The following is a 45,826-nucleotide window of genomic DNA, read 5'->3' on the forward strand; positions in this document are numbered from 1 at the left end:
GATGCGCTCGAGCGGACGGATCGGCGTCAGGTACTCCTCGGCGAAGACGTCCCACATCTCCTTGGGCGAGACCTCGCCGCCCTCACCGTCGGTGATGCGCTGGACGGCCTGGGAGAACTCGATCTGCAGTCGACGCGGCAGGTTCAGTCCGTGATCGGACTTCATGATGTACGCGACGCCGCCCTTGCCGGACTGCGAATTGACACGGATGACGGCCTCGTAGGTGCGACCGACGTCCTTCGGGTCGACGGGCAGGTACGGAACCTGCCAGGTGACGTCACCGATGTCCGAACCCAGTTCGTCCGCAGTGACCTTCATCGCGTCCAGGCCCTTGTTGATGGCGTCCTGGTGGCTGCCGGAGAACGCGGTGTAGACCAGGTCGCCGCCGTAGGGGTGGCGCTCGGCGACGGGAAGTTGGTTGCAGTACTCCACCGTTCGACGGACCTCGTCGATGTTGGAGAAGTCGATCTGCGGATCGACACCGCGGGTGAACAGGTTCAACCCGAGCGTGACCAGGCATACGTTGCCGGTGCGCTCACCGTTGCCGAACAGGCAACCCTCGATGCGATCAGCACCGGCCTGGTAGCCGAGTTCGGCTGCGGCAACACCGGTTCCGCGGTCGTTGTGCGGGTGCAGCGACAGCACGATGCTGTCGCGACGGTCGAGGTTGCGGCTCATCCACTCGATCGAGTCGGCGTAGACATTGGGTGTCGCCATCTCGACGGTGGCAGGCAGATTCAGGATCAGCGGCTTGTCGGGGGTGGGATCGATGATCGCGGTGACCGCGTCGCACACCTCTTTGGCGTAGGCGAGTTCGGTGCCGGTGTAGGACTCGGGGGAGTACTCGTAGCGCCAGTCGGTATCGGGGAACTTGGCTGCTTCTTCGAGCACCTTGCGGGCACCGTCGGTGGCGATCTTCTTGATGACGTCACGCTCGGCACGGAACACCACGCGGCGCTGCAGGATCGACGTCGAATTGTAGAAGTGAACGATGACGCTGCGAGCGCCCTCGCATGCGACGAACGTGCGCTCGATCAGCTCGGGACGGCACTGCGTGAGTACCTGGATGGTGACGTCGTCGGGGATCGCGCCGTCCTCGATGATCTCGCGGACGAAATCGAAGTCGGTCTGACTGGCAGACGGGAAGCCGACCTCGATCTGCTTGTAGCCCATGCGCACCAGCAGGTCGAACATGCGGCGCTTGCGGGCCGGGCTCATCGGATCGATCAGCGCCTGGTTGCCGTCGCGCAGATCGACTGCGCACCACTGCGGCGTCCGGTCGATGATCTTGTCCGGCCACGTGCGGTCGGGGAGGGTGATGGGCTCCACTTCCTCGGCGAACGGCCGATAACGGAAGGTGGGCATCGAGGAGTTCTTCTGGGTGTTCCAGGCGGGCTGGTCGCTGGGAGCGGGCCGCGAGGGCGGGGTGATGGTGCGAGATCCCGAGGTGAATGCGTCGGCTGGTGACATGGTCTTCGTCTCTCCGTACAGATCAGAGCAATGTGTTCGACCGGCGCAACGAACCCCGCGACGGGAAGCCAGTCTGGTCTCAGACCCCGTCGCGGCTGTTAAGAAGGAGAGCTCGCAGCATGGGCTGAGTGTACTACCGCCTGCCGACGGCCTACCCCAGGGTTGACGAGTGGAATTCTGTGATCGCCGCGTCGAGTCGACGTTGCCAATGTTCGATGTCATCCGTTCGTCCGACGTCGGTCATCGTCCAGCAGTGCGCGAGGAGTTCGTATCCGAGCCGATCGACCTCGGCATGTTGCGACCACACCCCATGCGTCCAGGTTCGATCGTTGTGCGCGGCCTCGGCCCCGGCCAGAGCGGACCCGACGAGCTCGAACTGGACGTCGCGCCGCATGGCGAGAGCTGCCGGCGCGGCCACGTCCTCGGTCCGCAACACCGTCAGCAGATGCGTGCCGAGCGTCAGAACTCGGCCGTCGGACCACAACAATGTGCGACGGAATGCCCCGGGGAGCAGCAGCCACAGCGCCGCGAATGCGAAGGCCACGCCCACCGTCGTCTCCACGATCCGGTCGACGACGATGTCCGCCAGCACCGCCCCGGGATGCGTCAGTGTGCCCATCAGCAGAGCGAGCGGGGTGATGAATGTGACGGCCAACCCGTAGTTCCGCGCCACCGACACCTCGATCGCGAACTGCAGCACCATCAACACCACGATGACGGCCAAGCCGGTCAGCGGGGAGAGATAGATGGCCGAGAACAGGGCAACGCCGGCAAGGGTTCCGCCGAGCCGCTGCAGTCCCCGGTAGGTGCCGTGCACCCGATCGGGACCCTGCTGCAGCACCAGGACGGCGCCGAGGATCGCCCAGTCCGGGCGGCTCAGGCCCAGTGCGACGCTGACCCCGCCCGCGGCCGCTGCCGCGCAGAACACGCGCACGGCCGTGGACGCCGCATGAGAATCCCGATGCAGCGAGCGCCGCAATCGATACCCGAGGCCGGGCCGAGCCAGCGGCAGCTGATCGGATACGAAGTCGACCGCCCGATCCGGATCCGCCCGCACGGCCGTCGTCGCAGCGAAGGCCCGGTGCGCGTCGAACAATTTCTGAACCAGCGCCGGCCTCGACGACAACCGTGCGGCACCCGCGTCGTACACGGCAGCCCAGGCCGCGTGCAGACGCGCCGCCGCCGCATGACGATCGGCGGCAGACGCCGTCGGCGAACTCGTGTATCTCTCGATCGCGCCCACCGCGGCTCCGACGGCCTCGCGCTCGGGTCCTCGTGGATCCCACAGCACTCCGGACATCGACACCACCAGCGCCGACGCGACACCGACAGCCGCACACACCGCTCCGTGAGCGGCGCTGACGCCGGCTCCGGGAATGTACGACGACACCGCGCACACCAGGACGAAGAAGAACGCCCCCGGCGGTCCCAGTCGCAGCGCGGCGATGACGTAGACCGCGACGAGAGCGAGGAGCGAGAGCAGGGTCACCGGGATCATCCGCGCCCATCCGGTGCTTTCGAGATCGAGCGCCATCTGCCCGGCCGTCGCGCCGAGCCACACCGAGGCCACCAGAGCGCCGCCCGCGGTCAGGACGACCCACCATCGTGACCGGTAGGGACGGCCCTCGCCGTAGATGACGGCGAAACTGCCCGAGACCACCAGTAGGGCCTCGGTATGGAACCCGAGAACCCACGCCGCGATCGCGGGGACGCCGAACGCCAGAGCCGAGCGCAGTCCACCCGGCCAGCGACGCCCGACGGCGGGGAGCCCGAAGAGCACCCGCAGACCTCGAGGGGGTGGCGGCGGGCGATGCTCGGGAAGGGTCACCCGACAATGTTAGGACAGGCGTATCCGCAGGCGAGCCCCCCTAAAGTCCCAGCTCGGAGCTACCCGGGCCACCGCTCGGGGTGCCGGATCGGTAGGGTAACCCCGGAACAATCGCCCGATTGTCGGCTATCCAGCGGAGGTAAACACGCGTGGCTCTCATCGTCCAGAAGTACGGTGGATCGTCGGTGGGGACCGCCGAACGCATCCGACGCGTCGCTGAACGGATCGTCGAGACCAAGAAGGCAGGCAACGACGTCGTCGTGGTCGTGTCGGCCATGGGCGACACCACCGACGAACTGCTCGACCTGGCCCAGCAGGTGTGCCCGGCCCCGCCGGCCCGCGAGATGGACATGCTGCTCACCTCGGGTGAACGCATCTCCAACGCGTTGGTCGCGATGGCCATCCACTCACTCGGTGCCGAGGCCCGGTCGTTCACCGGCTCCCAGGCAGGCGTCGTCACCACCAGCGTGCACGGCAACGCCAAGATCATCGACGTCACCCCGGGACGCGTGCGCAGCGCCCTCGACGAGGGTTCGATCGTGCTCGTCGCCGGATTCCAGGGCGTCAGCCAGGACAGCAAGGACGTCACCACGCTCGGTCGCGGAGGTTCGGACACCACCGCCGTTGCGCTCGCCGCAGCCCTGAACGCCGACGTCTGCGAGATCTACACCGACGTCGACGGCATCTTCACCGCAGACCCGAGGATCGTGCCCAACGCCCGGCACCTCGACACCGTCTCGTTCGAGGAGATGCTGGAGATGGCTGCCTGCGGCGCGAAGGTGCTCATGCTGCGCTGCGTCGAATACGCCCGTCGCTACAACGTTCCCGTTCACGTGCGCTCGTCGTACACCACGAAACCCGGAACGATCGTCTCCGGATCTATGGAGGACATTCCAGTGGAAGAAGCAATTCTCACCGGCGTCGCACACGATCGCAGCGAGGCGAAGGTCACCGTCGTCGGCTTGCCCGACACTCCCGGTTACGCCGCCAAGGTCTTTCGCGCCGTGGCGGACTCGGAGATCAACATCGACATGGTGTTGCAGAACGTGTCCAAGATCGACACCGGCAAGACCGACATCACCTTCACCTGCCCCAAGGCCGACGGCCCGACGGCAGTGGAGAAGCTCACCAAGCTGCAGGCCGAGATCGGCTTCGCGCAGGTGCTCTACGACGATCACATCGGCAAGGTCTCCCTCGTCGGTGCCGGCATGAAGAGCCACCCCGGCGTCACCGCGACGTTCTGTGAGGCCCTCGCCGACGCCGGCATCAACATCGACCTGATCAGCACCTCGGAGATCCGTATCTCGGTGCTGTGCAGCGACACTCAGCTCGACGAAGCAGTACGCGCGCTGCACGCCGCCTTCGATCTCGGTGGCGACGAAGAAGCGGTCGTACACGCAGGAACAGGACGATAGAAGATGACCACAGTTGCAGTCGTAGGAGCCACCGGCCAGGTCGGTGCCGTCATGCGAACCCTGTTGGAGGAGCGCAACTTCCCCGCCGACACCGTTCGATTCTTCGCCTCCGCTCGCTCGGCCGGCAAGAAGCTGCCGTTCCGGGGCGAGGAGATCATCGTCGAGGACGCGTCCACCGCCGACCTCACTGGAATCGACATCGCGCTGTTCTCGGCCGGTGCCACGCTCTCTCGCGAGCAGGCCCCGCGATTCGCCGCAGCAGGTGCCACCGTCATCGACAACTCGTCGGCATTCCGCAAGGACTCCGATGTTCCGTTGGTGGTCAGCGAGGTCAACCCCGAGGCAGCGAAGAACCCGCCCCGCGGCATCATCGCCAACCCGAACTGCACCACCATGGCCGCCATGCCGGTGCTCAAGGTGCTGCACGACGAAGCCGGCCTGCAGCGGCTGATCGTCTCGAGCTACCAGGCCGTCTCCGGTAGCGGACTCGCCGGTGTCGAGGAACTCGTCACCCAGGCCCGCGCCGTCATCGGCGACGCCGAGAAGCTGGTGCACGACGGCTCGTCGGTCGATTTCCCGGCCCCGAACAAGTACGTCGCGCCCATCGCCTTCAATGTCCTGCCGCTGGCCGGTGCGCTGGTCGACGACGGATCCGGCGAAACCGACGAGGACCAGAAACTGCGCAACGAATCGCGCAAGATCCTCGGCCTGCCCGACCTGCTCGTCAGCGGCACCTGCGTCCGCGTACCCGTGTTCACCGGACACTCGCTGTCGATCAACGCCGAGTTCGCCAACCCGCTCTCGGTGGAGCGTGCCCGCGAACTGCTCGCATCGGCACCGGGCGTGTCGTTGGTCGACGTGCCGACGCCGCTTCAGGCCGCAGGCAAGGACGACTCTCTGGTGGGTCGTATCCGCCAGGATCCGGGCGTGCCCGACGGACGCGGACTTGCACTGTTCGTCTCGGGCGACAACCTGCGCAAGGGTGCCGCTCTGAACACCATCCAGATCGCCGAACTGCTGGTCTGACCTCGTGCGCGTCGTGCACAGCCGGAGCTACGCACGACGCGCACGACGGGGTGGTCAGTTCAGGCGACGGCCTTCGGCCGAGGCGTCGAAAATGTGGGCGTGGGCCTCGTCGATGCGGACGTGAACGCGATCGCCCTTCTCGGGCGGGCTGCGCCAATCGGCCCGAGCCACAATGGTTTCGGTCCTACCGTTGATGTCTGCGCGGCCGAACACGAACGCCTCGGAGCCGAGCTCCTCCACCACGTCGATCTCGAGAGCAATTCCGCTGTCGGCAATGTCGATGTGCTCGGGCCGAATACCGAACATCACCTCCGTGGCCGACCCGAGAGTCTGCCGCGGAACCGGAACCACCTGATCGGCCAGGCGGACACCGCCGTCGGTGACCGGAGCGCGGAACAGGTTCATCGACGGCGAGCCCATGAACCCGGCGACAAACGCATTGACCGGGGTTCGGTACAGCTCACGCGGGGTGGCGCACTGTTGCAGCACACCACCTTTGAGCACCGCGACCCGATCGCCCATCGTCATGGCCTCGACCTGATCGTGGGTGACGTACACCGTCGTCGTCCCGAGCCGGCGCTGCAGCTGAGCGATCTGCGTGCGCGTCTGCACCCGAAGTTTGGCGTCGAGGTTGGACAGCGGCTCGTCCATCAGGAACACCTGGGGTTGGCGAACGATGGCGCGCCCCATGGCAACTCGCTGACGTTGGCCGCCCGAGAGTGCCTTGGGCTTGCGATCGAGGTACGGCTCCAGGTCGAGCAGCTTCGCAGCCTCCTCGACACGAGTACGAATGTCCTCCTTGTTCGCCTTCGCCAGCTTGAGGGCGAACCCCATGTTCTCGGCGACGGTCATGTGCGGGTACAGCGCGTAGTTCTGGAACACCATCGCGATGTCGCGATCCTTGGGTTCGGAGTTGGTGACGTCCTTGCCGCCGATGAGGATGCGGCCGGAGTTGACCTCTTCGAGCCCCGCGAGCATCCGGAGCGACGTCGACTTGCCACAGCCGGACGGACCGACCAGAACGAGGAACTCACCGTCCTCGATGTGCAGGTCGAGCTCGTTCACCGCGGGGGCGTCGGAGCCGGGAAACAGCCTGGTCGTACGCTCGAACGTGATAGTTGCCATGACGAAATAGATCCCTCCACCGGCAGGAACGTGCCGGACGATCCGAGTGTGGGGTGACGGCGGGAGCCGACGGGCACATAGTATGGCCCCAATCACAACGAGGAGAGAGGTGGCCGGGTGAGCGGCTCTGTGTCCAGACGAACCGCCCTGCGAGGGCTGGCCGTGGCCGCAGTGGCCGCCGGTGCTGCCGCACTCCCGGTGGCGTCGACGACGCGCCGCGCGCTGGCCGACGACTTCCTCCGGGGCCAGAGCCCCCTGCTGTTCCATTCACCGCCGCTGACGCCGTTCCGGGACGAACTGCCGCGGTTGCCGCTGATCGGCGGCACGGAGATCTCGCTCGACGCGCACAGCTCCACCCACGCCTTCCACGCCGATCTACGGCCCGCGCCCACCTTCGGATACGGCGAGTGCGACTACCTCGGCCCCACCATCGAGTCGCAGACCGGCCAGCCCTGGACGCTGAAGTACTCCAACACCACCGCAGGTAACCCGCTCGCCGCGGACATCGACACCTCGCTGCACGGGATGAGCGAGATGGACCGCACGATGACGCCGACGTCGCTGCACCTGCACGGCAGCATCACCGAGCCGGCGAGCGACGGGCACTCCGAGATGCTGGTGCGCCCGGGCGAGTCGATGACGCACAACTTCCCGGGACTCAACGACGCCGCGGGACTGTGGTACCACGACCACGCCATGTCGATGACGCGCATCAACGTCTATGCAGGCCTGCTCGGCATGAACCTCGTCCGTGATCGGTGGGACACCGGCACGTCCGACAATGCGCTCGGTCTGCCCTCGGGTGAGTTCGAGCTGCCGCTGGTGCTGCAGGAAAAGATCATGAATCCCGACGGCAGCATGAGTATCCGCTCCAATATCACTGTGCCGCAAGGCAAATGGGAAGGCGGCGGCACCGGAGACGTCGGCGTCGTCAACGGCAAGATCTGGCCGACGATGGAAGTCGCCCGGGGTATGTACCGTCTACGAGTCGTCAACGCCGGGTCGTACAGCGTGTGGAACCTGTTCTTCACCAACAGGCTTCGCTTCTGGGTCATCGGGAACGACGGTGGATTGCTCGACGCCCCGGTGGAAGCCACCAGCATTCGGCTCGCGCCTGCCGAGCGCGCCGACATCCTCGTCGACTTCGGTGCCGTCGAACCGGGCGCACTGATCGAGCTGCTCAACGACGAGCCGCCACCGGCGCAGGCCGCGTCCCTCGGAGCGGTGCCGATGCCACTGTTCTGCCAGTTCCGCGTCGCGTCCGCAGCCGGGCTCCGCGGCGGGATGCCGTCGTTGCTGCGCGGCGGGAAGGGACAGCCGGATGTGTTGCCGCCGTTGCCGACCCCCACGTTCACGCGAACGGTCACGGTCAACCAGCCGTCCGGTGGGCTGAACCTGGACATGACGCTGATGAACCTGAACAACCTCCGATACTCGGACCCGGACATCGAGATGCCCGAGCAGGGGACCGTGGAGATGTGGAACATCGTCAACACGACGGTCGAGCCGCACCCGATTCACCTGCACCTGGCGCACTTTCGGACATTGGGACGCATCCCCATCGACCTGGCCGCGTACCAACGCGACTTCCCCCGGCCGACATTCGGTACGAGATGGGCTCCGCCGGTGGAGAGGTTCCTCACCGGTCCATCGGTGCCGCCGGCGGCGTGGGAAGCCGGGTGGAAGGACACCGTCAACACCTACCCGGGCACCGTCACGCAGATCCTGGTCCGATTCCCGACGGCCGACGAACTCGGCTTCGACCCCGACGCCACCTTCGCTGGACCGGCTGCGCACCACGGCGGTCACGACATGAGCGGTCACGACATGAGCGGTCATGACATGGGTGGGTCGAGCGAGCTGCAGGGCTACATGTGGCACTGCCACATGCTCGATCACGAGGACCACGAAATGATGCTGAGGTACCGCACCGTCGCTCCGTGACGTAGTTTTCCGAACCTGTTCGGGGCCGGGAGTTGGTTGCGTTCACCGTCCGGTCGGCTCACACTGACCCTGCCGCGCGCACTCGACAATGGAACGGACCTCGGCCATGACCAGCGGAACCAAATCCGAGCCCTGGGCACTCACCACCGCCCCCGGTACTTCCGAATACGCCATGTACCGCGATCCCGACCACGAGCCACCCGCCCTCGTATGTCAGGTGGGGTCGACGACCCTGCGATACCGCATCGAGGCGGTCGAGGATCTGCACGCGTGGCTCACCGAACGTGCCGACTGGGTGTTGCTCGGTGCCGCGGACGAGAAGAAGACGGCTGCTCCTGACACGGTCGAAGCGTGGGGGCGCTCAGAGGGCAACCCGGTCGGCGGTTGGTACGGGCTCAGGAACGGATACCGCGGCAGGTTCGGGATGTACCTGCCGCCGCTCCTCGAAGAACTCGGCCTGGCCGAGCTCACCCACAACGCGCGGAACAACAGCATGCGCGCGTTGTAGCGCAGACACCGAGAAACCTGTCGGTGGGTGGGTATAGCTTTCGTGGGGTGAAGGCATGGGGGGATGTGTTCGAGCTCGCGGACCAGGAATTGGTCTCCGAGCTCGCCGATGTGTCTTCCCACGAAAACGCTTTGGCTGCAGCGAGATTGACGCTGCTCGCCGAGATCGACCGGCGTGGCCTGGCGATGAAACTCGGGCACTCCTCCGTCACCCGCTGGTACGCGAGGTCGGTGCGCATCACCGACGGATCCGCGGCGCGTCAGATGGAACTCGGGCAATGGCTCACCCAGTGGCCGAGCGTGCTCGACGCCCTCGCAGGTGGTGAGATCCATGCTGCGCACGCGTCGGCGATCGCCGACGGCTACGCCACCGTGGTGGTCGCCGACCCCACCCTCGACGAGCGGCGCCGCGACGCCGTCGTCGCGGAACTGCTCGAGACCGCGATGCGCGGCACCGCCGGGCAGGTCAGCTCCCGTGCTCAGGCACTCGCGCATTCTGCGGCAGAGGACGCCCGAGCTCGACACGAGCAGGCCGAGAAGAAACGACAAGAGCAGGAACGAGAGCGCGAGCAAGAGCAGGCGGGCCGAGCCGATGCCGGTGGTTCGAATGATGCCGGTGATGCCGGTGGTTCGGGTGGGCCCGAACCTGCTGGGCCCGAGCCTGTTCCGTCGGGGCCGCCGCCGGTACCGATGTCGGAGAACCCGGGCCTGAACCGGTTCGATGTTCACCGGCTGGCCAGTGGCCGCTTCCAGCTCGGTGGCGACGTCGACCGGCTCCTCGCCGAGAAGCTGCTCACCGTGTTGTCGACTTTGACCGCACCGCAACCGGGCCCGGGCGGGGAACGCGACCCACGGAGTCCGTCGAAACGTCGGGCCGATGCACTCGATCGGATTCTCGACCGGCACCTACGCGGTGGCAGCCGCGGGTCGGCGGGTGGGTCGCGGGCGGCGGTGCACCTGATCGTTCCGCTGCGCGACCTGCTCAGCGACAGCGAAAACAAGGAAACTGCCAGCGCACCAACGGGTTCGACAACACACGCTACCGGTGCTGACGGCGGTTACCGCGCCAGCGAGAGTGCTGGTGCCCACGGCAACTCACGAACCAGTAATGCCGACGACGGTCCCGATGGTGGTGCTGACGGCGGTCACCGCGTCAGCGAGAGTGCTGGTATCGACGGCGGTTCACGAACCGAAGACACCGACGCCGGTCCCGATCGAGCCACGGGCCGCGGTCAACGCGCCAGCGAGAGTTCTGGTGCCGGCGACCGTTCATGCACCGGTGACTCTCCCGAGAGTCGTGTCGGTCGCAGCACCGACGGTGGTGTCGCTGCCGGTGGTAGTGATGCGAGGGAGAAGTCCGTTCCCGAGCCTGGCGATGCCGACTGGCCGTTCCACCTCGACTGGACTGGCCCGATCAGTCGCTCCCTCGCCGAACTTCTCACCTGCGACGCAGACCTCACCCCGGTGATCGTCGACCACCACGGCGTCCCGCTCGCGCTCGGGCGCACCACCAGACTCGCCACCGACGACCAACGCATCGCCCTGACCATCCGCGACCGATGCTGCGTCATGTGCGGCCGCCCCGCACAATGGTGCCACGCCCACCACGTGAGGTTTTGGGAACACGGCGGCAGAACCGACCTGAACAACCTCGCGCTGGTCTGCGGCGAATGCCACCGCCTCGTCCACCACGGCCACTGGCAACTGCTCATGGGCGACGACGGACACCCCTACGCCATCCCACCCGAATCCATCGACCCCACACGACAACCCATGCCCAGCTACCACCGACGACAACACCGCGCAGCCTGACCACGCGTCAGCTGCGACCCTCCGACTCGACTATTCGTCTCCGGCCGTCGTCGGCGGGGGTACGAGGCTGCGGTAGTGCGCTGCGATCTCGCCCGGTGTTGTGAACCAGACGCCGTCGCCGTTGTCGGTCATGTGTTGCAGCGCCGCGCGGAACCGTCGAAGTCGATAGGGCTGGCCGGTGAGGAAGGTGTGCAGCGAGATCGCGAGCACCAATGGTTGGCGCTCCGCGTTCTCCTTCGATTCGTCGAAACTGTCGATGATGTTGCGCTCGAACGTCGTTGCAGTCTGGTGATGGTGGACGAACACCGGTAGGTCGTTCACCTCGTGCGGGTACGGGACACTGAGCAACGGCCCGCCGCGGGTCTTCAGCCACACCGGCTGATCGTCGATGGGCCAGTCCAGCGTGTACTCGTAGCCTCGTTCGGCGAGAAGGTCCTCGGTCACGCGGCTGGGGTTGGCACCGGGGCTCATCCAACCCCGAGGCGGGGCACCCTCGTGACGCTCGATCGCGGAGGTGACCTCGTCTATCGAGCGCCGTTCGTCGTCCTCGTTCTGATCGTTGGGCTGTACGGCGTTGGTTCGGCCGTGCGCGACGACCTCGGCATCGAGGGCGCGGAAGGCCTCGATCAGTTGCGGGGCATGCTCGTACACCTCGGTGTTGACGAGCACGGTCGGTCGAATGCCGCTCTGCTGCACCGTCTCTGCGATTCGAAACCCACCGACTCGGTTGCCGTACTCACGCCACCCCCAGTTGTAGGTGTTGGGCTGGTCCATCGCGGGCGTGTATCCGAGGCCGGGTTCGCCGTCGTCGTACGGAAAGTGCTCACAGTTGACGGCCACGTACACCGCGAGGCGCGCACCGCCCGGCCAGTCGAACTGTGGACGATCGCCGATGGGGGAGTAGTCGAAGCGTCCGTGAGATGCGAGGGGCATGGCCGCAGAATTGCCCACGGTCGTTTCCTGCAAACCAACTGCGTCGATGGCGAATTCGGTGGATGGACATCTCGGGCAGTCCGGTTGCCGCCCGTAGTGGTGCACGTGATTCCAGCGCAACGATCGAACCGCGACGGAGTTCGTTGCCCCGGTTCGGCGTCGTCTGGATTGCGGTGGCTACCGATGCTGCTCGGGTTGCCTCGAGAAGGGCGACTCCGTCGGCGGTCAGTGGGAATGCTTTTGTCGGTTGGCGGCAAATCGGGCTTTCTTCTAACGGTTTCCGCAGGTGTTCATGTCGCACCATTTCCGGCTGCGGCTTTGGCTGGTGTCGAAGAACGCCGCTCGGCAAGTCGGCGATGCGCACAGTGCCAGCTTTCCGTCCCGCTCGCCGGAGATGACGTCGATGGCGTCGTCGGCGATGACGCCCAGGGCGTGAAAACACTGCTCTGTAGCGCCAGGACCGGCGGGTGGATGCGTTCAGGCACGGCTGCGCCCGCCGATCTCGACCAACTTAAAGTCAGGCTGGACTGTTTGTTGATTTAGCGCTACTGTGCAAAGTGTGACTACCGACACAGGGCTCGACGGCGCAGCGCCCACCGAGCGCCGGACCCAGGCCGAACGCACCGCGGGCACTCGGGCAAAGCTGCTCGACGCCGCGATCGGCTGCCTGGTCGAGCTGGGCTTCGCCAAGACCAGCACCCAGGAGATCGCCCGGCGTGCCGGTGTCTCCCGTGGTGCACAGCTGCACCACTTCCCGACCAAGGAATCCCTGCTGATCGCGGCCGTCGAGCACCTGGTCGATCGTCGTCTCTCGGAGATCCTCGAAGCCGAACCGGACCCCGAGCGAGGGCCCGAGATCCTCGCCGACGCATTCTCCGGTCCCCTCTTCCACGCCGCGCTCGAGCTGTGGGTGGCGGCCCGTACCGATCCGGCCCTCCACGAGGCGATGATTCCGCTGGAGCGACGCGTCGCCGAGGCCATCCAGGGCGGTGCCCAGATCGTCATGGGTAGTCGGATGTCTCCCGAATCCATCGAGCTCAGTGTCGAACTCGCCCGCGGACTGGCCGTCTCGGCGCTGTTCCGTACTCCCGAAGCCGACGCGCAACTGCGCGGGCGGCTCCTTCCGATCTGGTCCGAAAAGGTGATGGACGCGTGAACGCAACACTTCCCGAACAACTCGACGTGTTGGTGGTCGGAGCCGGTTTCGCGGGCTTGGCCGCGGTGGCCAAGATCCTCGCCGCCGACCCGAGCGCCGACGTGACCGTCATCGAACGCGCGTCCGACGTGGGTGGGACGTGGCGCGACAACACCTACCCCGGGTGTGCATGCGACGTGCCGACCTCGCTGTACTCGTTCTCGTTCGCTCCCAGTCCCAAGTGGAGTCACACCTTCGCGCGGCAACCGGAGTTGTTCGACTACCTGCGTTCGGTGGTGGATCGTCTGGACCTCAACGATCGCATCGTCACGAACTGCGAACTTCGGTCCGCGACCTGGGACGAGGCGACCAAGCGATGGTCGGTGCAGACGTCTCGCGGGTCGGCGAGCGCCAGGGTGTTGGTCGCTGCCACCGGGGCACTGTCCACTCCGAAGATCCCGGACGTCCCGGGCATCGACACGTTCGCCGGCACCGTGTTCCACTCCGCCACCTGGAATCACGAGCACGACCTCACCGGTGAGCGGGTCGCCGTGATCGGCACCGGAGCCTCGGCCGTGCAGTTCGTCCCCGAGATCGTCGACCGCGCCGAACGGCTCACCGTCTTCCAGCGCACTCCCGCATGGGTGATTCCGCGCCTGGACCGCACCATCGGCCGGCTCGAAAGAACAGTGTACGAAAGGATTCCCGCGGCCCATCGCGCGGTGCGCGGTGTCATCTACGGCTACCGCGAGGCCTATGTCACCGTGCTGGCGGACAATCCGTGGATGCTGCCCGCGGTGAAGGTGTTCGCCAAGGCCAACTTGAAGCGGCAGGTCAAGGATCCCGCGACGCGGGCCGCTCTCACCCCCGATTACGCACCCGGGTGCAAAAGGCTTCTGCTGTCCAATGATTGGCTGCGGACGTTGGATCGTCCCGATGTCGATCTCGTGACGTCGGGCCTGGCGTCGGTGACCGAGAACGGCGTCGTCGACGCCTCGGGCCGCAACCACGAGGTGGACACGATCATCTTCGCGACCGGGTTCACCCCCACCGAACCGCCGGTGTCTCATCTGTTGCGCGGCAACGACGGTCGGACGCTGGCGGAGCACTGGGGCGGTAGCCCGCAGGCGCATCTCGGGACCACCGTCGCAGGCTTTCCGAACCTGTTCCTGATGTACGGCCCCAACACCAACCTCGGGCACAGTTCCATCGTCTACATGCTCGAGTCGCAGGCCAATTACGTGGTGTCCGCGCTGAACGAGATGAAGCATCGCATGGTCGCGGCCGTCGAGGTGAACGAAGCCGCTCAGCGCCAACACAATTCGTGGGTCGACTCCGCGCTCGACGGCACCGTCTGGAATGCCGGTGGCTGCTCGAGCTGGTACCTCGACGCCAACGGCCGCAACTCGACGATGTGGCCCACCTACACGTTCAAGTTCCGCAACAAGACGCGCGAGTTCGACGTCGCGAACTATCGGCTCGCGTCCGACACTCTCGAATCCGACCACGAGGTGGTAACAGCATGAGTGACTACGACGTATTGATCATCGGCTCCGGTTTCGGCGGTAGTGTCGCCGCATTGCGCGCAGTCGAGAAGGGCTACCGGGTGGCAGTTCTCGAGTCCGGTCGCCGATTCGAGGACGACGAACTGCCGAAGACCAGCTGGCGTCTACGAAAGTACCTGTGGGCTCCGGCCCTGGGTTGCTATGGGGTGCAACGCATTCACCTGCTGCCCGATGTGCTGGTGATGGCGGGGGCCGGCGTCGGCGGAGGGTCGCTGAACTACGCGAACACGCTGTACCAACCGCCGGCGAAGTTCTTCGAGGATCCGCAGTGGGGTTCGATCACCGACTGGCAGCGCGAGCTGAACCCGTACTACGACCAGGCCCGCCGGATGCTCGGCGTCGAGACCAACCCGACCATCACCGCCTCGGACAAGGTGATGAAGGAGGTGGCGGAGGACATGGGCGTGGGGGACACGTTCACCTCGACCCCGGTGGGCGTCTACTTCGGTGACCGCGGCAAGACTGCACCCGACCCGTTCTTCGGTGGTGCGGGCCCCGAGCGCACCGGGTGCACCGAGTGCGGAGCGTGCATGACCGGCTGCCGCGTCGGCGCGAAGAACACCCTCGTCAAGAACTACCTGTATCTCGCCGAACACGCAGGCGCGCATGTTCTTCCGTTGACCACGGTCGTGGACGTGCGCCCGAACGGCGCAGGCTACGACGTGGTGACGCGACGGACGGGCGGGAAGCTGCGTCGCAAGGAGAAGACGATCACCGCCGATCAGGTGATCTTCTCGGCCGGCACCTACGGCACCCAGAAGCTGATGCTCGCGGCCAAGGAGAAGGGCTCGTTGCCTCGGCTGTCGGAGCGGATCGGCTCGCTCGTGCGCACCAACTCCGAGGCCGTGCTCGCCGCGACCGCCAGGGGCCGCGAGGTCGACTACCACGAGGGTGTGGCGATCACGTCCTCGTTCCATCCCGACGATCACACCCACATCGAGCCGGTGCGATACGGCAAGGGCAGCAACGCCATCGGCCTGTTGCAGACCGTACTCAGCGACGGCGGCGGCAAGATGCCACGCATCCTCAAGACCCTCGGCGTCGCGTTGCGTCATCCCGGCGCTGCGGCGCGCAGCCTGTCGGTCCATCGGTGGTCGGAGCGCACCGTCATCGCACTGGTGATGCAGACCGACGACAACTCGCTCGAGCTCGGATCCAAGAAGGGGCCGTTCGGGCGGCGCCTCACCAGCAGGCCCGGTGCGGGTGATCCACCGCCGCAGTGGATTCCGCAGGGGCACGAGGCCATTCGTCTGCTCGCGGACAAGATCGGCGGCGACCCGGGCGGATCGATCGCCGAGATCGTCAACATTCCGATGACCGCGCACTTCCTCGGTGGCTGCGCGATCGGTGACTCGCCGCAGACCGGGGTGATCGACGGGTACCAGCGGGTCTACGGCTACGAGGGACTGCACGTGCTCGACGGTTCTGCCGTCAGCGCCAACCTCGGCGTCAATCCGTCCCTGACGATCACCGCCCAGGCCGAGCGCGCAATGGCGTTGTGGCCCAACAAGGGTGAAGCCGATCGGCGACCCGCGGTGGGATCGGGGTATCGGGAGATCGCACCCACACAGCCGGTGCACCCGGTGGTGCCGGTGTCGGCCCCGGGTGCCCTGCGGCTCCCGTTGACGGTCGTGGGGAGGGATCGATGATGTGGAGTGTCACCGAATCCGAGACCGAGCGCACCGATTGGCCGGTCAGCCCGGCAGCGCCGTGGCCGGCGAATGTCCGCGCCACGATCTGGTGGCATCGGGCCCGGTCGTCGGAGTTCGCGCCAGCCGGAGCCAAGACGCTGCCGATCACGATGTGCATGATCGTCGACTACACCACCTCGCCGGTCGGCCCGTACCGCGAGATCCTGGCGAGCCCGGCCCTGCGCCGGGACGTCGGACGCGTTCCGCGGATGGCGGTGCCGTTCATCGCCGTGGATTCCGCGACGTCGGTGCACGGCGGCCGGACCAACTGGCACCTGCCCAAGGTGCTGGCCGAATTCGAGGGCGACGTGCTGGGCGAGGCCGGGGCGAGCGGCGACGAATGGTCGGTCCGGACGACGTCCCGCGGCGTCGGACCGCAGTTCCCGATGCTCGGCTCGATCGGTTTCGCGCAGCCGGTGCCCGGCGGATCGGCCGTGGCCGTCGCGAGTCTGAGGGGCAAGGCCAGGGTGGCCCGCGTCGAGGTGGACGCCAAGGGCCCTACGTTGAGTCGCTGGATGCCGTCGGGCACGTATTTCGGGTTGCAGATCGTGTCGGGGTCGATGCGGACCGGTGAAGCGCGCCTGGTCGGATAGCGACGACCCCGCTTTTCTTGACTTAGTCCAGATTAGGGGCATACTGGGGTACATGCAGCTCACCGAACGTGTCGACCCCGCAGCGCAGTTGCGCTCGGTGGGCCTACGCGTCACCGGACCCCGAGTTGCAGTTCTGGATGCGGTCACAGCCCGACCGCATTCGGACGCCGACGACATCGCTGCCGCCGTTCGCGAGAGCGGCGGCTCGGTGTCGACCCAGGCCGTCTACGACGTGCTCAGGGCCTGCGTCGACGTAGGTCTGCTGCGTCGCATCGAACCTGCGGGTTCGGCTGCGCTGTACGAGAGCCGGACGGCGGACAATCATCACCACCTCGTGTGCCGGGAATGCCACGCGGTGGCCGATGTCGACTGCGTTGTCGGAGCAGCGCCGTGTCTCGTACCCGAGGACACGCGCGGATTCGTCGTCGACGAAGCCGAAATCGTCTTCTGGGGTTTGTGCGGCGACTGCACGAGGCATTCCGTCTAGTACTGCGGTCCAGCGTACGGCCGCTCGGTTTCACCGATTTTAAAGAAGCAGCCCCTTCTCGAACCCGATTCAGCCCTTCAGGAGGCTTCGTATGACCAAGCCGATCACCAACAAACCGACTACCAGCAACTCGGGAATCCCCGTGCCCAGCGACGATCAGTCGCTGACCGCCGGAACTCAGGGTCCGATTCTTCTGCACGATCACTACCTCATCGAGAAGATGGCGCAGTTCAACCGTGAGCGGGTCCCGGAGCGCGTCGTGCACGCCAAGGGCGCAGGCGCGTTCGGTGAACTCGAGATCACCGGAGACATCAGCAAGTACACCAAGGCGAAGGCGCTGCAGCCCGGTGCCAAGACCGAGATGCTGGCGCGCTTCTCCACCGTCGCCGGCGAGCAGGGCAGCCCCGACACCTGGCGCGACCCGCGTGGCTTCTCGCTCAAGTTCTACACCGAGGAAGGCAACTGGGACCTGGTCGGCAACAACACCCCGATCTTCTTCGTCAAGGACCCGATCAAGTTCCAGGACTTCATCCGCAGCCAGAAGCGCATGCCCGACTCCGGTCTGCGCGACAACAACATGCAGTGGGACTTCTGGACCCTTTCGCCCGAGTCGGCACACCAGGTGACATGGCTCATGGGTGACCGCGGCATCCCCAAGTCGTTCCGCCACATGGACGGATTCGGCTCGCACACCTACCAGCTCATCGCCGAGGACGGCACGAAGACCTGGGTGAAGTTCCACTTCAAGACCGACCAGGGGATCGACTACCTGACACAGGACAAGGCGGACGAGGTCGCGGGCACATCGCCCGACCATCACCGTCAGGACCTGTTCGGATCCATCAAGAACGGCGACTTCCCCAGCTGGACCCTCAAGGTGCAGCTCATGCCGTACGACGAGGCCGAGAACTACAAGTACAACCCGTTCGACCTCACCAAGGTCTGGTCGCAGAAGGACTACCCGCTGATCGAGGTCGGCAAGATGACCTTGAACCGCAACCCGGAGAACTTCTTCGCGCAGATCGAGCAGAGCTCGTTCGAGCCGTCCAACACCGTGCCCGGCATCGGCTTCAGCCCCGACAAGATGCTGCTCGGACGCGTCTTCTCCTACGCCGACGCGCACCGGTACCGCATCGGAGCGAACTACGCGCAGCTGCCGGTCAACGCCCCGAAGTCCGAGGTCAACTCGTACTCCAAGGACGGCAACATGCGGTACTCGTTCAACTCTCCGGAGACGCCCGTCTACGCGCCGAACTCGTTCGGCGGCCCGTCGGCGGACACGAACAAGTACGGCGACGACGGAGCGTGGGACTTCGAGCCTCGTTTCGTGCGTACCGGGTACATCGAGCACCCCGAAGACGGCGACTTCGTGCAGGCCGGAGCCTTGGTCCGCGAGGTCATGGACGACGCGCAGCGTGAGCGTCTCGTCGGAAACATCGTCGGACACGTCCTCAACGGCGTGAGCGAGCCCGTTCTGAGCCGGGTGTTCGAGTACTGGACCAATGTCGATGCCGACCTCGGCAAGAAGGTCGAGGAAGGCGTTCGGTCGCAGCAGAACGAGACCGCACCGACCACCGGTGCAGGCGCAGTCGACGATCCTGCCGACGAGGCCGCCAAGGTCTGATCCGACCGGTTCTGGGATCGGCGTCACAGCGACGGTGGCGCCGATCCGGAACAATGTACGTCGACCTGCCGTTGTGCAGTACAGACGAAAGCACAATAATGGCGTGCGATGCACACCGTCGTCCAACGGCAGGGAGGCCACATCATGACGAACCCCATCACCAGTACTCTCGACGCGGGTCAGCAGAAGATCGCCGGCGACGCACTCCAGGGAACCGTGGTCGATCTCATCGACCTCTCGCTGATCGCGAAGCAGGCGCACTGGAACGTGATCGGTAAGAACTTCCGGTCGGTGCACCTCGAACTCGACGAGTTGGTCACGGCCGCACGTGAATTCACCGATCAGGCCGCCGAGCGCGCCACCGCCATCGGGGTCAGCCCCGACGGCCGTGCAGCCACCGTCTCCTCGACGGCGGGCACCAAGGGCTTCGGTGCCGGGTGGACTCAGGACAGCGAGGTCGTCCCCGCGGTCGTCGACAACATCGCCGCGGTCGTCGAGCGTCTTCGCGGACGCATCGCCGACACCGGCGAAGCCGATCCGGTGACCCAGGACCTGCTCATCGGCATCACAGCTCGGCTCGAGCAGCTGCACTGGATGTGGCAGGCCCAGGCCAGCTGACGTTTCTTCTTCACGACAGGCCCCTCGCGTACTGCGGGGGGCCTGTTGCTTTCGTCCGACGATTGTTTGCCCGCACCACCCCCGGGTATCCGACGCTCATGCCTGTCCCCACACCGACTGTCGGTGCAGTTCTGCTCGACATCGACGGCACCCTCGTCGATTCCAACTACGTACACGTCGACGCCTGGTCGCGTGCGTTTCGTGAGGCGGGCCACGAAGTGCCGTCGTGGCGTGTTCATCGAAGCATCGGCATGGACGGGTCGAAGTTGCTGGAGACACTCGTCGGCTCGTCCGACAGTGCACTGGCGCAGGAAGCGAAGAAGCTGCACGGCGAGTACTACGCCGAGGCCTCGTCCGATCTCGAAGTGCTACCGGGTGCTCGGGAACTGTTGGCGCACTTGAGTACCCGTGGAGTGACCGTCGTGCTCGCAACATCGGCTCCCGAGAGCGAACTGTCGACGTTGCGAGATCTGTTGGACGTCGAGGATTCGGTTGCTGTCGTCACGTCCGGTGAGGACGCAGAGGTCGCCAAGCCGGAGCCCGACATCATCGCGGTGGCTCTGGAACGGGCAGGCGTCGAGGCTGTCGACGCGGTGATGGTCGGCGACAGTGTGTGGGACATCGAGTCGGCCGGGCGCGCGGGCGTACGCGCCATCGGCGTGTTGAGCGGCGGAATCTCGCGCAGCGAATTGCTCGACGCGGGCGCGGCAGCGGTGTTCGACGACCCGGCCGATCTGCTCGAGCACGTCGAGAGCAGCCCGATCTTCGCTGGAAAGGCACGTGCTTGAACGACTTCCGAAAGCCGTACCCCCGGGTGGACGGTTATGTCGCCATCGAAAGTTACGGAGCCATCGGCGACGGCCGAACCGTGGCTATGATCGCCGACGACGGCCGCATCGACTGGTTTCCGGTGCCCAACCTCGACTCGCCGCCGCCGTTCGCAGCCTTGCTCGACGCGCCACACGGCGGCTACATCGAACTGACGCCCGTGGAAGAGTTCACCGTCCAACGCGAATTCGTCCCAGGGACAAACGTTCTGAGTACCACGTTCCGCACCGACTCCGGTTCCGTGCGCATCACCGACTCGTTGAACACCGGGGTCGCCGGCCGGCTCCCGTGGGTGGAGTTGGCCCGTCGCGTCGAGGGTCTCGGCGGCACCGTCGAGCTGAGGTGGTCCGTCGCGCCGGGCACCATGCTCGGCATCGCGTCGCCGTGGGCGTACGACACCGAGCACGGCACCGTCCTGCGGGTCGACGGATTGACCTTGGCGGTGCGGACTCTGGGCATCGAGAACGTGCGCGTGGCCGACCGCGACATCGGTGGGGTCGTCTGCACGCAACCGGGTTCTCGGCATGTGCTGGGTGTGGTGGGCACGGAGAACGAGCCGCTGCCGTTGCCCGATCCGCAGCATCTCGACGAGGGGATCGATCGGACCATCGACAACTGGCGCGTGTGGTCCGACGAGTTCTCGTACGAGGGTCCGTGGGCAAAGCATGTGGCTCGCAGCGCGCTGGCCCTGAAACTGTTGCTGCACAGTCCGTCCGGTGCCATCGCCGCCGCCGCGACAACCTCGCTACCCGAGAACCGGACCGGTGGCAAGAACTGGGACTACCGCTACGCCTGGGTTCGCGACGCCGCGTACACCATTCGCGCTCTGCAACGGTTCGGTCTCCGTGAGGAGATCCACGCCGCGGTGGCGTGGCTGCTGAGGGTCATCCGTGTCAACGATCCGTTGGTCAACGTGTTCTACACCCTCGGCGGTGAATTGCCCGGTGGCACCGAACAACCCGACGTTCCCGGTTGGCGGAGCATCGGGCCGGTGGTCAACGGAAACGCCGCGGCGGACCAGCTGCAGTTGATGATCTTCGGTGACCTGTTCTCGATCATCCGGCAGTACGTCGACGCAGGAAACATCCTCGATGCGCAGACCGGTCGGCTGCTCGCGACCATCGCGGACGAGGCGTGCGATTCGTGGCAGCGCAAGGACGCCGGGATCTGGGAGCTCGAGGACGAGCAGCACTACACCAGTTCCAAACTGGGCTGTTGGCAAGCGCTGGACTGCGCGGTGCACCTGGCCGAAGCAGGGGAGATCCCGGGCATACCCGATCGGTGGAAGGCGGAGAGAGAACGCATCCGCCACTACGTCGAATCCGAATGCTGGTCGGACGAGCGCCAGGCCTATCTTGCGTACCCGGGTGCGGACGGCCTCGACGCGTCGGTGCTGCTGGCAGCCGAGATGGATTTCGATCGTGGAGAACGTCTTTCGTCCACCATCGATGCTCTCGTCGAAGAACTCGGTGCCGGACCGCTGATGTATCGATACAGCGGGGTGTCCGAGGAAGAAGTGACCTTCGTGGCCTGCGCCTTCTGGCGGGTGTCGGCGCTCTCCTGCGTCGGTCGAGACGACGAAGCCACAGCCCTGATGGACCAGCTGGTCGAGCTCTCGAACGACGTGGGGTTGTACAGCGAAATGATCGATGCTTCGGATGGATCGTTTCTGGGTAACTTCCCGCAGGGCTTGAGCCACCTGGCCCTGGTGAATGCGGCGCTGACCATCGCGCGCTCGCATGACGCCACAGCCTGACATCAACCTCTAGCGCAAAGTGGGATCGTATGGATCTGGGAATCGACGGTAGAACAGCGCTGGTGACCGGGGCCGACTCCGGCATCGGTTGGCACACGGCGAAAATGCTGTTGGCCGAGGGCGTTCGGGTCGTCATCAGCGACAAGGATCAGGACTCGCTCGACGCCGCCGCGGCCGAACTCGCAGCAGCGGAGGGCCGGTTGTTCGCGTTCGCTGCGGACGTGACCGACACCGAGGCCGTCGAGAAATTGGCAGTACAGACGCAGAAGGCAGTGGGCGACATCGACATTCTCGTTCAGTCCTCGGGCGTGACCGGAGCGCAGGGACTGTTCCACGAGATCGATGAGGAAGGGTGGCGGTCCACCCTCGACATCGACCTGATGGGCCCGGTCCGCCTGCTGCGGGCATTTCTGCCTGCGCTACGCCGCGGCGGTTGGGGACGCATCGTGCTGTTGACATCGGAGGATGCCGTGCAGCCCTACGACGACGAATTACCTTATTGCTCGGCCAAAGCCGGGGTTCTGGCCCTGGCCAAGGGCCTCTCGCGCAGCTACGCGTCGGAGGGACTACTGGTCAACGCCGTCTCTCCCGCGTTCATCCACACCCCGATGACCGACGCGATGATGGACAAACGCGCCGAGGAGAAGGGCACCGACCGCGACGGTGCCGTCGAGAGCTTCCTCGACGAGGAGCGTCCGTACATGGAACTCGGACGTCGAGGCGAGCCCGAGGAAGTCGCCTCGGTGATCACCTTCCTGTGCTCGGACCGCGCCAGCTTCGTCAACGGATCGAACTACCGAGTCGACGCCGGCTCCGTCGCAACTATCTAGGAGACACATATGACCAATTTCGGATACACCTTGATGACCGAGCAGAGCGGCCCGAAAGAGTTGGTGCAGTACGCCGTCGGTGCCGAGAAAGTCGGCTTCGACTTCGAGGTCAGCAGCGATCACTACTCACCGTGGCTCTCGTCCATGGGCCACTCGCCGTACGCCTGGACGACTCTGGGCGCGGTGGCTCAGGCCACCGAACGCGTCGAGCTGATGACGTACGTGACGTGCCCGATCATCCGGTACCACCCCGCCGTCGTCGCGCAGAAGGCTGCGACGTTGCAGATCCTGGCCGACGGACGCTTCACCCTCGGGCTCGGCAGTGGTGAGAACCTGAACGAGCACGTCGTCGGCGAGGGATGGCCGTCCATCGACAAGCGCCAGGACATGTTCGTCGAGGCGCTCGAGATCATCCGCGCATTGCACGCCGGTGGCTTGGTCACGTACGAGGGCAAGCACTTTCGCGTCGACTCCGCCCGGATCTGGGACCTGCCCGAGGGTGGCGTGCCGATCGGTATCGCCGCCGGTGGTGAGAAGGCGGTGGCGCGGTTCGCGGAGTACGGCGATCACCTCATCGCCACCGAGCCGGATGCCGATCTCGTCAAGGCGTGGTCCGACAACCACGAGGGACCGGCGCGGTCCATCGGCCAGATCCCCATTTCCTGGGACCCGGACAAGGACGCTGCCATCGATCGCGCACACGATCGATTCCGCTGGTTCGCCGGTGGCTGGGCCGTGAACGCCGATCTTCCGACGACGGCGGGATTCGCCGGAGCCACCAAGTTCGTGCGGAAAGAGGATGTGGCCGACACGATTCCGTGCGGACCGGACCTGGACGCGATCGTCGAGGCCGTGAAGCCGTACTGGGAGGCCGGTTACACCGACATCGCCCTCGTGCAGGTGGGCGACGAAACCCAAGAACGGTTCCTCGCCGAGGCAGCAGGCCCACTGTTGGAGAAGCTGCGCGCTGCATCCAGCTGAGCACAAGCGACGAGACCCCGATCGAGACCGTCGATCGGGGTCTCGCGCTGTCACCGAACCTGAATGTCTCTGCGGTCGAGTGCCCTGCCGGTCACTGCGACGACTACGACAGTGAGTAGTGCCGTGGCCGTCAGCACCGACAGTGCGGAGCCGGTCGTGAGCGAACCGGAGTCACCGAAAGTTCCGGAGGCCAGTTGGGTTGCGCGAGTTGCCAGGGCATAGGGCAACACGAAGATTGCCTCGGTCACCTCGGCGGTGAGGAGGAACACCGATGTACCGGCCCCGACGAGAGCGATGGCAATCGGCACCGCGAACGACCTGATCGCCATCGACAGACCGGATTGCAGAGCCGCCACCGGAAGCGAGCCCACCACGACGAGTGCACTGGTCGCGAAGAGCTCGGAAGGAAGCATGCCGTCGAGCGAGAAGACGACCTTGCCGACAACGACGACCGCTGCCAGCATGACGACGTTCATGGCCGCAGTCAGTGTTGCCACCACCGCCGTCTTGGCGATCACGATGCGTAATGACGGCACCGGCCCACTCATCAGGGCATTCCAGTTCCCTCCTCGGTGTTCGGATTTCCACGCCAGCGAGGCCAGTACGGAAACGCCGAGTGCGAGTGGGAACAGTCCGTAGAACACGACTGTGCGCAACCACAACGTGCGCCATCCCTCTGCCAACTCTGCGCCCGACGCGATCGTGTTGAACGTTCCGACCCCCGCGATGATCAGAGGGAGGAGAACGACGACAGCCCATGCCTGCGAGCGCCTGAGCTTGATCATCTCTGCTGAAAACGCATTCATGCTCGTACCTCCTGTCGATCGAGTCGAACGGTCATGAGCCAGAACAACACTGCCCCGACAACTCCGAGAGCGACGATGCTGACGTAGGACGGGTTCAGTGTCACCACCTGCTCGCCTCGGTAGTCGGCGGCGGACGCCGAGGAGTAGTACCCCCACGGCGTCAGGTGCGCTGCCCAGGAGGGGAATCCGGAGGCGCAGATCGCGATGACGGTACCCACGATGCCGATTCCCAGCGCGACCAGTTGGTTGTCCACTCGCGCTGAGACCAGCAGGTGGAGTGCAAGTATTACGATGTTCACCGTCACCGCCGCCGCCGTGTAGCTCAACCACAGACCGGCAGGCAACGGTTGGGTCACCCCGATGGCGGTCCCCAGAAATACACCTGTAGCGCTGGCCGCCACCGTCGCGCCACCGACGACGAGGCCCGTCGAGACGAGCTTCGCCCGCACGAGGGCTCCGCGGTCGGCTCCAGTGGTCTGGTTCAGTAACCAGCCGTTGGACTGGTGCTCGACTTCCACTGTGCGGCTTGCCATCACTGCGATCAGCAGTGGCGACGCGATGGGGACGGCAAGGGACAGCCCGGCCAGTGGCAGTGCCCAGGAGACCGCGGTCGAATCGTTCGACGTCGCCGCGGTGAGAGCGCCGACGAAGGTCAACCCTACGATCGCGGCGACCAACAATGCGGCGATCGCGCCGATGTGCAGGTGCCTGAGTTTGGCGAATTCGTTGCGTACGGTCGTCACAATCGGCCGCCCTTCGTCAGGTTCATGAATACGTCCTCGAGCGACTGATCGTCGCGTCGAACGCCGTAGACGCCTGCGTTCGCGCCGACGAGCTCCGCCACCACCTGTGCGATACCACGATCGTCGATGCCGGAGAGCCTCAATGTATGGTCGTCGACCTGCACCGGGATCTTCTGTTGCAGAAACGAACTCGCGCGGCTGGGATCGATCGCGTCGATGAGCACGTCCGGAGTGGAGGCGGCGAACAGCTCGTCGCGGGTGCCTTGGAAAATCAGGCGGCCCTGGCTCAGGATTCCGAGCATGTTCGCCGTCTTGTCGATCTCGCCGAGCAGATGGCTCGAGACCATCACTGTCACACCGTGTTCGGCGAGATGACGGAGCAACCCTCGGATCTCTTCGATGCCTGCCGGGTCCAAGCCGTTGGTGGGCTCGTCCAGGATCAGAAGTCGTGGTTCGCGCGCGAGTGCCATCGCAATGCCCAGGCGCTGTTTCATTCCCAGCGAGTAGTTCTTCACCTTCTTGTCGAGGTGTTCCTGCAGACGGACGGTGGCTACTGCCCGCTCGATCTGTTCGGCGCGCAATCCGAGAGAGCGCTGCACGATACGAAGGTTCTCCGCACCCGTGAGATGTCCGTATCCCGGCGGAGCTTCGATCAGTGATCCGATGTGCGAGAGCACTTCGCGGCGGGTGCCGTGATTCATCGGCCTACCCAGGATCTCCACCTCACCCGAGGTCGGTCGAATCAGGGACAGCAGCATTTTCATGGTCGTCGATTTGCCCGATCCGTTGGGACCGAGAAAGCCGTAGACGCAGCCCTCAGGAATGCGAAGGTTCACGTCGTCGACGACGGTATGCGTGTCGTAGCGCTTGCCGAGGCTGTGAGTTCTGACGATGTCCATGCCTCGACTCTGGCGCGTCGATCATGGAGAGTCGTCGCACCGGAGTATCGACATGGTCATACTCGAGGATGATGCCGAGCGCACCCCTACGGAGCCAGGCGCGAGAGGTTCTTCGAGATGCTCGACGTCAGTGCCTTACCGACGATCGCGGCGAGCCCGGGGACGGGCGCGTCGAAACCGATCGTGTAATCGAGTTCGGTGCCGCCGTCGGCGGTGGGGGTGAACTTCTGCACGCCCCAGTGGCCGCGTAGCGGGCCGCCTTTGGTGATGCGGTACTCGATCAGCGAGTTCGGCTCGGAGGTGACCGTCGTTTCCTCGAACGCCGGTAGCGGGCCGAGCTTCAGGCTGCGGGTGGAGCCGACTCCATTGCGCGAGGTGTCACCGTCCCGAACGCGGCCGATCTTGGCCATGAAGAGCGGCCCGAGGTTCTCGTGTTCGGACAGTGCCGCGAACACGACCTCGGGCGGAGAGACGAAACGGTGCTTGACGTGTACGCGGGTGGGTGTCGGCATGTCGAGAAGTCCGTTCGCTGGCTCCGGCAAGGTGGACTCACAGTACGTGAGCACCGCACAACTGAAAATGGACCCGCTCGAGTGAATCGAGCGAGTCCATCTGTGTCGGGGTGGCGGGATTCGAACCCACGACCTCTTCGTCCCGAACGAAGCGCGCTACCAAGCTGCGCCACACCCCGTGTACCGCTGCAGAAGTCTAACTCACGACTGCCTCGGAACGCGAAACGCCCTCGTCGGAGACGTTTTTCGGACCCATTCTCGGGGCCGGAGTCAGCGTGATGAGGGTGGCCTCGGGCCTGCAGCAGAACCGTGCAGGCGCGTACGGTGACGTGCCGATGCCCGCGGAGACGTGCAGTTGGGTGTGTGCGCCCCACTTGGACGGCCCCTTGACGCGCGAACGGTCGATCTCGCAGTTGGTCACCAGGGCACCGTAGAACGGCAGGCACAGCTGGCCGCCGTGGGTGTGACCGGCGAGGACGAGGTCGTAGCCATCCTGGGCGAACTTGTCCAGCACGCGTGGCTCCGGCGAATGGGTGATGCCCAGGCGCAGGTCTGCCAGCGGGTTCGGCTGGCCGGCGATGGTGTCGTAGCGGTCGCGCTTCAGATGCGGATCGTCGACGCCCGCCGACGCGATCCGCACCCCGGCAACCTCCAGTTCGCGGCGTACGTGCGTCACGTCCAGCCAACCCCGCTCGGAGAACGCGGCGCGCAGATCGCGCCAGGGCAACGAGTCGCCGGTGGTGCGCTTGTGATTCTTGTCGAAGTACTTGAACGGGTTCTTCGGCTTGGGCGCGAAGTAGTCGTTGCTGCCGAACACGAACAGACCCGGCCGGGCCAGCAGTGGCCCCAGCGCCTGTACGACGCTGGGCACTGCGCGCTGGTGCGAGAGGTTGTCTCCGGTGTTGACGACCAGATCGGGGTCGAGGCGGTCCAGCTCACGCAGCCAGTTCTGCTTCATCCGCTGGCCGGGCATCATGTGCAGATCGCTGATGTGCAGCACGCGCAGCGTCGCCGAACCCGGCTCGAGCACCGCCATGGACGTCTCGCGCAGCGTGAACGCATTGCGTTCGATGAGTGTGGCGTATCCGACCCCGAGCGCGGCGGCTCCTGCCGTCCCGATCACCGAACTCTTCAGCGGTGACGCCCTGACGGCATCTCGCGCCAGCTCTGCGGCAGAGCGCAGTTGTGTGGAGGCACTGCGCAGTTGCGTCGAGGTGCGGAGAAACGAGGGACTGAATTGTGCGGACACCTCATCCACGATACGGCAGCAACCGGATATGGACGTGCGAGCCGACGACTGCGCCGCGTAGCGTTTCCGCCATGTCCGAACTCAAGGCCCGCCTCCGTACCGACCTCACCGCAGCGATGAAGGCGAAGGACAAACTCCGCCTGGCAACGCTGCGCATGATTCTCGCCGCCATCCAGACCGAGGAGGTCTCCGGCAAGGAGGCCCACGACCTGACCGACGACGACGTTCTCAAAGTGCTTGCCAAGGAAGCGAAGAAGCGCGGCGAGTCGGCCGAGATCTACACGCAGAACGGCCGCGGCGAACTCGCTGCGAACGAGCGCGCCGAGGCGCAGATCATCGACGAGTACCTGCCCACGCCGTTGACCGACGAGGAACTGGCGAACATCGTCGACACCGCCATCGCGCAGGTCGCCGAGGATCTCGGGGAGCGACCGGCGATGAAGCAGATGGGTCAGGTCATGAAGATCGCGTCGGGACTCGCCGCGGGCAAGGCCGACGGATCGCGCCTGTCGAAGGCTGTCAAAGACCGCTTGTAGTGCGCTCGGCGCAGTGGTGCGGTTGCGCGCCCCCTGGGGCACATAACCGCACCACTGCCGTAGGCACTACCGAGGAACGGTGATACCGGGGATCGCCGGGATCTGGATTCCCGGCGGTAGGTCCGGAATCTGAATGTTCGGCAACGAGGGCGTCGGGGCGGGGGCAGGCCGAACCGAACCGTCACTGACGTAGATCGTGATGTTCGACCCGGGGACCGCCGAGCCCGACGGCGACGTCGACACCACGGTGCCGCGGGCCGCCTGGTCGGCCGTGGTGGCCACCGTCACCTGGAAGCCCGCACCCTGCAGGGTCGCGGTTGCCGACGACTGGCTCTGGCCGGTGACGTCGGGTACCTGGCCGTTGGCCGAGCCGCGGACGTACTTCTGGTCGACGGGTGGCAACGAGACGGGTCCGAAATTGTTGGCGATCGGGCTCATCGCGTCGAACCACGTCCTGGCCGGTTCGTTACCGCCGTACAGGTTTCCGGACCCGCAGGGCCGCAGCGGGAACGAGCAGATCTCGCTGGGTGTCGGAGAGTCGCCGTAGGTGTAGACGGCCGCGGCGTAGTTGTTGGTGAAGCCGAGGAAGCCGGACGACCGGTGCGACTCGGTGGTGCCGGTCTTGCCGGACATCGGCAACGTCCAGCCGACCGATCCTGCGGCGGATGCGGACGTGCCGCCTGCCTGGTCGTCCTTGCTCATCGCGTTGGCGAGAGTGTTGGCCAGTCCGGGCTCGACGACCTGCTCACATGCCTGCTGGGTGACGGGAACGGGCTTGCCCTCGCGATCGAAGACCGAGTCGATCGGGGTGGGCGGGCACCACTTGCCGCCGGAGGCCAGTGTGGCCGCAACGTTGGAGAGCTCGAGGGGGTTCACCCAGGTGGGTCCGAGGGTGAACGAGCCGAGGTTCTGGTCCTTCTGGAAATCGGCCATGGACTGGTCGGTTCCCGAGGAACCGGGGTTCGTGTACGAGCGCAGGCCGAGACGGACGGCCATGTCGACCGTCGGGGTGACCCCGACCGACTCGATCAGCTTGACGAACGCCGTGTTGGGGGACTGGGCCAAGGCGTCGGTGATGGAGAGGGCGGGCGGGTAGTTGCCGGCGTTCTCGACGCAGTACGTCGCTGCCGGGCAGTTCCGTGCTCCGCCGTCACCGACGCCCTTGACCTCGACACGACGCGGAACCTGCAGCGTTGCGCTGGTGCCGAGTCCGCGTTCCATCGCCGCGGCGGTGGTGAAGATCTTGAAGATCGAGCCCGCACCGTTGCCGATCAACGAGTACGGCTGCGGCTGGACGGTTTCGTCGGCATCGGCGTCGAGTCCGTAGGTGCGGCTGCTGCCCATCGCGAGGATGCGGTGTTGATCCTGTCCCGGTGCGACGACGTTCATCACCGTGGCGACACCGTCGAGCGATGGGCTGGTGTTGCCGACCAGGGCGGCCTTGGTGGAGTTCTGCACCGAGGGATCGAGCGTCGTGCGGATGAGGTATCCGCCCTTGTCGATCTGCTCCCGGCTGATGCCTGCGTCGGCGAGGTACTGCAGTGCGTAGTCGCAGAAGAATCCGCGGTCACCTGCTGCGATGCATCCGCGGGGCAGGGTCTGGGGGACCGGAAGTACACCGAGCGGCTCGGACTTGAGGGCGGCGAGCTCGTCGGCGCGTTCGGGGAGGTTCTGGATCATCGTGTCGAGCACGGTGTTCCGGCGCTCGATCACGCCCTCCTCGTTGGTGTACGGGTTGAGCGCCGAGCTGGACTGCACCATGCCCGCGAGCATCGCGGCCTGAACGGCGCTGAGCTGGCTGGCGTCGATGCCGAAGTAGGTCTGGGCCGCGTCCTGGATGCCGAAGGACGCGTTGCCGAACGGCACCAGATTGAGGTATCGGGTGAGGATCTCGTCCTTGGTCAGTTCCTTGTCGAGCGTCAACGCCATACGGATCTCGCGGATCTTGCGAGCGGGCGTCGTCTCGATGGCCGCGCGGCGCTCGGCGTCGGTCTTGGCCACCACGAGCAGCTGATAGTTCTTCACGTACTGCTGGTCGATGGTGGATGCGCCCTGCTCGACCTGCCCACTGGTGGTGTTGGTCAGGAACGCTCGGAGCGTGCCCTGCCAGTCCACACCCTGGTGCTCGGCGAAGCGGCGGTCCTCGATCGAGACGATGGCGAGCTTCATCTCGTTGGAGATCTGGTCGCTCGGCACCTCGAATCGACGCTGCTCGTACAGCCAGGCGATGGGCGTGCCGTTGACGTCCGTCATCGTCGAGACGGCAGGCACTGCGCCTTCCACCAACTCGGCCGAGACGTTGTCGACGGTATCGGCGGCGCGGTTGGAGGCGTACCCGAACCCGCCGGCCAAGGGGAACATCACGCCGGCGAGCAATGCACCGGCGAGTGCTGAACATCCGGCGAGCTTCGCCACGGTTTTTCCAACTGACACAGAGCACAGCGTACGTGGGTACCGCTCGGACCGGCAGAGGCCTGCATGCGCTGTGTGCTGCGCCCCTGCTCGGGACGGCCGTACCAGAAATGTGACCTCGCCGTCTTGCATTCGGGGCTCGCGTTACCTAAATTATGAACACGGTGTGATTCGCATAACACTTGATAATGAATGTGGGGCAGCTCCTAGAATTTGTGCTTCGACCGACGAGGTACAAACCGCTTCGAGCCTCCGGGACGTCCAGTGAGGACGTCCGCAACGCAAAGGGGTATCCGCATGCACACGACAACAGCGCCGACGCGACTCGATGTAGAAGAAGCCGAGGCACGCATCGCCTGGGTGTCGCACGCCCGTTGCAAGGGCACTGACCCGGACCAGCTCTTCGTCCGGGGTGCAGCGCAGCGCAAGGCCGCCACCATCTGCCGGCACTGCCCGGTACTGATGCAGTGCGGTGCGGATGCACTGGACAACCGCGTCGAGTTCGGTGTCTGGGGTGGCATGACCGAACGCCAACGCCGGGCGCTGCTCAAGCAGCACCCCGAGGTCGACTCCTGGTCCGAGTTCTTCGAGACCCAGCGTCAGCAGCAAGCAGCTATCTAGCCAATGCCGGGCACGGCTGATCCGGCCCGTGCGGGTCAGCCGATCTAGCCCTTGCGGGTCAGCTGATCGGCCACTGCGCGCAGCGCGGCGAGGTCGGAGACCTCGAACGGCAGCGACGGCACACCGACGATGGGCACCCGGGGGTGCGCACCGGTGAAGCGTCGAAGCAACCGCACCTCCCGCGCTGCCGTGACCGCGCGCTGGGCGTGGATTCGGAGGACTGCAGCGGTCAGGTCCGCGCCGGGGTCCTCGATTCGATCGAGCAGATCTGCGGCCGTCGCAGCGTGATCGGCCTGCACCGACGACAACGTCGGGTGCGTCCGGTTCACCACCAAGCCGGCCAGCGGCATCTTCTCCGCGGACAACCGCTCCACGAAGAACGCTGCCTCGCGAAGTGCATCCGGCTCTGCGGCAGCGACGACGAGGAAGCTGGTGCCGTCCTCGCGTAGCAACTGGTAGGTACGCGTCGCCCGCTCGCGGAAGCCACCGAACATCGAATCGAGCGACTGAACGAAAGCCGATGCGTCGGAAAGCATTTGGCTACCGATCACGGTGGACACGCCGCGCATGGCCAAGCTCATCGCGCTGGTGACCACGCGGGTGATGCCGCGACCCGGAGCGGTGAGCAGTCGGATGAAACGGCCGTCGAGGAACGAGCCAAGTCTCTGCGGCGCATCGAGGAAGTCCAGTGCGTTGCGCGACGGCGGAGTGTCCACCACGATCAGATCCCACGACGAGTCGAGGGACAGCTGCCCCAACTTCTCCATCGCCATGTACTCCTGCGTGCCCGAAAACGACGACGCCACAGTCTGATAGAACGGATTGGCCAACACCTGCTCGGCCTTCTCCGGCGTCGAGTGCTCGATGACCATCTCGTCGAACGTGCGTCGCATGTTCAGCATCATCGCGTGCAGTTCACCCTTGGCACCGGCACCCAACTTCACCGGCTGCGGGCTGTTGTCGAGATCGCCGAGACCAAGTGCCTGAGCCAGGCGGCGGGCCGGATCGATCGTCAGCACCACCACGCGCCTGCCCTGCTCGGCGGCGCGCAGCGCCATCGCTGCCGCGGTGGTCGTCTTGCCGACACCGCCCGCCCCACAGACGACGACGATTCGCGACGTGGGATCGGTCAGAATGCGGTCGACATCGAGTTCGGTTGCTACTGGTCGCGTCATCGGACACCCTGTTCTGCGAGCTTGGCGGCGAGCTCGTACAAGCCGCCGAGATCGACACCGTCGGCCAACATCGGCAGCGACATCCGCGCGACATCGAGTTCGTCGAGCGTGGTTGCGCTCTCCACCTGAGCCGAGAGCGTCGCCGCATGCTCGATCGATTCGGTGAGCAGCCCCGCGAAGTCCGCCTCGGACAACGTGATTCCGGTCTTGGCGAGACCGTCCTGAATGGCGACGGCATCGATCTCGCCCCCGGCGATGGCGTCGAGGGACTCGGCAGGCAGGTACGTCGGTTCGGTGCGATTGACGATCACCGTGCCGAGCCGAAGATCGGCCGCCTCCAGCTCGCGCACAGCGTCGGCGGTCTCCTGGACCGGCAGCGCCTCGAGCAGCGTCACCAGGTGCACGACGGTGTCGGCCGAGTGCAGCAACCGCACCACGCCCTCGCTCTGTGAACGAACCGGACCGCCCTTGGCGAGATCTGCCATGGCCTTGGTGACGTCCAGAAAGTTTCCGATGCGGCCGGTCGGCGGCGAGTCGACGACGACCTCGTCGTAGATGCGGTTGCCCTTCTTGTCGGTCCGCACCACACATTCCTTGACCTTGCCGGTGAGCAGCACATCGCGCAGACCGGGTGCGATGGTCGTCGCGAACTCGATGGCACCGATCTTGCGCATCGCGCGGCCGGCGAAGCCGAGGTTGTAGAACATCTCGAGGTATTCGAGGAACGCGGTCTCGATGTCGATCGCCAGTGCGTAGACCTCACCGCCGCCGTCCGCCGAGGCGACCCGCGTCTCCTGCGGCGGGAGCTGCGGCACGTCGAAGAGCTGCGCGATGCCCTGTCGGCCCTCGACCTCGACCAGCAACACCCGTCGACCGCCTGCCGCGAGCGCCAGCGCCAATGCGGCAGCGACCGTCGTCTTGCCGGTGCCACCCTTACCGGACACGAAATGCAGCCGCGCGGCATCTGCCTTCGCCGGCCATCCCTCTTCGTTCGCTATACCCACACCCCGACCATATAGAGGTCGTCCCCGGGCGTCCGACCGAAGTCTCTAACTCTGCCCCGAGTGTCGGCGGAGTCGGTCGACCAATTGCCGGGTGTAGCCGTCGAGATCCGGAACTGCGTCGGGACAGGCGACCATGGCAACCGTCACCACAGAGCCGATGCCGAAGATCCCGTGGTTGAGACACCGGCCGTCTTCGAGGAACGGAAAGCCCGCCGAGAAGCGCGAAACGGCACCGCACAGCTCGAGATTCGCGCGGCCACGGTCGACACTGACCACGGTTGTCTGAGCCCCGACGCGCGCCGGAGAGCCGTCGCGTTTTCGGAATCGACGTCCCTGGACGAATCGGACGATCGGCGCGGGCACCCGCTCGTCCGCTCGCGCGATGCGAAGCAGTGGCGCGGCCGTCACTCTGGCTCGTTCGACTGCGAGCGACCGAGTGATCAGCTCGGCCCGCTTCTCGAGATCGGGTTCGCCGACGTGGAGATCGACCGTTCCGACCACCGCGCGATTCGCTGCAGGCCACTCCGTATCGCGAGGCAGGGCCATCGGGACGAACGCCGACACGATGCCTCCGGTCTCGGACAGTGTCCCGTGACCGTCGCCGAGATACCGATCGAGGCACGGGCCGACGGCGCAGAGAGCGGACACCGTCAACGACGCGGCACCCACGCGGACCTCCGTCGCCTGCATCGGCACTATGCGGACGACTCGATACGGCCCCACGGCCCGGTTGATCGACGTGGCGGGCACCGCAGGCGGGAGGGGCGTCGTACCCCGGTAGGCGCGAATCGCGCGGCGGGCCTCCCATCGCGATCGAACGAGATCCACCGGTGCCCGGACCACCGCACCCAACACGCCGGCAACGGGGTTCTCCCGCTCGGGCTCGGTCTGCGGAGACGGTGCCGCGCCCGCCGAGGACTGTGCCTCGAACAGTGCGCGAACCATCTTCGAGACGCCGAGGCCATCGGTCAGGGCGTGTCCGACCTGCAATATCACCACCGTGACCGCTCCCTGCACCAGCGGAGCAGAACCGATTCCACGCACCACATGCACGTGCCAGGAGTGGTCTCTCAGATCGAGACGGGTGCGGAGCAGGTCGCCCATCAAGGCCTCGAAATCGGCCCAGGGAGCACCGCCGAGATCGTGGTCGGACATCCGTTCGGACACCGGGGACGTGTCGGGTACCCATCGCGGGTAGTCGAGGTTCAGCGGTGCCTCCCGAAGCCGTAGCCCCAGGCCGGGAACGAGGGGCACACGGGTCTCCATGTGCGCGACGACCTCCTCGAACGAGGGCGCGTCGCGATCGACCGAGTCGAACACCGTCAGGGAGAACTGGTCTCGAGAATCACCGAGGTCGCGCGCGAAGTGATAGATGGCGTCCTTGATATCGAGCCGATCCATGCGACGACTGTAGTTCCGGCACCGCGTGGGCGATAGGCTCGACAGTCATGAGCGAAAAGATCATCTGGGAGTACTTCACCGCACCGGTTCTGATTCATGCCACCAAGCAGATTCTCGACAACTACGGCTCCGAGGGCTGGGAGCTCGTCACGATCATGGCGGGACCCAACGGCGGCGACACGTTGGTCGCGTACTTCAAGCGTCCGAAGGCCTGAGCGCGTGGCGAACTGGAGCGAACGACTGTCCGAGCTGGGCATCGAGCTGCCCGACGTCGTCCCGCCGCTGGCCGCCTACGTCCCGGCGGTGCAGGTGGGCTCGCTCGTCCACACCTCCGGCCAGTTGCCGATCGTGGACGGAAACCTGACGTCCGTGGGCAAGGTCGGTGCCGACGTCACCGCTGAGGACGCCACCGCTGCGGCACGCATCTGTGCCCTGAACGCGCTCGCCGCCGTGCACGCGCTCGTCGGCATCGATTCGGTGGCCCGGGTGATCAAGGCGGTCGGGTTCGTCGCCTCCGCGCCGGGATTCACCGGTCAGCCCGGGGTGATCAACGGGGCGTCGAACGTCATCGGTGAGATCTTCGGCGATGCGGGCAAGCACGCGCGCTCGGCTGTGGGTGTCGCCGAACTGCCCCTCGGTGCTTCGGTGGAAGTGGAGCTCATCGTCGAACTGCGCTGACGCGCAGTGGTGTGTTTGTGTGCTCTCTGGGGCACTCGACCACGCCACTGCGGCTTAGCCGCACATGTCACTGGGGCGCAGCCGCACATGTCACTGGGGCGTAGCCGCACTGATCACCTTCTGTAGGTGCAGGCCTCGGTGTACCGAGCATTCGTGATCGACACCCTTGTCGACCGACTCGAGGAATTCGTCCAGCAGGACGGCGAAGCAGTCGGTCGACGAGGTCGATCGATCGGTGAGTGTCACGACTCCGTCGGTGCCGCTGAGTTCTATCCGCATCAGAGACGGCATGACCGGCGTCCGCAGGGACAACTGCACCGTGCTGCGGGCTCCGCCTTCGTGTTCGAGCAGCACCGTCCAACTGTCCGACGCCACCTCTCGGTGCGAGTAGGCAACGCGCGCAATGGTTCCCAGCGCTGCATCGAGCAGATCGAACACGTGTGGTCCGATGTCGAGGATTGCCCCGTCGTCGTGTCGCCACTGGGAGTTCGCGTACGCCCCGCCGAGGACGGCACCGGAAAACCAGGTTCCCGAGCCCGCGGCCCACGCGCGACCGGCGGCCGCGTCCAGGAATCGCCTTGTCTCCGGGGCGAATCGGAGGGTCAGCGTCACCATCGAGCGCACGCCCGCTGCCGTCACCGCCGAGGCCAGTTCCTCGGCCTCGGCCACTGTTGCGGCAATCGGCTTGTCCAGCAACACATGTTTGCCTGCCTGGACCGCGCGGAGCGCGTACCCGGCTTGCACGGACGGTGGTACCGCGAAGGCGACCGCGTCGACCGCGCCCAGCAGGGCTTCGAACGATTCGAAGACCGGTGCGCCCATCTCGGCCGCCGCCTCGGGCCGTCGGGCCCACACTCCGGCGAAGTCGACGGCGGGATGAGCGAGCAACGAGGGGGCTTGAGTCTTGCGAGCCCAGGGGCCCGCTCCGACGAGTCCGATCTTCATAGGTGTCGACGGTAGTCCGCATGGACACGAGCTGGGGTCGGCGACCTACAGTGTTTCAATGGCCGTTTCGAATCCCCAGCATCCCGCGTACGGACTACGCCGGCAGGTGACGCCGACCGCGTCGGTTCTGCTCGCCGACAACCCGGGCAAGATGACCCTCGACGGAACCAACACCTGGATTCTCCAGGCACCGGGGTCCGAGGAGTGCATCGTCGTCGATCCGGGGCCGAAGGACCGAGCCCACCTCGACGCCGTCGCCGCGTCGGGCACGGTGGTGCTGACCCTGGTGACCCATCGCCACGCCGATCACACCGGTGGGCTGAAGCGTTTTCACCGAAAGACGGCGGCTCCGGTGCGCGCGGTCGGGGAGAAGTTCCTGCACGGGGACGGCGCTGCTCTGGCCCACGGCGAGGTCATCGAGGCCGCGGGTCTTCGGATCGAGGTTCTGCACACGCCGGGTCACACCGCGGATTCGGTGAGTTTCGTGCTCGACGACGCGGTCCTGACGGGAGATACCGTCCTCGGCCGCGGCACCACGGTGCTCGACCCGAAGGACGGCTCGCTCGCGGATTATCTGCAGTCGTTGGACCGGCTCGAAGCTGCCGGTGCGGGAAAGACCGTGCTTCCCGGTCACGGGCCGGAGTTGCCGGACACCGCCGAGGTGGCGCGGGCGTATCGCGCGCACCGTCGGCAGCGGCTGGATCAGGTTCGCTCGGCGCTCGCCGAACTAGGCGAGAACGCGAAACCGATGCAGGTGGTACGCCACGTCTATGCGGACGTGGACAAGAAGTTGTGGCCTGCTGCGCGGATGTCGGTCAAGACGCAGCTGGCCTACCTCCGCGAGAGCTAGCGAGCTCGGCGTGCCAGACGCTCGGAGTCCGAGATCAGCACGGACTTGCCTTCGAGGCGCAGCCATCCGCGGTGTGCGAAGTCGGCCAGTGCCTTGTTGACCGTCTCGCGAGAGGCACCGACGAGCTGAGCGATCTCTTCCTGCGTCAGGTCGTGGGTGACGCGCAGCGAGCCCGCTTCCTGGGTGCCGAAGCGCTGGGCCAGCTGCAGCAGCGCCTTCGCGACGCGTCCGGGAACGTCGGTGAAGATGAGGTCGGCCAGGTTGTTGTTGGTGCGACGCAACCGGCGGGCCAGCACGCGCAGCAACTGCTCGGCGATCTCGGGGCGCTGATCGATCCAGTCCTTGAGCGCAGCTCGATCCATGCTGACCGCGCGCACCTCGGTGACCGTGGTGGCCGAGGACGTACGGGGGCCGGGGTCGAAGATCGACAGCTCGCCGAACATGTCCGACGGTCCCATGATCGTCAGGAGGTTCTCGCGACCGTCGGGGGAGCGTCGCCCGAGCTTGATCTTGCCGGAGACGATGATGTAGAGCCGGTCTCCGGGCTCACCCTCGTTGAACACGACGTGTCCGCGGGGGAAATCGACAGGCTGCAGCTGCTTCGTCAGTGCCGCAACCGCAGAGGGTTCGACTCCTTGGAAGATGCCGGCCCGTGCCAGGACGTCGTCCACTTGCGCTCCTTTTGGGATGTCGGTGACGCGGCAACCCGCACCATCGAAAGCGTTTGTACACAGTTCGTGCCATGCACCGAACTGCGGTGCAGTTCAGGCGTCGACGCCGACCAGATGATCAAACACAACAATTACCTCAGGGGAGTCTACTTCGAGTCGGTGGAAACCGAGTGATCGACGCCACCACAGGTTGCCAGAGGTCTCGGGTGTGTGCTCCCGTTCACCTGAAATTCATCGAAATTACGACCAATGGGACGAAACGTGCGCTCAGCTGGCTCGTTGGTCGACCATGCCGTCGCGCGTGTCGACGGTCCGCGGCGGGGTCTGGCGGCGTTTGCGGGTGTTGAATCGGGCCAGTGCGTGCGGGAAGCCCTCGTTCGCCAGAGTGGCGACCTCGGATGTGCTCGCCTGATCGAGGAACTCCTGTACTTCCTGCTCTCGGACGCCGAGCTTGCTGAGCCGGAACTCGACGCGTTCCATCGCGAGTGCGAAGAGCATGAGTAGTACCGGAAAGAGCACCACGGCGAGTCCTTGCATACCGGCCAGTTAACACCGAAAAGGTCTCGATACAAACACAGCCCACTGCTGCCGCGAGGAACGTTACGCATTCTTGTCCGTACAGTTGTGGAGTGGATTCGACAGCTCCGAAACGCCCCGACGTGCGCAAACGCGAGGAGACGCACCTCGGGCTCGTGCGCCGAGCTCGGCGGATGAACCGGACGTTGAACACTGCCTTCCCACACGTGTACTGCGAACTGGACTTCACCACGCCCCTCGAACTCGCCGTCGCGACCATCCTGTCCGCGCAGTGCACCGACAAACGCGTCAACATGGTGACACCGGCACTGTTCGTGAGATACCGCACAGCCCGCGATTACGCGGAGGCCGACCGCACCGAACTCGAGGAGTACATCCGCACCACTGGCTTCTATCGCAACAAGGCCACCTCGCTGATCGGGCTCGGGCAGAAGTTGCTCGAGAACTTCGACGGTGAAGTGCCGGCGACCTTGAAGGACCTCGTCACGCTTCCCGGGATCGGCCGCAAGACGGCCAACGTGGTTCTCGGCAATGCCTTCGATGTTCCGGGAATCACCGTCGACACCCATTTCGGACGGCTCGTCCGACGCTGGCAGTGGACCGACGAGCAGGATCCGGTCAAGGTCGAGCACGCCGTCGGCGCACTCATCGAACGCAAGGAGTGGACGCTGCTCTCGCATCGAGTCATCTTTCACGGCCGGCGCGTCTGCCATGCCCGCACGCCTGCCTGCGGGGTGTGCGTTCTCGCCAAGGACTGCCCGTCGTTCGGGGCAGGTCCCACCGACCCTGCGACGGCGGCTGCGTTGGTGAAGGGCCCGGAAACCGATCACCTCCTCGCCCTCGCCGGAATCGTGCCGTGAACAAATCTGCTCTGCGGTGGTCACTGGTCGCTCTGATCCTGGTGGTCGGGATGGTCTACGCGCTGTGGCCTCGCAACGACGTGCCGACCGCAGGACCACTGGACTCACCCGGCCTCGGGCAGCGAGCTCCCAGCACGGACGAGCGTCGCGCAGCCGACACCCCGGAGGCGCTGGCACCCCTGCGTCAGGAGGCCGGTCTCGCCGCGTGCCCGACGGCCTCGGGCGACGCCGCGGGCCCGTTGACCGGTATCACCCTCGAATGCATCGGCGACGGATCGTACGTCGACCTCGGTCGGGCACTCGCGGGCCGACCGGCCCTGCTCAACATCTGGGCGTATTGGTGCGGCCCCTGTGCCGAAGAGCTGCCCTACCTGCAGCAGTACGCCGAACGGGCGGGCGAGAAGGTCGAGGTTCTGACGGTCCACAACGACGCCAACGAGGCCAACGGTCTGACCCGGCTCGCCGACTACGGCATCACTCTGCCCGGAGTTCAGGACGGCGGCGGCCGCGTCGTCGCCGCCGTGGGAGCGCCCAACGTGCTGCCCGTTTCCGTTTTGATATCTGCGGATGGCACTGTCGCCAAGGTGCTGCCACAACCCTTCCGGAGCGTCGACGACATCGCCGACGCCGTCCGCGTGAACCTCGGAGTCGACTCGTGACCGCACCCGACTGGCTCGGGCGAATGATCGACGTCGCAGGCAGGGCGGGCGGACTCACCGACACCACCGGCACCAACCCCGTGCTGCAGCGTCAAGCGCCGCCGTCCGACCGGCCGCGGTCCGCCGCCGTGCTGGTGCTGTTCGGCGGCACACCCGTCGCCGATCCCGGTGCGCCCGGCGGACTGCCTGCCGACGCCGACGTCCTGCTGACCCAGCGTGCATCGACACTGCGAGATCACAGCGGGCAGATCGCCTTTCCCGGCGGAGCCACCGACCCGGGCGACGACGGCCCGATCGGCACGGCACTGCGGGAGGCGCAGGAAGAGACCGGGCTCGACCCGGCAGGCGTCGTCCCGTTGGCGACGATGCCAGGAATCTACGTTCCGCCCTCGCGCTTCGACGTGGTTCCTGTGCTCTCGTACTGGGAGCGGCCGACCCCGGTTCGCGTCGTCGATCCCGGCGAGACCGAGAGAGTGGTGCGAGTTCCGTTGCGCGAGTTGCTCGATCCGAACAACAGATTCCAGGTACGCCACCCTGCGGGATACCAGGGTCCCGCGTTCGCTGTGCAGGGCATGCTGGTGTGGGGCTTCACGGGCGGTATCCTGGCGGGTCTGCTGGCTGTATCGGGCTGGGAGCCCGAGTGGGACACGGGGGACATACGCGATCTGGAGGCCAGCTTGACTGCGGTAGGAGCGAGGCTCGATCGGTGACAGGTTCAGGGTGGGTCGATATCGCGGTGGTTGCCATCGCACTGCTGGCGGCGACGTCGGGATGGCGGCAGGGGGCGGTGGCGTCGGCGCTGGCGTTTCTCGGTGTCGTGCTCGGGGCCGTCGCCGGCATTCTGGTGGCACCGCACGTGCTCGAACACGTCGACGGTTCGCGGACGCGGGTGTTCGTCGGAATTGCGCTGATCGTGGTGTTGGTGATCGTCGGTGAGGTGGCCGGCATGGTTCTCGGTCGGGCATTGCGCAGCGGAATCCATTCGCGCGCAGCACGATCGGTCGACAGCACCATCGGTGCCGGGTTGCAGGCCGCAGCCGTTCTCGCGGCCGCGTGGCTGCTCGCCATTCCGCTGACGTCGTCCTCGCAGCCCGAGGTCGCCAGCGCTGTACGCGGCTCGACGGTTCTGGGCAAAGTCGACGAGGTGGCACCCGACTGGTTACGTCAGGTGCCCAAGGAATTCTCGGCGCTACTCGATACGTCCGGGCTTCCCGACGTCATCGGACCGTTCGGACGCACTCCGGTCGCGAACGTCGCCGCACCCGATTCCGGGATCGCAGCGGGACCGATTCCGGTGCAACTGCAATCGAGCGTCATCAAGATCAACGGCATCGCGCCGAGCTGCCAGAAGGCGTTGGAAGGTTCGGGTTTCGTCGTCGGATCGGATCTGGTGATGACCAATGCGCACGTCGTCGCAGGCACGTCCGAGGTGACGGTCGATTCGCCCAACGGACCGCTCGACGCCGACGTCGTGTTGTTCGACCCGGAAGAAGACGTTGCCGTGCTTCGGGTTTCGGAGCTCGCGGCCCCGGTGTTGCCGTTCGCGCCGGCGCCTGCCGAATCCGGAACCGACGCCATCGTGCTCGGCTACCCCGGGGGCGGGCCGTACACGGCGAGTCCGGCGCGCATCCGCGAGATCATCAACCTCAGCGGACCGGACATCTACCGCACCGGCACCGTCCAACGCGAGGTCTACACCGTCCGCGGATCGGTGCGGCAGGGCAATTCCGGTGGACCGCTGGTCAACTCGTCCGGTGAGGTACTCGGTGTGGTGTTCGGCGCGGCGGTCGACGACCCCGACACCGGATTCGTGCTGACCGCGTCGGAGATCGCGGACGAGCTCGCGCAGAGTTTCGATGCCCCGGTGCCGGTGGGCACGGGCGACTGCATCGTCTAGCGCTCGCGCACGACCCGCAGGATCTCCTCCGACACCACGTCGGGGGATTCCTGGTGCACGTAATGCCCCACGTCTCGCACTGTTCGACGCGTCAGCCCCGGAGCCCAGTGTCGATCTCTGTCGAGGGTGGTGGGCAGGACGTACGGGTCCAGGTCGCCGCTGATCTGCGCGACGCGAATCGAGGTGCGGACGTCCACGGCGTCCATGAAGCGGCGGCCGTCGGAACGGAACTGACTGCGGAACGCCCAGCGCTGATATTCCAGTGCGCAGTGCGCAGCCCCCGGAATACGGATGGCCGACCGCATCTTGGCCGTGGTGTCCGCGAAATCCGCGGTGCGCTGCCACGCGTTCCCGGCGCGGCTGCTCATCAGTTCTTCCACCGCGACACCGCCTCGACGCGTCAGCAGTCTCTCGGGGCGCAGCGGAACCTGGTAGCGAACGAAGTGTGGCAGCAGGGCGGCGCGTTGGGCTGAGTCCTTCAACACGGAGCGACGCAGAGAGATGGGATGCGGCGCGTTGACGAGCACCATCGAGTTCACCAGGCGGGGGTGCAGCGCTGCACTGGCCCAGCAGACGAGACCGCCGTCGGCGTGGCCGACGAAGGTGGCGTTCGGGTAACCGAGTGCTCGAACCAGGCCGACGATGTCGCCCGCCAGGGTCCACCCGTCGTAGCCGCGTGGAGGCTTGTCGGAGTCACCGTATCCGCGCAGGTCGACGGCAATGGCGCGAACCCCCGACCGCGACAGTGCCTCGAGTTGGTGTCGCCAGGAGTACCAGAAGTCGGCGAAGCCGTGCAGCAGAACCACCAATGGTGCGTCCGGTGCGTGTTCGCCGACCTCGACGACATGGAACCGAATTCCGTTGGCGTGGATGTCGCGGTGAATCCACTGTCCCGGATATCGGACCGTGGACGGATCGGGCTGATTCATACTGCTCGACTCGCCGGGCTACTACTTCTTGTAGCCGGGAACTCCGGGGATGGAATCGTGCTGGTTCGGCAGCACCGTCGACGCCTGCTTGAGCGAGTCGATGGTCTTCTCGGGCTTGCGCAACTTCTTGACCCTGCGGTATCCGAGGAATCCGAACAGCGCCGCCGCCAACACCATGACGGCGAACACGATCAGGAATGCGGCCCAGCGGTAGAGCCACACGTCCAGCAGTTCGGCGGCGAAGAAGAAGAAGAAGAACGAGCTGAACAGCAACACTGTCAACGCGATGATGAAGAAGACGCTGCCCTGCAGTCCCTTCTTGACCTCGCCGGTGACCTCGGCCTTGGCGAGGGCGACTTCGGCGCGTACGAGCGTCGAGACCTGAGTGGTGGCGTCCTTGACGAGGTTTCCGATGCTGGCGCTACCAGGGGTGCGGGCATCGACATCGGTCAGAGGTATCGACGAAATCGTGTTCGGGACGCCGTTGCCGTATCCCTTGTCATTGCTGACGCTCAACTCTCGACCCCTTGTAATTGCTCTGCTCGGTGTTGTGCGGAAGATCGTATCGACAGTAGTGCCTAGATAGCAGATTAACTGTTTCCCGCTAGTCGAGCGACGCTCGGCTGTCGTGGCCGGGTACCTCCGCGTCCGCGAGGGCAAACACGACAATGTTGCACGAACCGGCAACGAACAGCCCCGGGGCGTGAAATTCTCAGGTGTTCATCAGGTAATTTGCAGGGAACTTCCCCCTTCAGGAGCATTCGTGAGTTCAGCACACGCCGTCACCGCCGACGGCGCCATTCCCGCACCCCAGGTGCCGCGGTCGCGCATCGTGATCGCCTCGATGGTCGGCACGTCCATCGAGTTCTTCGACTTCTACATCTATGCCACCGCCGCAGTGCTCGTCTTCCCGCGTCTGTTCTTCCCCGCGGGCAACGACACCACCGCTCTGCTGGCGTCGTTCGCGACCTTCGGCCTGGCGTTCATCGCGCGGCCCGTCGGGTCGATTCTGTTCGGCCACTTCGGCGATCGCATCGGACGCAAGGCGACGCTCGTCGGCTCCCTGCTGACGATGGGTGTCGCGACGTTCGCGATCGGACTGTTGCCGACGTACGCCGCGGTCGGCCTGTGGGCTCCGGCTCTGCTGGCGATCATGCGCTTCACCCAGGGCGTCGGTCTCGGCGGGGAGTGGAGCGGTGCAGCGTTGCTGGCCACCGAAACCGCCAAGCCGGGCAAGCGAGCGTGGGCGGCGATGTACCCGCAGCTGGGCGCGCCGATCGGCTTCTTCTTCGCCAACGGCATCTTCCTGCTCATCGTCATCGCGACGGGCTACGACTCCGTGAACTCGGGCACCGATCACGCGTTCCTCACGTGGGGTTGGCGAATCCCGTTCCTGCTCAGCGCCGTCATGGTCATCATCGGCCTGTACGTGCGGCTCAAGCTGGAGGAGACGCCGGTGTTCAAGCTGGCCGTCGAGCGTGGCCAGAAGGTCAAGACCCCGCTGGCGCAGGTGTTCAAGAGCAGTTGGCGTCAGCTGATCATCGGAACGTTCGTCATGCTCGCCACCTACACGCTGTTCTACATCATGACCACGTGGGTGGTCAGCTACGGAACGGGCAAGGTGGCCGACGTCAACGGCCCCAAGCTGGCCATCCCGTACACCGACTTCCTCGAGCTTCAGCTGATCGCGGTGCTGTTCTTCGCGGCGCTGATTCCGGTGGCCGGACTGCTGGCCGACAAGTACGGCCGTCGCCCCACGCTGATCGTCATCACGTCGGCGATCGTGCTGTTCGGTCTGTCGTTCCACTGGTTCGCAGATCCGGCGTCCGCCTCGGCAGGCAAGATGCTGGTGTTCATGTGCGTCGGCCTCGGGCTGATGGGCCTGACCTTCGGACCGATGAGTGCCGTTCTACCGGAACTGTTTCCGACGAACGTTCGGTACACGGGCTCGGGAATCTCGTACAACACCGCGTCGATCCTCGGTGCCGCAGTGGCACCGTTCATCGCCACCTGGCTGGTGAGCAGCTACGGCGTCGGCTGGGTGGGCGTGTACCTCGCCATCGCCGCGGCGTTGACGCTGATCTCGCTGATCATCATGAAGGAAACACGAGATCAGTCGCTCGACAGCGTGTAGAGCGGCTGCGCCGCACGTGAGCGGAAATTCGTAGCAGGGGTCGTGTTGAGTCCGGAGACATATGAGACACGAGATGTCCAGGGACATGTGACACACGGGCTGTGGTGATACTGCGGGGCACTGTGACCGGCTATGGAGTA

The 45,826-nt window shown here is 65.8% G+C and carries 44 protein-coding genes, 1 tRNA gene and 1 pseudogene (1 of these 46 only partly in view); 26 read left to right on the top strand and 20 right to left on the bottom strand.

Annotation, left to right across the window (positions count from 1 at the left end; genetic code table 11):
* Both leuA and CH276_RS24965 read right to left on the bottom strand, forming a co-directional pair.
* Window positions 1-1,470, bottom strand: the 5' portion of a protein-coding gene (gene leuA, locus CH276_RS24960) for a 2-isopropylmalate synthase (protein WP_032395288.1). The gene continues 342 nt to the left of window position 1, outside the view; 1,470 of the gene's 1,812 nt are visible here — the first part of the coding sequence; its start codon is at window positions 1,468-1,470; its stop codon lies off the left edge, out of view.
* A gap of 151 nt (window positions 1,471-1,621) precedes the next feature.
* Complete coding sequence (locus tag CH276_RS24965; RefSeq protein WP_141214780.1) at window positions 1,622-3,298, bottom strand: FUSC family protein; 1,677 nt, start codon at window positions 3,296-3,298, stop codon at window positions 1,622-1,624.
* 149 nt (window positions 3,299-3,447) lie between these two features.
* On the opposite strand from CH276_RS24965, the gene CH276_RS24970 reads away from it, so the two are divergent.
* Window positions 3,448-4,713 (top strand): aspartate kinase, encoded by a 1,266-nt coding sequence (locus tag CH276_RS24970; RefSeq protein WP_032395287.1) that lies wholly within the window; start codon window positions 3,448-3,450, stop codon window positions 4,711-4,713.
* A 3-nt stretch (window positions 4,714-4,716) separates the two neighbouring features.
* Window positions 4,717-5,739: an aspartate-semialdehyde dehydrogenase gene (locus CH276_RS24975; RefSeq protein WP_032395286.1), complete on the top strand. Its 1,023-nt coding sequence runs from the start codon at window positions 4,717-4,719 to the stop codon at window positions 5,737-5,739.
* Between the two features lie 54 nt (window positions 5,740-5,793).
* Here the strand turns inward: CH276_RS24975 and CH276_RS24980 are convergent, their stop codons facing one another.
* Entirely contained in the window at window positions 5,794-6,864 is a 1,071-nt protein-coding gene (locus CH276_RS24980) for an ABC transporter ATP-binding protein (protein WP_094632155.1), read from the bottom strand.
* A 117-nt stretch (window positions 6,865-6,981) separates the two neighbouring features.
* Between CH276_RS24980 and CH276_RS24985 the strand changes: the two genes are divergently transcribed.
* From CH276_RS24985 to CH276_RS29120, 3 genes are all read left to right on the top strand, one after another.
* Window positions 6,982-8,808, top strand: a complete 1,827-nt coding sequence (locus CH276_RS24985; protein WP_094632157.1) for a multicopper oxidase family protein — start codon at window positions 6,982-6,984, stop codon at window positions 8,806-8,808.
* Between the two features lie 106 nt (window positions 8,809-8,914).
* Entirely contained in the window at window positions 8,915-9,316 is a 402-nt protein-coding gene (locus CH276_RS24990; protein ID WP_094632229.1) for a DUF6855 family protein, read from the top strand.
* Window positions 9,317-9,363: 47 nt separating this feature from the next.
* Window positions 9,364-11,127 carry an HNH endonuclease signature motif containing protein gene (locus CH276_RS29120; protein ID WP_254925926.1) on the top strand — a complete coding sequence of 588 codons (1,764 nt, stop codon included), beginning with the start codon at window positions 9,364-9,366 and terminating at the stop codon, window positions 11,125-11,127.
* A gap of 30 nt (window positions 11,128-11,157) precedes the next feature.
* Here CH276_RS29120 and CH276_RS25005 read toward each other — a convergent pair whose 3' ends face one another.
* Entirely contained in the window at window positions 11,158-12,060 is a 903-nt protein-coding gene (locus CH276_RS25005; RefSeq protein WP_094628520.1) for a polysaccharide deacetylase family protein, read from the bottom strand.
* A gap of 270 nt (window positions 12,061-12,330) precedes the next feature.
* Window positions 12,331-12,492 (bottom strand): annotated as a pseudogene (locus CH276_RS25010) (CGNR zinc finger domain-containing protein); the annotation flags it as partial.
* A 118-nt stretch (window positions 12,493-12,610) separates the two neighbouring features.
* Here CH276_RS25010 and CH276_RS25015 point away from each other — a divergent pair.
* From CH276_RS25015 to CH276_RS25065, 11 genes are all read left to right on the top strand, one after another.
* Window positions 12,611-13,216, top strand: coding sequence for a TetR/AcrR family transcriptional regulator (locus CH276_RS25015; protein ID WP_441344198.1), 606 nt, complete (start codon window positions 12,611-12,613; stop codon window positions 13,214-13,216).
* Window positions 13,213-14,721: a flavin-containing monooxygenase gene (locus tag CH276_RS25020; RefSeq protein WP_094628488.1), complete on the top strand. Its 1,509-nt coding sequence runs from the start codon at window positions 13,213-13,215 to the stop codon at window positions 14,719-14,721. The genes CH276_RS25015 and CH276_RS25020 overlap by 4 nt, the downstream gene beginning before the upstream one ends.
* Window positions 14,718-16,409, top strand: coding sequence for a GMC oxidoreductase (locus tag CH276_RS25025; protein WP_045198384.1), 1,692 nt, complete (start codon window positions 14,718-14,720; stop codon window positions 16,407-16,409). The genes CH276_RS25020 and CH276_RS25025 overlap by 4 nt, the downstream gene beginning before the upstream one ends.
* Window positions 16,409-17,044 carry an acetoacetate decarboxylase family protein gene (locus CH276_RS25030; protein ID WP_094628490.1) on the top strand — a complete coding sequence of 212 codons (636 nt, stop codon included), beginning with the start codon at window positions 16,409-16,411 and terminating at the stop codon, window positions 17,042-17,044. Before CH276_RS25025 ends, CH276_RS25030 begins: the two co-directional genes overlap by 1 nt.
* A 52-nt stretch (window positions 17,045-17,096) precedes the next feature.
* The gene (locus CH276_RS25035; RefSeq protein ID WP_094628492.1) at window positions 17,097-17,531 is read left to right on the top strand and encodes a Fur family transcriptional regulator; all 435 of its coding nucleotides are present in this window, start codon (window positions 17,097-17,099) and stop codon (window positions 17,529-17,531) included.
* A gap of 91 nt (window positions 17,532-17,622) precedes the next feature.
* Window positions 17,623-19,155, top strand: coding sequence for a catalase (locus CH276_RS25040; protein WP_176459424.1), 1,533 nt, complete (start codon window positions 17,623-17,625; stop codon window positions 19,153-19,155).
* Window positions 19,156-19,299: 144 nt separating this feature from the next.
* Entirely contained in the window at window positions 19,300-19,773 is a 474-nt protein-coding gene (locus CH276_RS25045) for a Dps family protein (RefSeq protein ID WP_032380678.1), read from the top strand.
* A gap of 98 nt (window positions 19,774-19,871) precedes the next feature.
* Complete coding sequence (locus tag CH276_RS25050; protein WP_094628494.1) at window positions 19,872-20,561, top strand: HAD family hydrolase; 690 nt, start codon at window positions 19,872-19,874, stop codon at window positions 20,559-20,561.
* On the top strand, window positions 20,558-22,357 hold the full coding sequence (locus tag CH276_RS25055; RefSeq protein ID WP_176459425.1) for a glycoside hydrolase family 15 protein: 1,800 nt from the start codon (window positions 20,558-20,560) through the stop codon (window positions 22,355-22,357). Before CH276_RS25050 ends, CH276_RS25055 begins: the two co-directional genes overlap by 4 nt.
* Before the next feature lie 29 nt (window positions 22,358-22,386).
* Entirely contained in the window at window positions 22,387-23,187 is an 801-nt protein-coding gene (locus CH276_RS25060) for an SDR family NAD(P)-dependent oxidoreductase (RefSeq protein WP_032395275.1), read from the top strand.
* 9 nt (window positions 23,188-23,196) lie between these two features.
* Window positions 23,197-24,168: an LLM class F420-dependent oxidoreductase gene (locus CH276_RS25065; RefSeq protein ID WP_094628496.1), complete on the top strand. Its 972-nt coding sequence runs from the start codon at window positions 23,197-23,199 to the stop codon at window positions 24,166-24,168.
* Window positions 24,169-24,218: 50 nt separating this feature from the next.
* On the opposite strand, the gene CH276_RS25070 is transcribed toward CH276_RS25065, so the two are convergent.
* The 6 genes from CH276_RS25070 to CH276_RS25095 form a co-directional block, all read right to left on the bottom strand.
* Complete coding sequence (locus CH276_RS25070; protein ID WP_094628498.1) at window positions 24,219-24,974, bottom strand: ABC transporter permease; 756 nt, start codon at window positions 24,972-24,974, stop codon at window positions 24,219-24,221.
* The gene (locus CH276_RS25075; protein ID WP_094628500.1) at window positions 24,971-25,717 is read right to left on the bottom strand and encodes an ABC transporter permease; all 747 of its coding nucleotides are present in this window, start codon (window positions 25,715-25,717) and stop codon (window positions 24,971-24,973) included. Before CH276_RS25075 ends, CH276_RS25070 begins: the two co-directional genes overlap by 4 nt.
* Window positions 25,714-26,616, bottom strand: a complete 903-nt coding sequence (locus CH276_RS25080; RefSeq protein WP_094628502.1) for an ABC transporter ATP-binding protein — start codon at window positions 26,614-26,616, stop codon at window positions 25,714-25,716. Before CH276_RS25080 ends, CH276_RS25075 begins: the two co-directional genes overlap by 4 nt.
* Window positions 26,617-26,702: 86 nt before the next feature.
* Window positions 26,703-27,128 carry an SRPBCC family protein gene (locus tag CH276_RS25085; protein WP_045200851.1) on the bottom strand — a complete coding sequence of 142 codons (426 nt, stop codon included), beginning with the start codon at window positions 27,126-27,128 and terminating at the stop codon, window positions 26,703-26,705.
* A gap of 105 nt (window positions 27,129-27,233) precedes the next feature.
* Window positions 27,234-27,307: transfer RNA gene (locus CH276_RS25090), tRNA-Pro, on the bottom strand.
* Window positions 27,308-27,324: 17 nt separating this feature from the next.
* A complete protein-coding gene (locus CH276_RS25095; protein ID WP_032395561.1) occupies window positions 27,325-28,293 on the bottom strand; it encodes a metallophosphoesterase in 969 nt (322 codons plus the stop codon).
* Window positions 28,294-28,448: 155 nt separating this feature from the next.
* Here CH276_RS25095 and CH276_RS25100 point away from each other — a divergent pair, with 155 nt between their 5' ends.
* A complete protein-coding gene (locus CH276_RS25100) occupies window positions 28,449-28,913 on the top strand; it encodes a GatB/YqeY domain-containing protein (RefSeq protein WP_032395267.1) in 465 nt (154 codons plus the stop codon).
* Between the two features lie 66 nt (window positions 28,914-28,979).
* Here the strand turns inward: CH276_RS25100 and CH276_RS25105 are convergent, their stop codons facing one another.
* The gene (locus tag CH276_RS25105) at window positions 28,980-31,328 is read right to left on the bottom strand and encodes a penicillin-binding protein (RefSeq protein WP_032395266.1); all 2,349 of its coding nucleotides are present in this window, start codon (window positions 31,326-31,328) and stop codon (window positions 28,980-28,982) included.
* Between the two features lie 294 nt (window positions 31,329-31,622).
* On the opposite strand from CH276_RS25105, the gene CH276_RS25110 reads away from it, so the two are divergent.
* Window positions 31,623-31,946, top strand: a complete 324-nt coding sequence (locus CH276_RS25110; RefSeq protein WP_008712729.1) for a WhiB family transcriptional regulator — start codon at window positions 31,623-31,625, stop codon at window positions 31,944-31,946.
* A gap of 44 nt (window positions 31,947-31,990) precedes the next feature.
* Here the strand turns inward: CH276_RS25110 and CH276_RS25115 are convergent, their stop codons facing one another.
* From CH276_RS25115 to CH276_RS25125, 3 genes are read right to left on the bottom strand one after another with little or no spacing between them, the layout of a single operon-like run.
* Complete coding sequence (locus CH276_RS25115) at window positions 31,991-33,121, bottom strand: ArsA family ATPase (RefSeq protein ID WP_094628504.1); 1,131 nt, start codon at window positions 33,119-33,121, stop codon at window positions 31,991-31,993.
* Window positions 33,118-34,125, bottom strand: a complete 1,008-nt coding sequence (locus CH276_RS25120) for an ArsA family ATPase (RefSeq protein WP_094628506.1) — start codon at window positions 34,123-34,125, stop codon at window positions 33,118-33,120. The genes CH276_RS25115 and CH276_RS25120 overlap by 4 nt, the downstream gene beginning before the upstream one ends.
* A gap of 45 nt (window positions 34,126-34,170) precedes the next feature.
* Window positions 34,171-35,526 carry a wax ester/triacylglycerol synthase domain-containing protein gene (locus CH276_RS25125; protein WP_094628508.1) on the bottom strand — a complete coding sequence of 452 codons (1,356 nt, stop codon included), beginning with the start codon at window positions 35,524-35,526 and terminating at the stop codon, window positions 34,171-34,173.
* A 47-nt stretch (window positions 35,527-35,573) separates the two neighbouring features.
* On the opposite strand from CH276_RS25125, the gene CH276_RS25130 reads away from it, so the two are divergent.
* Entirely contained in the window at window positions 35,574-35,741 is a 168-nt protein-coding gene (locus CH276_RS25130; protein WP_094609297.1) for a DUF4177 domain-containing protein, read from the top strand.
* Between the two features lie 4 nt (window positions 35,742-35,745).
* Window positions 35,746-36,204, top strand: a complete 459-nt coding sequence (locus tag CH276_RS25135; protein WP_032395261.1) for a RidA family protein — start codon at window positions 35,746-35,748, stop codon at window positions 36,202-36,204.
* 90 nt (window positions 36,205-36,294) lie between these two features.
* Here CH276_RS25135 and CH276_RS25140 read toward each other — a convergent pair whose 3' ends face one another.
* On the bottom strand, window positions 36,295-37,149 hold the full coding sequence (locus tag CH276_RS25140) for a Gfo/Idh/MocA family protein (RefSeq protein WP_094628510.1): 855 nt from the start codon (window positions 37,147-37,149) through the stop codon (window positions 36,295-36,297).
* Window positions 37,150-37,207: 58 nt separating this feature from the next.
* Between CH276_RS25140 and CH276_RS25145 the strand changes: the two genes are divergently transcribed.
* Window positions 37,208-37,999 (top strand): MBL fold metallo-hydrolase, encoded by a 792-nt coding sequence (locus CH276_RS25145; protein ID WP_032395259.1) that lies wholly within the window; start codon window positions 37,208-37,210, stop codon window positions 37,997-37,999.
* On the opposite strand, the gene CH276_RS25150 is transcribed toward CH276_RS25145, so the two are convergent.
* Window positions 37,996-38,670, bottom strand: a complete 675-nt coding sequence (locus tag CH276_RS25150; RefSeq protein WP_027494494.1) for a Crp/Fnr family transcriptional regulator — start codon at window positions 38,668-38,670, stop codon at window positions 37,996-37,998. The genes CH276_RS25145 and CH276_RS25150 overlap by 4 nt on opposite strands.
* Before the next feature lie 267 nt (window positions 38,671-38,937).
* The gene (locus CH276_RS25155; RefSeq protein ID WP_032395258.1) at window positions 38,938-39,207 is read right to left on the bottom strand and encodes a hypothetical protein; all 270 of its coding nucleotides are present in this window, start codon (window positions 39,205-39,207) and stop codon (window positions 38,938-38,940) included.
* 173 nt (window positions 39,208-39,380) lie between these two features.
* Here CH276_RS25155 and nth point away from each other — a divergent pair, with 173 nt between their 5' ends.
* From nth to marP, 4 genes are read left to right on the top strand one after another with little or no spacing between them, the layout of a single operon-like run.
* Window positions 39,381-40,067, top strand: a complete 687-nt coding sequence (gene nth / locus CH276_RS25160; RefSeq protein ID WP_254923836.1) for an endonuclease III — start codon at window positions 39,381-39,383, stop codon at window positions 40,065-40,067.
* Window positions 40,068-40,117: 50 nt separating this feature from the next.
* Window positions 40,118-40,726, top strand: coding sequence for a TlpA family protein disulfide reductase (locus tag CH276_RS25165; RefSeq protein ID WP_176459440.1), 609 nt, complete (start codon window positions 40,118-40,120; stop codon window positions 40,724-40,726).
* A gap of 23 nt (window positions 40,727-40,749) precedes the next feature.
* Window positions 40,750-41,436 carry an NUDIX hydrolase gene (locus tag CH276_RS25170; RefSeq protein ID WP_032395560.1) on the top strand — a complete coding sequence of 229 codons (687 nt, stop codon included), beginning with the start codon at window positions 40,750-40,752 and terminating at the stop codon, window positions 41,434-41,436.
* The gene (gene marP / locus CH276_RS25175) at window positions 41,433-42,623 is read left to right on the top strand and encodes an acid resistance serine protease MarP (protein ID WP_094628516.1); all 1,191 of its coding nucleotides are present in this window, start codon (window positions 41,433-41,435) and stop codon (window positions 42,621-42,623) included. Before CH276_RS25170 ends, marP begins: the two co-directional genes overlap by 4 nt.
* Here marP and CH276_RS25180 read toward each other — a convergent pair.
* Complete coding sequence (locus CH276_RS25180) at window positions 42,620-43,552, bottom strand: alpha/beta fold hydrolase (RefSeq protein ID WP_094628518.1); 933 nt, start codon at window positions 43,550-43,552, stop codon at window positions 42,620-42,622. The genes marP and CH276_RS25180 overlap by 4 nt on opposite strands.
* 21 nt (window positions 43,553-43,573) lie before the next feature.
* Window positions 43,574-44,068 (bottom strand): phage holin family protein, encoded by a 495-nt coding sequence (locus tag CH276_RS25185; RefSeq protein WP_032395253.1) that lies wholly within the window; start codon window positions 44,066-44,068, stop codon window positions 43,574-43,576.
* Between the two features lie 247 nt (window positions 44,069-44,315).
* Here CH276_RS25185 and CH276_RS25190 point away from each other — a divergent pair, with 247 nt between their 5' ends.
* On the top strand, window positions 44,316-45,686 hold the full coding sequence (locus tag CH276_RS25190) for an MFS transporter (protein ID WP_176459427.1): 1,371 nt from the start codon (window positions 44,316-44,318) through the stop codon (window positions 45,684-45,686).
* Window positions 45,687-45,826: the final 140 nt, after the last annotated feature.

Source organism: Rhodococcus sp. 06-470-2 (genome assembly GCF_002258235.1).
GTDB lineage: Bacteria > Actinomycetota > Actinomycetes > Mycobacteriales > Mycobacteriaceae > Rhodococcoides.

Bases quoted from the DNA above. Each gene is read 5' to 3' on its own strand.
- CH276_RS25100 (WP_032395267.1), top strand. From the start codon at position 28,449: ATGTCCGAACTCAAGGCCCGCCTCCGTACCGACCTCACCGCAGCGATG.
- CH276_RS25115 (WP_094628504.1), bottom strand. From the start codon at position 33,121: ATGACGCGACCAGTAGCAACCGAACTCGATGTCGACCGCATTCTGACC.
- CH276_RS25140 (WP_094628510.1), bottom strand. From the start codon at position 37,149: ATGAAGATCGGACTCGTCGGAGCGGGCCCCTGGGCTCGCAAGACTCAA.
- CH276_RS25125 (WP_094628508.1), bottom strand. From the start codon at position 35,526: ATGGATCGGCTCGATATCAAGGACGCCATCTATCACTTCGCGCGCGAC.
- CH276_RS25170 (WP_032395560.1), top strand. From the start codon at position 40,750: ATGATCGACGTCGCAGGCAGGGCGGGCGGACTCACCGACACCACCGGC.
- CH276_RS25040 (WP_176459424.1), top strand. From the start codon at position 17,623: ATGACCAAGCCGATCACCAACAAACCGACTACCAGCAACTCGGGAATC.
- CH276_RS24980 (WP_094632155.1), bottom strand. From the start codon at position 6,864: ATGGCAACTATCACGTTCGAGCGTACGACCAGGCTGTTTCCCGGCTCC.
- CH276_RS25070 (WP_094628498.1), bottom strand. From the start codon at position 24,974: ATGAATGCGTTTTCAGCAGAGATGATCAAGCTCAGGCGCTCGCAGGCA.
- CH276_RS24990 (WP_094632229.1), top strand. From the start codon at position 8,915: ATGACCAGCGGAACCAAATCCGAGCCCTGGGCACTCACCACCGCCCCC.
- CH276_RS25025 (WP_045198384.1), top strand. From the start codon at position 14,718: ATGAGTGACTACGACGTATTGATCATCGGCTCCGGTTTCGGCGGTAGT.
- CH276_RS25145 (WP_032395259.1), top strand. From the start codon at position 37,208: ATGGCCGTTTCGAATCCCCAGCATCCCGCGTACGGACTACGCCGGCAG.
- CH276_RS25130 (WP_094609297.1), top strand. From the start codon at position 35,574: ATGAGCGAAAAGATCATCTGGGAGTACTTCACCGCACCGGTTCTGATT.
- CH276_RS25060 (WP_032395275.1), top strand. From the start codon at position 22,387: ATGGATCTGGGAATCGACGGTAGAACAGCGCTGGTGACCGGGGCCGAC.
- CH276_RS25110 (WP_008712729.1), top strand. From the start codon at position 31,623: ATGCACACGACAACAGCGCCGACGCGACTCGATGTAGAAGAAGCCGAG.
- CH276_RS25165 (WP_176459440.1), top strand. From the start codon at position 40,118: ATGGTCTACGCGCTGTGGCCTCGCAACGACGTGCCGACCGCAGGACCA.
- CH276_RS25030 (WP_094628490.1), top strand. From the start codon at position 16,409: ATGTGGAGTGTCACCGAATCCGAGACCGAGCGCACCGATTGGCCGGTC.
- CH276_RS25180 (WP_094628518.1), bottom strand. From the start codon at position 43,552: ATGAATCAGCCCGATCCGTCCACGGTCCGATATCCGGGACAGTGGATT.
- CH276_RS25035 (WP_094628492.1), top strand. From the start codon at position 17,097: ATGCAGCTCACCGAACGTGTCGACCCCGCAGCGCAGTTGCGCTCGGTG.
- CH276_RS25065 (WP_094628496.1), top strand. From the start codon at position 23,197: ATGACCAATTTCGGATACACCTTGATGACCGAGCAGAGCGGCCCGAAA.
- CH276_RS25005 (WP_094628520.1), bottom strand. From the start codon at position 12,060: ATGCCCCTCGCATCTCACGGACGCTTCGACTACTCCCCCATCGGCGAT.
- CH276_RS25080 (WP_094628502.1), bottom strand. From the start codon at position 26,616: ATGGACATCGTCAGAACTCACAGCCTCGGCAAGCGCTACGACACGCAT.
- CH276_RS25085 (WP_045200851.1), bottom strand. From the start codon at position 27,128: ATGCCGACACCCACCCGCGTACACGTCAAGCACCGTTTCGTCTCTCCG.
- CH276_RS24975 (WP_032395286.1), top strand. From the start codon at position 4,717: ATGACCACAGTTGCAGTCGTAGGAGCCACCGGCCAGGTCGGTGCCGTC.
- CH276_RS25045 (WP_032380678.1), top strand. From the start codon at position 19,300: ATGACGAACCCCATCACCAGTACTCTCGACGCGGGTCAGCAGAAGATC.
- CH276_RS25050 (WP_094628494.1), top strand. From the start codon at position 19,872: ATGCCTGTCCCCACACCGACTGTCGGTGCAGTTCTGCTCGACATCGAC.
- CH276_RS25155 (WP_032395258.1), bottom strand. From the start codon at position 39,207: ATGCAAGGACTCGCCGTGGTGCTCTTTCCGGTACTACTCATGCTCTTC.
- nth (WP_254923836.1), top strand. From the start codon at position 39,381: ATGAACCGGACGTTGAACACTGCCTTCCCACACGTGTACTGCGAACTG.